The organism is Pseudomonas sp. LBUM1658 (assembly GCF_059716055.1).
This window is the reverse complement of sequence record NZ_CP166798.1, coordinates 5,670,033-5,727,064: the sequence shown is the minus strand read 5'-3', so window position 1 is coordinate 5,727,064 and position 57,032 is coordinate 5,670,033. Positions and strand designations below refer to the sequence as shown.

The 57,032-nt window shown below is 59.6% G+C and carries 53 protein-coding genes (2 of these 53 cut by a window edge); 38 read left to right on the top strand and 15 right to left on the bottom strand.

The features are described 5' to 3' along the window. A protein-coding gene (gene mltF / locus ACA064_RS26465) for a membrane-bound lytic murein transglycosylase MltF (RefSeq protein ID WP_497670761.1) crosses the window boundary here: on the bottom strand, positions 1–1,095 show its 5' portion. Its footprint begins 366 nt before the window's first position; the window shows 1,095 of its 1,461 coding nt (coding positions 1–1,095); it begins with the start codon at positions 1,093–1,095; its stop codon lies beyond the left edge, outside the window. Positions 1,096–1,381: 286 nt separating this feature from the next. On the opposite strand from mltF, the gene purL reads away from it, so the two are divergent. Next, the gene (purL, locus tag ACA064_RS26460) at positions 1,382–5,278 is read left to right on the top strand and encodes a phosphoribosylformylglycinamidine synthase (protein ID WP_497670760.1); all 3,897 of its coding nucleotides are present in this window, start codon (positions 1,382–1,384) and stop codon (positions 5,276–5,278) included. A gap of 8 nt (positions 5,279–5,286) precedes the next feature. Beyond that, entirely contained in the window at positions 5,287–5,598 is a 312-nt protein-coding gene (locus tag ACA064_RS26455; RefSeq protein WP_497670759.1) for an NGG1p interacting factor NIF3, read from the top strand. A gap of 129 nt (positions 5,599–5,727) precedes the next feature. On the opposite strand, the gene ACA064_RS26450 is transcribed toward ACA064_RS26455, so the two are convergent. After that, the gene (locus ACA064_RS26450) at positions 5,728–6,231 is read right to left on the bottom strand and encodes a L,D-transpeptidase family protein (RefSeq protein ID WP_497670758.1); all 504 of its coding nucleotides are present in this window, start codon (positions 6,229–6,231) and stop codon (positions 5,728–5,730) included. Positions 6,232–6,277: 46 nt separating this feature from the next. Then, positions 6,278–6,829, bottom strand: a complete 552-nt coding sequence (locus ACA064_RS26445) for an NUDIX hydrolase (protein ID WP_497670757.1) — start codon at positions 6,827–6,829, stop codon at positions 6,278–6,280. Between the two features lie 146 nt (positions 6,830–6,975). Here ACA064_RS26445 and ACA064_RS26440 point away from each other — a divergent pair, with 146 nt between their 5' ends. The 4 genes from ACA064_RS26440 (at position 6,976) to purT (ending at position 9,848) form a co-directional block, all read left to right on the top strand. Continuing rightward, the gene (locus ACA064_RS26440; protein WP_497670756.1) at positions 6,976–7,575 is read left to right on the top strand and encodes a CoA pyrophosphatase; all 600 of its coding nucleotides are present in this window, start codon (positions 6,976–6,978) and stop codon (positions 7,573–7,575) included. Between the two features lie 54 nt (positions 7,576–7,629). After that, a complete protein-coding gene (locus ACA064_RS26435; RefSeq protein WP_497670755.1) occupies positions 7,630–8,154 on the top strand; it encodes a gamma carbonic anhydrase family protein in 525 nt (174 codons plus the stop codon). After that, complete coding sequence (locus tag ACA064_RS26430) at positions 8,151–8,366, top strand: DUF1289 domain-containing protein (RefSeq protein ID WP_497670754.1); 216 nt, start codon at positions 8,151–8,153, stop codon at positions 8,364–8,366. The genes ACA064_RS26435 and ACA064_RS26430 overlap by 4 nt, the downstream gene beginning before the upstream one ends. 300 nt (positions 8,367–8,666) lie before the next feature. After that, positions 8,667–9,848, top strand: a complete 1,182-nt coding sequence (gene purT / locus ACA064_RS26425) for a formate-dependent phosphoribosylglycinamide formyltransferase (RefSeq protein WP_497670753.1) — start codon at positions 8,667–8,669, stop codon at positions 9,846–9,848. A gap of 105 nt (positions 9,849–9,953) precedes the next feature. Here the strand turns inward: purT and ACA064_RS26420 are convergent, their stop codons facing one another. From ACA064_RS26420 to ACA064_RS26410, 3 genes are all read right to left on the bottom strand, one after another. Further along, entirely contained in the window at positions 9,954–11,270 is a 1,317-nt protein-coding gene (locus ACA064_RS26420) for an MFS transporter (RefSeq protein ID WP_497670752.1), read from the bottom strand. Positions 11,271–11,664: 394 nt separating this feature from the next. Next, on the bottom strand, positions 11,665–12,906 hold the full coding sequence (locus ACA064_RS26415; protein WP_497670751.1) for an HlyC/CorC family transporter: 1,242 nt from the start codon (positions 12,904–12,906) through the stop codon (positions 11,665–11,667). Positions 12,907–12,918: 12 nt separating this feature from the next. Then, on the bottom strand, positions 12,919–13,731 hold the full coding sequence (locus ACA064_RS26410) for a cytochrome C assembly family protein (protein WP_497670750.1): 813 nt from the start codon (positions 13,729–13,731) through the stop codon (positions 12,919–12,921). Between the two features lie 210 nt (positions 13,732–13,941). Here ACA064_RS26410 and ffh point away from each other — a divergent pair, with 210 nt between their 5' ends. From ffh to ACA064_RS26355, 11 genes are all read left to right on the top strand, one after another. Further along, positions 13,942–15,318, top strand: a complete 1,377-nt coding sequence (gene ffh, locus ACA064_RS26405; RefSeq protein ID WP_150641496.1) for a signal recognition particle protein — start codon at positions 13,942–13,944, stop codon at positions 15,316–15,318. A 250-nt stretch (positions 15,319–15,568) separates the two neighbouring features. Continuing rightward, a complete protein-coding gene (gene rpsP / locus ACA064_RS26400) occupies positions 15,569–15,820 on the top strand; it encodes a 30S ribosomal protein S16 (protein WP_025854836.1) in 252 nt (83 codons plus the stop codon). A 5-nt stretch (positions 15,821–15,825) separates the two neighbouring features. Next, on the top strand, positions 15,826–16,365 hold the full coding sequence (gene rimM / locus ACA064_RS26395; protein ID WP_150804713.1) for a ribosome maturation factor RimM: 540 nt from the start codon (positions 15,826–15,828) through the stop codon (positions 16,363–16,365). Continuing rightward, positions 16,347–17,120: a tRNA (guanosine(37)-N1)-methyltransferase TrmD gene (gene trmD, locus ACA064_RS26390; protein WP_497670749.1), complete on the top strand. Its 774-nt coding sequence runs from the start codon at positions 16,347–16,349 to the stop codon at positions 17,118–17,120. The genes rimM and trmD overlap by 19 nt, the downstream gene beginning before the upstream one ends. A gap of 45 nt (positions 17,121–17,165) precedes the next feature. Then, positions 17,166–17,516: a 50S ribosomal protein L19 gene (gene rplS, locus ACA064_RS26385; RefSeq protein WP_003175895.1), complete on the top strand. Its 351-nt coding sequence runs from the start codon at positions 17,166–17,168 to the stop codon at positions 17,514–17,516. Positions 17,517–17,799: 283 nt separating this feature from the next. Then, a complete protein-coding gene (gene xerD / locus ACA064_RS26380) occupies positions 17,800–18,696 on the top strand; it encodes a site-specific tyrosine recombinase XerD (RefSeq protein ID WP_497670748.1) in 897 nt (298 codons plus the stop codon). A 157-nt stretch (positions 18,697–18,853) separates the two neighbouring features. Next, positions 18,854–19,585, top strand: a complete 732-nt coding sequence (locus ACA064_RS26375; RefSeq protein ID WP_497670747.1) for a thioredoxin fold domain-containing protein — start codon at positions 18,854–18,856, stop codon at positions 19,583–19,585. 136 nt (positions 19,586–19,721) lie between these two features. Then, positions 19,722–21,026, top strand: coding sequence for a homoserine dehydrogenase (locus ACA064_RS26370; RefSeq protein ID WP_497670746.1), 1,305 nt, complete (start codon positions 19,722–19,724; stop codon positions 21,024–21,026). A gap of 104 nt (positions 21,027–21,130) precedes the next feature. Further along, the gene (thrC, locus tag ACA064_RS26365) at positions 21,131–22,540 is read left to right on the top strand and encodes a threonine synthase (protein WP_497670745.1); all 1,410 of its coding nucleotides are present in this window, start codon (positions 21,131–21,133) and stop codon (positions 22,538–22,540) included. A gap of 116 nt (positions 22,541–22,656) precedes the next feature. After that, complete coding sequence (locus ACA064_RS26360) at positions 22,657–24,018, top strand: transporter substrate-binding domain-containing protein (protein WP_497670744.1); 1,362 nt, start codon at positions 22,657–22,659, stop codon at positions 24,016–24,018. 171 nt (positions 24,019–24,189) lie between these two features. After that, positions 24,190–24,477, top strand: a complete 288-nt coding sequence (locus ACA064_RS26355) for a DUF3509 domain-containing protein (protein WP_497670743.1) — start codon at positions 24,190–24,192, stop codon at positions 24,475–24,477. A gap of 166 nt (positions 24,478–24,643) precedes the next feature. Here the strand turns inward: ACA064_RS26355 and ACA064_RS26350 are convergent, their stop codons facing one another. Together ACA064_RS26350 and ACA064_RS26345 are read right to left on the bottom strand one after the other, a co-directional pair. Further along, entirely contained in the window at positions 24,644–25,528 is an 885-nt protein-coding gene (locus ACA064_RS26350) for a TIGR02285 family protein (protein ID WP_497674333.1), read from the bottom strand. 1 nt (position 25,529) lies between these two features. Beyond that, positions 25,530–26,729 (bottom strand): CaiB/BaiF CoA transferase family protein, encoded by a 1,200-nt coding sequence (locus tag ACA064_RS26345; protein WP_497670742.1) that lies wholly within the window; start codon positions 26,727–26,729, stop codon positions 25,530–25,532. A gap of 149 nt (positions 26,730–26,878) precedes the next feature. Here ACA064_RS26345 and ACA064_RS26340 point away from each other — a divergent pair, with 149 nt between their 5' ends. The 3 genes from ACA064_RS26340 to ACA064_RS26330 all read left to right on the top strand — a co-directional run bounded on the left by ACA064_RS26340 (position 26,879) and on the right by ACA064_RS26330 (position 30,699). Further along, entirely contained in the window at positions 26,879–27,421 is a 543-nt protein-coding gene (locus ACA064_RS26340; protein WP_419116244.1) for a YaeQ family protein, read from the top strand. A 66-nt stretch (positions 27,422–27,487) separates the two neighbouring features. Then, positions 27,488–29,197: a single-stranded-DNA-specific exonuclease RecJ gene (gene recJ / locus ACA064_RS26335; protein WP_497670741.1), complete on the top strand. Its 1,710-nt coding sequence runs from the start codon at positions 27,488–27,490 to the stop codon at positions 29,195–29,197. A 395-nt stretch (positions 29,198–29,592) separates the two neighbouring features. Continuing rightward, positions 29,593–30,699 (top strand): NADH:flavin oxidoreductase/NADH oxidase, encoded by a 1,107-nt coding sequence (locus ACA064_RS26330; RefSeq protein ID WP_497670740.1) that lies wholly within the window; start codon positions 29,593–29,595, stop codon positions 30,697–30,699. A 129-nt stretch (positions 30,700–30,828) separates the two neighbouring features. Here the strand turns inward: ACA064_RS26330 and ACA064_RS26325 are convergent, their stop codons facing one another. Next, complete coding sequence (locus ACA064_RS26325) at positions 30,829–32,454, bottom strand: glucan biosynthesis protein D (RefSeq protein WP_497670739.1); 1,626 nt, start codon at positions 32,452–32,454, stop codon at positions 30,829–30,831. A 423-nt stretch (positions 32,455–32,877) separates the two neighbouring features. On the opposite strand from ACA064_RS26325, the gene ACA064_RS26320 reads away from it, so the two are divergent. The 3 genes from ACA064_RS26320 (at position 32,878) to ACA064_RS26310 (ending at position 33,869) form a co-directional block, all read left to right on the top strand. Next, entirely contained in the window at positions 32,878–33,063 is a 186-nt protein-coding gene (locus tag ACA064_RS26320; protein ID WP_497670738.1) for a hypothetical protein, read from the top strand. A 162-nt stretch (positions 33,064–33,225) separates the two neighbouring features. Next, positions 33,226–33,471, top strand: coding sequence for an AbrB/MazE/SpoVT family DNA-binding domain-containing protein (locus ACA064_RS26315; RefSeq protein ID WP_497670737.1), 246 nt, complete (start codon positions 33,226–33,228; stop codon positions 33,469–33,471). Continuing rightward, positions 33,471–33,869, top strand: a complete 399-nt coding sequence (locus ACA064_RS26310) for a type II toxin-antitoxin system VapC family toxin (RefSeq protein ID WP_497670736.1) — start codon at positions 33,471–33,473, stop codon at positions 33,867–33,869. The genes ACA064_RS26315 and ACA064_RS26310 overlap by 1 nt, the downstream gene beginning before the upstream one ends. A gap of 147 nt (positions 33,870–34,016) precedes the next feature. On the opposite strand, the gene ACA064_RS26305 is transcribed toward ACA064_RS26310, so the two are convergent. From ACA064_RS26305 to ydcS, 5 genes are all read right to left on the bottom strand, one after another. After that, positions 34,017–35,441, bottom strand: coding sequence for a gamma-aminobutyraldehyde dehydrogenase (locus tag ACA064_RS26305; RefSeq protein ID WP_497670735.1), 1,425 nt, complete (start codon positions 35,439–35,441; stop codon positions 34,017–34,019). Between the two features lie 129 nt (positions 35,442–35,570). Next, positions 35,571–36,380 carry an ABC transporter permease gene (locus ACA064_RS26300; RefSeq protein WP_497674332.1) on the bottom strand — a complete coding sequence of 270 codons (810 nt, stop codon included), beginning with the start codon at positions 36,378–36,380 and terminating at the stop codon, positions 35,571–35,573. Between the two features lie 7 nt (positions 36,381–36,387). Next, complete coding sequence (locus tag ACA064_RS26295) at positions 36,388–37,332, bottom strand: ABC transporter permease (protein ID WP_497670734.1); 945 nt, start codon at positions 37,330–37,332, stop codon at positions 36,388–36,390. Between the two features lies 1 nt (position 37,333). Beyond that, complete coding sequence (locus ACA064_RS26290; protein WP_497670733.1) at positions 37,334–38,371, bottom strand: ABC transporter ATP-binding protein; 1,038 nt, start codon at positions 38,369–38,371, stop codon at positions 37,334–37,336. 135 nt (positions 38,372–38,506) lie between these two features. After that, positions 38,507–39,658, bottom strand: a complete 1,152-nt coding sequence (ydcS, locus tag ACA064_RS26285; RefSeq protein ID WP_497670732.1) for a putative ABC transporter substrate-binding protein YdcS — start codon at positions 39,656–39,658, stop codon at positions 38,507–38,509. 282 nt (positions 39,659–39,940) lie between these two features. Here ydcS and ACA064_RS26280 point away from each other — a divergent pair, with 282 nt between their 5' ends. From ACA064_RS26280 to ACA064_RS26210, 15 genes are all read left to right on the top strand, one after another. Beyond that, on the top strand, positions 39,941–40,669 hold the full coding sequence (locus ACA064_RS26280) for a tellurite resistance TerB family protein (RefSeq protein ID WP_497670731.1): 729 nt from the start codon (positions 39,941–39,943) through the stop codon (positions 40,667–40,669). Between the two features lie 340 nt (positions 40,670–41,009). Further along, positions 41,010–42,632, top strand: a complete 1,623-nt coding sequence (locus ACA064_RS26275; protein ID WP_497670730.1) for a methyl-accepting chemotaxis protein — start codon at positions 41,010–41,012, stop codon at positions 42,630–42,632. Continuing rightward, the gene (locus tag ACA064_RS26270) at positions 42,632–43,168 is read left to right on the top strand and encodes a chemotaxis protein CheW (RefSeq protein WP_497670729.1); all 537 of its coding nucleotides are present in this window, start codon (positions 42,632–42,634) and stop codon (positions 43,166–43,168) included. The genes ACA064_RS26275 and ACA064_RS26270 overlap by 1 nt, the downstream gene beginning before the upstream one ends. Further along, a complete protein-coding gene (locus tag ACA064_RS26265; protein ID WP_497670728.1) occupies positions 43,165–44,439 on the top strand; it encodes a CheR family methyltransferase in 1,275 nt (424 codons plus the stop codon). Before ACA064_RS26270 ends, ACA064_RS26265 begins: the two co-directional genes overlap by 4 nt. Continuing rightward, a complete protein-coding gene (locus ACA064_RS26260; protein WP_497670727.1) occupies positions 44,436–45,116 on the top strand; it encodes a chemotaxis protein CheW in 681 nt (226 codons plus the stop codon). Before ACA064_RS26265 ends, ACA064_RS26260 begins: the two co-directional genes overlap by 4 nt. Further along, positions 45,113–47,422, top strand: a complete 2,310-nt coding sequence (locus ACA064_RS26255) for a hybrid sensor histidine kinase/response regulator (RefSeq protein ID WP_497670726.1) — start codon at positions 45,113–45,115, stop codon at positions 47,420–47,422. Before ACA064_RS26260 ends, ACA064_RS26255 begins: the two co-directional genes overlap by 4 nt. Next, positions 47,419–48,429 (top strand): chemotaxis response regulator protein-glutamate methylesterase, encoded by a 1,011-nt coding sequence (locus ACA064_RS26250; RefSeq protein WP_497670725.1) that lies wholly within the window; start codon positions 47,419–47,421, stop codon positions 48,427–48,429. The genes ACA064_RS26255 and ACA064_RS26250 overlap by 4 nt, the downstream gene beginning before the upstream one ends. Positions 48,430–48,477: 48 nt before the next feature. Then, positions 48,478–49,479 carry a diguanylate cyclase domain-containing protein gene (locus tag ACA064_RS26245; protein ID WP_497670724.1) on the top strand — a complete coding sequence of 334 codons (1,002 nt, stop codon included), beginning with the start codon at positions 48,478–48,480 and terminating at the stop codon, positions 49,477–49,479. Between the two features lie 94 nt (positions 49,480–49,573). Next, a protein-coding gene (gene prfB / locus ACA064_RS26240) for a peptide chain release factor 2 (RefSeq protein WP_497670723.1) occupies positions 49,574–50,669 on the top strand; the annotation gives its coding sequence in 2 pieces (ribosomal slippage) (positions 49,574–49,645 and positions 49,647–50,669; 1,095 coding nt in all). 110 nt (positions 50,670–50,779) lie between these two features. Further along, positions 50,780–52,282, top strand: a complete 1,503-nt coding sequence (gene lysS, locus ACA064_RS26235; RefSeq protein ID WP_497670722.1) for a lysine--tRNA ligase — start codon at positions 50,780–50,782, stop codon at positions 52,280–52,282. A 112-nt stretch (positions 52,283–52,394) separates the two neighbouring features. Next, positions 52,395–53,099: a TetR/AcrR family transcriptional regulator gene (locus ACA064_RS26230; protein WP_497674331.1), complete on the top strand. Its 705-nt coding sequence runs from the start codon at positions 52,395–52,397 to the stop codon at positions 53,097–53,099. A 180-nt stretch (positions 53,100–53,279) separates the two neighbouring features. Next, positions 53,280–53,825 (top strand): hypothetical protein, encoded by a 546-nt coding sequence (locus ACA064_RS26225; protein WP_497670721.1) that lies wholly within the window; start codon positions 53,280–53,282, stop codon positions 53,823–53,825. A 34-nt stretch (positions 53,826–53,859) separates the two neighbouring features. Then, complete coding sequence (locus tag ACA064_RS26220; protein WP_497670720.1) at positions 53,860–55,137, top strand: flavohemoglobin expression-modulating QEGLA motif protein; 1,278 nt, start codon at positions 53,860–53,862, stop codon at positions 55,135–55,137. Positions 55,138–55,300: 163 nt separating this feature from the next. Beyond that, on the top strand, positions 55,301–56,215 hold the full coding sequence (locus tag ACA064_RS26215) for an alpha/beta hydrolase (RefSeq protein ID WP_497670719.1): 915 nt from the start codon (positions 55,301–55,303) through the stop codon (positions 56,213–56,215). Beyond that, entirely contained in the window at positions 56,212–56,538 is a 327-nt protein-coding gene (locus ACA064_RS26210) for a PA3694 family proteiin (protein WP_497670718.1), read from the top strand. Before ACA064_RS26215 ends, ACA064_RS26210 begins: the two co-directional genes overlap by 4 nt. A gap of 117 nt (positions 56,539–56,655) precedes the next feature. Here the strand turns inward: ACA064_RS26210 and ACA064_RS26205 are convergent, their stop codons facing one another. Further along, positions 56,656–57,032, bottom strand: partial view of a hypothetical protein gene (locus ACA064_RS26205; RefSeq protein WP_497670717.1) — the 3' portion only. 1 nt of this gene lie beyond the right edge of the window; 377 of the gene's 378 nt are visible here — the last part of the coding sequence; its start codon straddles the right edge of the window (only 2 of its three bases are visible, at positions 57,031–57,032); it ends in the stop codon at positions 56,656–56,658.

Sequence of the window (57,032 nt, the reverse complement as noted above, 5' to 3'; positions counted from 1 at the left end):
ATCCTTTATGTAAGCCAGGTACTTGGCGCCACCCTTGATGCTCTGCCGGGCGTCCAGGCGGTTGGCCACGCCCATGGCCTGGGCAGTGTTCTGAGTCAGCATCATCAAGCCGCGAACACCGGTCTTGGAGGTGACGGTGGCTTGCCATAACGACTCCTGGTAGCCGATGGCAGCCAGCAGGCGCCAGTCGACTTGTTCTTCCTTGGCCGAGGTCTTGAAGTGCTTCTCGTACTTGGGCAGGCGTTGCTGCAAATGCTGGGCGAAGGTGTAGGCGCCGACATAGCCGAGTACGTCCACGTGCCCGTAATAGCGGTCTTTCAAGCGTTGCAAGGTGTCGTTCTTCTGCACCTTGTCGAGGAACTCATTGATCTCGTTGAGCAGGCTGTTGTCTTCGCCGGCAGCCACGGCCCAACTCTGTTTGTTGGCCTCGCCCAGGTCGAAGGCGACCCGCACATTGGGGAAGTAGACCTGGTTCATCGCCAGTTCGTTGGAATCGACCAGGGTCAGGTCAATCTGACCTTCATCGACCATGCGCAGCAGGTCGACCACTTCAACCTCGTCGGACTCTTCGTATTGAATGCCAGGATATTTCAGTTTCAGCGCCGCCAACTGCTCGGCGTGGGTGCTGCCCTTGAGCACCATGATCTGCTTGCCCACCAGGGCGGCCGGGCTCGTCGGACGGGACTGGCCGTTGCGGTAGATGATTTGTGGAGTGACTTCCAGGTAGGTATGGGAAAACCTGACCTGTTGCTTGCGTTTCTCGCTGCTGACCAGACCGGCAGCAGCCAGCACCGGGCCGTTGGGTTTGCCTAACTGACCGTAAAGGTCGTCAAGGTTGTCGGCGGTTTCGATTTTCAGTTCCACCCCCAGATCGTCGGCGAAACGTTTCACCAGCTCGTATTCGAAGCCGGTTTCGCCATTGCGATCCTGGAAGTAGGTGGCGGGACTGTTACGGGTGACCACCCGCAGTACGCCGTCCTCCTTTACGCGCTCGAGTGTGCTGGGTTTATCAACACAGGCACCAAGCATCAGGAAGAGTCCGGTTGCGATGAGCCATTTGGCACAGCGCGGACGGAAAGCCATTTGGGAAAACATTTGCGCAGTATACGCAAAGGACCACGAGCGCCATATCTCGACAGCGAAGAGCAGGTCTGCTAGCGACTGGAAAACCCGGCTGAAAGCCTCAAGAACAGGCCTTTGAGCATCAAGGTGACGGTGAAAATAACCGGTGGCAGCGGCGTTGATGTCCAGCGGTTACAGGTCCCGGACCACCGGCCGACGTTCGGCCGAAGCCTGGCGCACCGTTTCGGGTGCTGTCGCGGGCGGTTTAGGCTAGAATGCACGGCCTCAAAGCACACCCCTTCCCGAGGCTGTCCCGAAGATGTTGATCCTGCGCGGCGCTCCTGCCCTTTCTGCCTTTCGCCACAGCAAACTCCTTGAGCAACTGAGCCAGAAGGTTCCGGCTGTCAGTGGCTTGTATGCTGAATTCGCTCACTTCGCCGAAGTTAATGGCGACCTGGCCGGCGACGAACAGCAGGTGCTGGCGCGCCTTCTGAAGTACGGTCCAAGCGTACCGGTCCAGGAGCCGACTGGCCGCCTGTTCCTGGTATTGCCACGGTTCGGCACCATTTCGCCCTGGTCGAGCAAGGCCAGCGATATCGCTCGCAACTGTGGCCTGGCGAAAATCCAGCGCCTGGAGCGCGGTATTGCCTTCTATGTAACGGGTGAATTCAGCGATGCTGAAGCCGAGCTGATCGCCAGTGGCCTGCATGACCGCATGACCCAACTGGTGCTGGGCAGCCTGGAACAGGCTGCCGGCCTGTTCAGCCACGCAGAGCCCAAGCCGCTGACTGCGATCGACGTGCTGGGTGGCGGCCGCGCCGCGCTGGAAAAAGCCAACACCGAGCTGGGCCTGGCCCTGGCCGAAGACGAGATCGACTACCTGGTCAACGCCTTCATCGGCTTGAAGCGCAACCCCCACGACATCGAACTGATGATGTTCGCCCAGGCGAACTCCGAGCACTGCCGTCACAAGATCTTCAACGCCAGTTGGGATATCGACGGTCAGAGCCAGGAAAAAAGCCTGTTCGGCATGATCAAGAACACCTACGTGATGCACAGCGAGGGCGTTCTGTCGGCTTATAAGGACAACGCTTCGGTGATCGTCGGCAACGTCGCCGGCCGGTTCTTCCCGGACCCTGAAACCCGCCAGTACGGCGCGGTGCAGGAACCGGTGCACATCCTGATGAAAGTCGAAACTCACAACCACCCGACCGCGATTGCCCCGTTCCCGGGTGCATCCACTGGTAGTGGCGGCGAGATTCGTGACGAAGGCGCTACCGGTCGCGGCGCCAAGCCGAAGGCTGGCCTGACCGGTTTCACCGTTTCCAACCTGCAAATCCCTGGCTTCGAACAGCCTTGGGAAGTGCCGTACGGCAAGCCGGAACGCATCGTTACGGCGCTGGACATCATGATTGAAGGCCCTCTGGGTGGCGCTGCGTTCAACAACGAATTCGGTCGTCCGGCCCTGACCGGTTATTTCCGTACCTTCGAACAATCGATCACCACCCCGCGTGGCGACGAAGTTCGCGGTTACCACAAGCCGATCATGCTGGCTGGCGGTATGGGTAACATCCGCGCCGAACACGTGCAGAAAGGCGAGATCACCGTTGGCTCCAAGCTGATCGTGCTCGGCGGCCCGGCGATGCTGATCGGCCTGGGCGGCGGCGCGGCTTCCTCCATGGCCACCGGCACCAGCTCGGCAGACCTGGACTTCGCTTCCGTGCAGCGCGAAAACCCTGAGATGGAGCGTCGCTGCCAGGAAGTCATCGACCGTTGCTGGCAGTTGGGTGAACACAACCCGATCAGCTTCATCCACGACGTGGGTGCGGGCGGTCTGTCCAACGCCTTCCCGGAACTGGTCAACGATGGCAACCGCGGTGGCCGCTTCGAACTGCGCAACATTCCAAACGACGAGCCGGGCATGGCCCCGCACGAAATCTGGAGTAACGAATCCCAGGAACGCTACGTTCTGGCCGTGGGACCTGCGGACTTCGAACGCTTCCAGGCGATCTGCGAACGTGAGCGTTGCCCATTCGCGGTCGTCGGCGAAGCCACTGCCGAGCCGCAATTGACTGTTACCGATAGCCACTTCGGCAACAACCCGGTGGACATGCCGCTGGAAGTGCTGCTGGGCAAAGCCCCGCGCATGCACCGTTCGGCGGTTCGCGAAAACGAACTGGGCGACGATTTCGATCCGTCGACGCTTGAGATTGCAGACTGCGTCGAGCGCGTTCTGCATCACCCGGCCGTGGCCAGCAAAAGCTTCCTGATCACCATCGGCGACCGGACCATCACCGGTCTGGTAGCACGCGACCAGATGGTCGGCCCGTGGCAGGTTCCGGTAGCCGACGTTGCCGTCACCGCTACCAGCTTCGACGTCTACACCGGTGAAGCCATGGCCATGGGCGAGCGCACTCCGCTGGCCCTGCTGGACGCTCCGGCTTCCGGCCGCATGGCCATCGGCGAAACCCTGACCAACATCGCGGCTTCGCGCATTGCCAAAATCTCCGACATCAAGCTGTCGGCCAACTGGATGTCCGCTGCCGGTCACCCAGGTGAAGACGCGCGTCTGTACGACACCGTGAAAGCGGTTGGCATGGAGTTGTGCCCTGATCTGGGCATCACCATTCCAGTGGGCAAGGACTCGATGTCCATGGCTACCCGCTGGAACGATGAGGGCGTCGACAAGAGCGTGACTTCACCGCTGTCCCTGATCGTGACCGGTTTCGCGCCAGTGACTGACATCCGTCAGACCCTGACCCCGGAACTGCGCATGGACAAGGGCACCACCGATCTGATCCTGATCGATCTGGGCCGTGGCCAGAACCGCATGGGCGCCTCGATCCTGGCCCAGGTTCACGGCAAGCTCGGCTCGCAAGCGCCGGACGTTGACGACGCCGAAGATCTGAAAGCCTTCTTTGCGGTGATCCAGGGCCTTAACGCCGACGGTCATCTGCTGGCTTACCACGACCGTTCCGACGGTGGTCTGCTGACCAGCACTGTGGAAATGGCCTTCGCCGGCCATTGCGGTCTGGCCCTGAACCTCGACGGTCTGGCGGAAACATCCGCGGACATCGCCGCGATTCTGTTCAACGAAGAGCTCGGTGCGGTGATCCAGGTTCGCCAGGACGCCACCCCGGACATCCTCGCGCAGTTCAGCGCTGCCGGCCTGGGCGACTGTGTATCGGTGATCGGTCAGCCGCTCAACAACGGCGAAATCAGCATCACCTTCAACGGCGAAACCGTCTTTGAAGGCCAGCGTCGTCTGCTGCAACGTCAGTGGGCCGAAACCAGCTACCAGATCCAGCGTCTGCGTGACAACGTCGAGTGTGCCGAGCAAGAGTTCGACGTGCTGCTGGAAGAAGACAACCCGGGGCTAAGCGTCAAGCTTAGCTACGACGTCAATCAGGACGTCGCCGCACCCTACATCAAGAAAGGCATTCGTCCTCAGGTGGCGGTACTGCGTGAGCAGGGCGTCAACGGTCAGGTGGAAATGGCCGCGGCGTTCGACCGTGCCGGCTTCAACGCAATCGACGTGCACATGAGCGATATCCTCGCGGGGCGTGTCGACCTGAACGAGTTCAAAGGTCTGGTGGCTTGCGGCGGTTTCTCTTACGGCGACGTTCTCGGCGCCGGTGAGGGCTGGGCCAAGTCGGCGCTGTTCAACAGCCGCGCGCGTGATGCCTTCCAGGGCTTCTTCGAGCGTAACGACAGCTTCACCCTCGGTGTGTGCAACGGTTGCCAGATGATGTCCAACCTGCACGAACTGATTCCGGGCAGCGAGTTCTGGCCGCATTTCGTGCGTAACCGTTCCGAGCAGTTCGAAGCTCGAGTGGCGATGGTTCAGGTGCAGGAGTCGAACTCGATCTTCCTGCAGGGCATGGCCGGTTCGCGTATGCCGATCGCCATCGCCCACGGTGAAGGCCATGCTGAATTCGCAAGCGAAGAGGCACTGCTCGAAGCTGACCTGTCCGGTTGCGTGGCGATGCGTTTCGTCGACAACCACGGCAAGGTCACCGAAACCTACCCGGCCAACCCGAACGGCTCGCCACGCGGGATCACCGGGCTGACCAGTCGTGACGGTCGTGTGACCATCATGATGCCGCACCCTGAGCGGGTGTTCCGCGCTGTGCAGAACTCCTGGCGCTCGGAAGACTGGAACGAAGACGCGCCATGGATGCGCATGTTCCGTAATGCTCGCGTGTGGGTTAACTAAAGGCGGCCATGTACAAGCTCAGCTTTTTTGTTCCCGCGAGCCATGTCGACGTGGTCAAAAGCGCCGTATTCGCCGCCGGTGGCGGGCGGATCGGCGCTTACGACCAGTGCTCATGGCAGGTGCTGGGCCAGGGCCAGTTTCGCCCGCTGGACGGCAGCCAGCCGTTTCTCGGGCAGACCGGAGTGGTCGAGCAGGTGGAAGAGTGGAAGGTTGAGCTGGTGGTGGCCGACGAGTTGATCCGCTCGGTGGTGATGGTGCTCAAGCAGAGCCATCCCTACGAGACGCCGGCTTACGAGGTATTGCGGTTGGAAGATTTCTGATCTTCCTCGCCGCAGAAATAAAAAACCCGCTGATTGTTCAGCGGGTTTTTTATTGGGCAGGATTTAATGGATGTGCACCGATTCCACTGTAGGAGCTGCCGATAGGCCGCGATCTTTTGATTTTTTTGATTACGGTCGAATTTCGATCATGGTGCCGTCCGGGACCAGGTTCCAGACTTCGCGCATGTCGATATTGCGCATGGCGATGCAGCCGTCGGTCCAGTCCAGGGTATGGAAGAGGTACTCGGGGTTGTCCTCGGAATCGGGAGTGCCGTGGATCATGATCATTCCGCCTGGCTCCACCCCTTCACGGCGCGCACGGGCCGAGTCGCTGATATTCGGATAGGAAATGTGCATGGACAGGTTGAAACGGTCGCTGGTCTTGCGCCAGTCCACCCAATAGAAGCCTTCCGGAGTGCGCTTGTCGCCTTCCATGAGCTTCGGTCCCCTGGGTTGCCTGCCCAGGGAGATGCGATAGGACTTGAAGGGCTTGCCGTCGTTGATCAGTTGCAGTTGATGGGCCGATTTGATGATCAGCACTTTTTCGATGAGTCTGACGTCCAGGGGATCCGCCGTGGAGGCCTGGGATACCGCAATGAAAGACAGGCAGAAGAGGGCAAGCAACCAGCGCATTGAAACGATATCCCTAAGAGTACGAGGTGCCGCGTACGTTTTTTGTTTATGTGATCGCAGGTTGAGCGAGTGGTGGAATCGACTCGGACCGGACAGGGTAAACCTCTGTCTTGCGGTCCGCGTAGTAGCATTCTAATGTACGCCCGACCGTGCGGAAAGCCAGCTCGGACCAAGGGATGTCGGCTTCTTCGAAAAGCTGTACTTCCAGGCTCTCGGGGCCCGCGGCAAAGTCCAGGTCCGCCAGCTCTGCGCGATAGAACACATGCACCTGGCTGATATGCGGTACGTCGATCAGGGTGTAGATGCTCAGGTTGCGCACCCGCGCGCAGGCTTCCTCGAAGGTCTCGCGGATCGCTGCCTGCTCCACGGTTTCACCGTTCTCCATGAAGCCCGCCGGCAAGGTCCAGTAGCCGCGTCGCGGTTCGATGGCGCGGCGACAGAGCAGCACCTGAGTGCCCCAGATCGGCAGACAGCCGGCAACGATATTGGGGTTCTGGTAGTGGATGGTCTGGCAGTGATCGCAGACAAAACGCAGGCGTGAATCGCCTTCGGGAATGCGTTGGGTGACCGGGTTGCCGCAGTGGCTGCAGAATTTCATGCTGGGTTTCCGTAGAGGCTGCGCCTATCTTCGCGTGGGAGGCCGTTGACGGCAAGTTGTCGTTAAGCGACATACCATTGATCGGGGGTTGGGCGAGGGATTTCTTTGGTGCATGATGCAAGGTAGCCAACAGATCGAGATGACTCATGCTGGACGAGCTGCTTCATCGTGTAAGCAACCACACCCCGCGAACGCTGGAAACTGACCGTCGTTTTCCGGAAGCCGCGGTGTTGGTGCCGATCACTCGCAGTGACGAGCCTGAGCTGGTCCTGACCCTGCGTGCCAGCGGGCTTTCGACCCATGGTGGCGAGGTGGCTTTCCCGGGTGGACGGCGCGACCCGGAAGACCCCGACCTGATCTTCACCGCATTGCGCGAAGCCGAAGAAGAAATCGGTCTGCCGCCGGGGCTGGTGGAAGTGATCGGGCCGCTCAGTCCGCTGATTTCATTGCACGGCATCAAGGTCACGCCTTATGTTGGAGTGATTCCCGATTACGTCGAGTACCTGGCCAATGACGCCGAAATTGCCGCAGTGTTCAGCGTACCCCTGGAGTTTTTCCGTCAGGACCCGCGCGAACATACCCACAGGATCGACTACGAGGGCCGAAGTTGGTATGTCCCCAGCTACCGTTTTGGTGAGTACAAGATCTGGGGCCTGACGGCGATCATGATCGTCGAATTGATCAACCTGCTCTATGACGCGAAAATCAGCCTGCACCACCCGCCGAAAACCTTTATCGATATTTGAAGCCATTGCTCGTATGGCATGATCCGCGGCACCCTGAGCTTTGAGGATAACTAGATGAAATACCGCCTGGGCGACTCCCGAGTCGAGACCCATCCGCAGAGTTGGGTCGCACCCAACGCCACGCTGGTGGGCAAGGTCAAACTGGAAGAGGGCGCCAACGTCTGGTTCAACGCCGTGCTGCGCGGTGACAATGAGCTGATCCTGATTGGCAAGAACAGTAACGTGCAGGATGGCACCGTCATGCACACCGACATGGGCTACCCGCTGACCATCGGCACCGGCGTGACCATCGGCCATAACGCCATGCTGCATGGCTGCACCGTCGGCGATTACAGCCTGATCGGCATCAATGCGGTGATCCTCAACGGGGCGAAAATCGGCAAGAATTGCATCATCGGCGCCAACTCGCTGATCGGCGAAGGCAAGGAAATCCCCGATGGTTCGCTGGTGATGGGCTCGCCGGGCAAGGTGGTGCGCGAGCTGACCGAAGCCCAGAAGAAAATGCTCGAAGCCAGCGCTGCGCACTATGTGCACAACTCCCAGCGTTATGCCCGGGATCTGGTTGAGCAGGAACAATGAACACGACCGAAAGACCTGTCGCCTCGCCGTGCGTGAACATTTGCGCATTGGATGAAGACGACATTTGCACTGGGTGTCAGCGGACCGTCGATGAAATCACCCGCTGGAGCCGGATGGACAATGATGAGCGCCGCAAGGTGCTGGGGTTGTGTCATGAGCGGGCGAAGTCGAGTGGGCTGGTGTGGATGATCGGGGCTAAGCCGAATATCTGAACATTGCGCGCTTTTGTGGCGAGGGGGCTTGTCGGAACGCCGCATCGCCCCGTTCGGTCGCGAAGCGGCCGCAAACCAGAGAATGCAATCTACCGATAAAGCGCGGTGGCAGATTTTAGGACTGCTGCGCAGCCCAGCGGGGGCAAGCCCCCTCGCCACAGTGACTCTCTTGGCTGCGCAAGATCCCGCTGTCAGGCTGAAGCCAAACCGCCCGGTTCATGTAAAATGCCGCGCTTTCTCCCCATGGGAAGCGCGCCTGGCGTAGCTACCCTCGATGATCCGCTCCTTTGAGGACCTGAGATGACCCGTATCGGAACTCCATTGTCGCCAACCGCGACCCGCGTTTTGCTGTGTGGCTGCGGTGAGTTGGGCAAGGAAGTGGTAATCGAGCTGCAACGCCTGGGCGTTGAAGTGATCGCCGTGGATCGCTACGCCAATGCACCGGCCATGCAAGTGGCCCATCGCAGCCATGTGGTCAACATGCTCGACGGTGCGGCGCTGCGTGCGGTGATCGAGGCCGAGAAGCCGCACTTTATCGTGCCGGAAATCGAAGCCATCGCTACCGCTACCCTGGTGGAGCTGGAGGCCGAAGGTTTTACCGTGATTCCGACCGCCCGTGCCGCGCAGCTGACCATGAACCGCGAAGGTATCCGGCGTCTGGCCGCTGAAGAGCTGGACCTGCCGACCTCGCCGTATCACTTCGCCGACACCGTCGAAGACTACCGCAAGGCGATCGAGGACCTGGGCTTCCCCTGCGTGGTCAAGCCGGTGATGAGTTCCTCGGGTAAAGGTCAGAGCCTGCTGCGCAGCGTCGATGACGTGCAGAAGGCCTGGGACTATGCGCAGGAAGGCGGTCGTGCCGGCAAGGGTCGGGTGATCATCGAAGGGTTTATCGATTTCGATTATGAAATCACTCTGCTGACTGTGCGCCACATCGGCGGCACGACTTTCTGCGCACCGGTCGGCCACCGTCAGGAAAAGGGCGATTATCAGGAATCCTGGCAGCCACAAGCCATGAGCCCGATTGCCTTGGCGGAATCCGAGCGAGTTGCCAAAGCGGTAACTGAAGCCTTGGGTGGCCGAGGTCTGTTCGGCGTCGAGTTGTTCATCAAGGGTGATCAGGTGTGGTTCAGCGAAGTTTCGCCACGTCCCCATGACACCGGCCTAGTGACCCTGATTTCTCAGGACCTGTCGCAGTTCGCCCTGCATGCGCGGGCGATCCTGGGGTTGCCGATTCCATTGATTCGTCAATTCGGCCCATCGGCTTCGGCGGTGATTCTGGTGGAAGGGCAGTCGACCCAGACCGCTTTCGCCAACCTGGGTGCCGCATTGAGCGAGCCGGACACGGCGTTGCGTCTGTTCGGCAAGCCAGAGGTGAATGGCCAGCGCCGGATGGGGGTTGCGTTGGCTCGCGATGAATCTATCGAAGCCGCTCGTGCAAAAGCGACCCGTGCCTCTCAGGCTGTCGTAGTAGAGCTGTAAGCCGGGGCGCGGCTATCGCGAGCAGGCTCGCTCCCACATTGGACCGCATTCCTTCTGACAGAACGCGGCCCCTGTGGGAGCGAGCCTGCTCGCGATGACGGTCTATCAGGCGACTCGATTCAAATCGTTATCTCTGGTCTCTTTCAAACACAGCACAGCAATCAAGCTGAGTACCGCTGCACCCGAAACATACCCGCCGACATAATTCAAACCACCCATCGCCACCAGCTTCTGCGCAAAGAACGGTGCCGCCGAGGCCCCGACAATGCCGCCCAGGTTGTAGGCTGCCGATGCGCCGGTATAGCGTACGTGAGTTGGAAACAGCTCTGGCAGCAGCGCCCCCATTGGCGCAAAAGTTACCCCCATCAGAAACAGTTCGATGCACAGGAACAGCGCCACGCCCCAGGTCGAGCCTTGGGTCAACAGCGGTTCCATCAAGAATCCGGACAGAATCGCCAGTACACCGCCAATGATCAGCACCGGTTTGCGCCCGAAGCGGTCACTGGCCCAGGCCGACAACGGTGTAGCGGCGGCCATGAACAGTACGGCGAAACACAGCAGAGCGAGGAAAGTTTCGCGAGTGTAGCCGAGCGTCGACACGCCATAGCTCAGCGAAAACACGGTCGAGATATAGAACAGCGCGTAGCACACCACCATCGACCCGGCACCCAGCAGCATCGGCGCCCAATATTGGCTGAACAGTTCGACCAGCGGGATCTTCACCCGCTCCTGACGAGCCATGGCGTTGGCGAATACAGGGGTTTCGTGGAGCTTGAGACGCACGTACAGACCCACCATCACCAACGCGGCACTGAGCAGGAACGGAATCCTCCAGCCCCACGAGCGGAACTGCTCGTCGTTCAAGGTCATGGCCAGGGTCAGAAACAGTCCGTTGGCGGCGAGAAAGCCGATTGATGGACCAAGCTGCGGAAACATCCCGAACCAGGCCCGTTTGCCCTTGGGGGCGTTTTCAGTGGCCAGCAGCGCCGCGCCACCCCACTCACCGCCCAGGCCAAGTCCTTGGCCGAAGCGCAGCACGCACAGCAGGATCGGTGCCCAGGCGCCAATGCTGTCGTAGCCGGGCAATACGCCAATCAGCGTGGTGCAGACGCCCATCAGCAGCAAGGACGCGACCAGCGTCGATTTGCGCCCGATGCGATCGCCGAAATGGCCGAACAGCGCCGAACCCAGGGGGCGGGCCAGAAAGGCGATACCGAACGTCAGAAAGGCCGAGAGCATCTGCGCTGTGCCGGAGGTCTGTGGGAAGAACACCGGGCCGATGACCAGTGCTGCAGCGGTGGCGTAGACGTAGAAGTCGTAGAACTCGATGGCGGTGCCGATAAAGCTGGCGGTGGCTACGCGGGTGGCCGAATTCACCGGTTGGGCAGGCGTAGCGTCGCTATAGGAGGTGCTGGTAGTCATGCGGTTATCCCTGACAGTCATGAGCTTGATTGAGCGAATTATTATGGTCGAACACCCAGGGATGTGGGTTTGGCGCGGGTGCGACTCGAGGTTGGAGTCGGCACCGGACAGGTGGCGGGCAGTGCGGGGCCGGATGCCGCTGAGTGCGGGTAGCACGCGGTCTGGCGGGGCTGGGTAAGCTCATCGATTATAGGAAGGGAGCTATCGATCAAACAAGGGGACTTGGTAAATACGATCAGTCGCGGGCTGGCGCGGTCCCCTGTGGCGAGGGAGCTTGCTCCCGCTCGGGCGCGCAGCGGCCGTAAAACGTTTTATCTGGGTAATTGTGGAGTCTGGTTTTGGGACTGCTTTGCAGTCCAGCGGGAGCAAGCTCCCTCGCCACAAGGGTATGTGTTTACACAGCCACTGGCACCAGGCTGTTATGCCAGATCAGCACCCGGCTGACCCGGTTGTCTTCGGTTTCGAGGATTTCCAGGCGATAGCGACCTATCTTCAGGCAGACCGCGCTCTCCGGGATAGTTTCCAGGGCTTCGGTGACCAGTCCGTTGAGGGTTTTCGGGCCGTCGCTGGGTAGGTGCCAGCCGAGACTCTTGTTCAGCTCGCGGATCGATGCGGCACCGTCGATCACCAGTCGGCCGTCGGGCTGAGGGTGAATATGCGGGTTGTCCAGGCTTTGCTGGCTTTCGAACTCACCGACGATTTCTTCAAGAATGTCTTCCAGGGTGACGATGCCAAGCACTTCACCATACTCGTCAACCACCATGCCCAGGCGCCGCTGCTGTTTGTGGAAATTGAGCAGTTGCAGCTGCAGCGGAGTGCTTTCCGGAACGAAATAAGGTTCATGGCAGGCGGCCAGCAAGGCCTCCTTGGTCAGGCTCGCGTCAACCAGCAAATGACGGATCTGGCGGGTATTGAGCACCGCCTCGACCTGGTTGATATCGCTGTGGAACACTGGCAGCCGGGTACGATTGGAGTTCTTCAGCTGTTCGATGATCTCTTCGATCGGGTCGTCCAGATTGATCCCGTCGACTTCACTGCGTGGTACCAGGATGTCATTGACCGTGATGTTGTCCAGCGCATGAATGCCTGACAGCCGGTGCGGGCGGCAGGCGGCGTGCTCATGCTCCGGCCCCTGGTCGCGGGTTGGCGCTGGCTCGTCCTCGCTCTGCTTGACGCTGGACGGTTTGCTGCTGAGCTGGCGCAGGAACAATTGGGCGATGCCATTGAGCAGCCAGGCGGCGGGGTAGAGGATCTTCAGCGGCACACCAAGCAGGGCATTACCCATTCCCAGGATTGCTTCGGGATAACGCGTGGCCAGGGTGCGCGGCAGGTAATCGGCAAAGACCAGCAGGGCGCAGGTGGTAATCAGGCAGGCCAGCCACGGTCCATTTTCCTGCCAGTAACTCAGTGCCAGCAACGTGCCGATAATCACTGTCAGCACCCGGCACAGGGTATTGCACAGAATCAGGCTTTCACGGGGGAAGCTCAGTCTGGCCAGCGGTTTGTCGCTCGAACGCGTAGCGGTGCGCTGGGCCAGCAGATGCTGTTGGGCGACTTCGATGGCGGTAAACAACCCTGACCATAAAATCAGCAAAGCCGCTACAGCGAGCGTCGGCCCGAGGGGCAAGTTTTCCATGATTACTGCCCGTCAGACATGCAGGATGTATTCGCGGACCAGCTTGCTGCCGAAATACGCCAGCATCAGCAGGCAGAAACCGGCAAGGGTCCAGCGAATGGCCTTGTGTCCGCGCCAGCCGAGGCGGTTGCGGCCCCACAGCAGCACGCTGAAGACGATCCAGGCCAGGCATGCAAGGAGGGTTTTGTGTACCAGGTGCTGGGCAAACAGGTTCTCGACGAACAGCCAACCGGAAATCAGCGACAGCGACAGCAGCGTCCAGCCGGCCCACAGGAAGCCGAACAACAGGCTTTCCATGGTTTGCAACGGCGGGAAGTTCTTGATCAGCCCGGACGGATGCTTGTGCTTGAGTCGGTGATCCTGGACCAGCAGCAGCAAGGCCTGGAACATCGCAATGGTGAACATGCCATAGGCCAGGATCGAAAGCAGGATGTGCGCCAGAATCCCTGGAGCCTCATCGATCACCTGCACCGTGCCCGATGGTGCGAACTGCGCCAGCAACACCGTGGCCAGCCCCAGCGGGAGCAGCAACAAAAGCAGATTTTCCACCGGGATCCGCGAGCAGGCCAGCAGCGTCAACGCGATCACCGCGACGGCAATCAGGCTGGCAGCGCTGAAAAAGTCCAGGCCCAGGCCGATCGGCGTCATCAGATGGTTGAAAAGACTGGCGCTATGGGCCAGCACGGCGAGGAAGCCGAGCGTGACCAGCAGGCGTTTGTTCGCCTTGGCGCCCATGGCCAGACGAGAGCCTTGATAGAGGGTCGCAGCGGCATATAAGCAGGCGGCGGCGAGAGTGGTTAGCAAACTGGGTGACAAGGGGAGCATAAATCCTGTTAGGCAAGCCCGAAAGGCATTGAGTTTGGCATAGAACCCACATGACACGAAAGACCACAGAACCAGACAGCGAGGTGTCCGCCAGCCCCAGTCTTCGCTATAATCCGCGACCTGCCCACGCCGCAGGCTCGCCGAGCACATGTTTTTCACGGGCTGGGCCGCCATTACCTCGGTCTACCATAGGGCCTGAAAGGATCGCGCATGTTTGAAAACCTAACCGACCGTCTCTCGCAGACGCTGCGCCATGTCACCGGCAAGGCCAAGCTGACCGAGGACAATATCAAAGACACCCTGCGCGAAGTGCGCATGGCGTTGCTCGAAGCTGACGTCGCCTTGCCGGTGGTCAAAGACTTCGTCCATGCGGTCAAGGAGCGCGCTGTCGGCACCGAGGTGTCGCGCAGCCTGACGCCGGGCCAGGCCTTCGTGAAGATCGTTCAGGCCGAACTCGAAAGCCTGATGGGCGCGGCCAATGAAGACCTGAATCTGAGCGCTGTGCCGCCAGCCGTGGTGTTGATGGCCGGTCTGCAGGGTGCGGGTAAAACCACCACTGTCGGTAAACTTGCGCGTTTCCTCAAAGAGCGCAAGAAGAAGAGCGTGATGGTGGTGTCGGCGGACGTCTACCGTCCGGCGGCGATCAAACAGCTGGAAATGCTCGCCGGTGAAGTCGGCGTAACCTTCTTCCCGTCCGATCTCAGCCAGAAGCCGGTAGCGATCGCTGAAGCGGCGATCAAGGAAGCCCGACTCAAATTCATCGATGTGGTCATCGTCGATACCGCCGGTCGTCTGCACATCGACGCCGAGATGATGGGTGAGATCCAGGCCCTGCACGCGGCGATCAAACCGGTCGAAACGCTGTTCGTGGTCGACGCCATGACCGGCCAGGATGCCGCCAACACCGCCAAGGCCTTTGGCGATGCGCTGCCGCTGACCGGGGTGATCCTGACCAAGGTCGACGGTGACGCCCGTGGTGGTGCCGCATTGTCGGTTCGTGCAATCACCGGCAAGCCGATCAAGTTCATCGGTATGGGCGAGAAGAGCGATGCGCTCGAACCGTTCCACCCGGAGCGGATCGCTTCGCGTATTCTTGGCATGGGCGACGTGCTCAGCCTTATCGAGCAGGCCGAACAGACCCTCGATAAAGACAAAGCCGACAAGCTGGCGAAAAAGCTCAAGAAAGGTAAAGGCTTCGATCTCGAAGACTTCCGCGATCAACTGCAACAAATGAAGAATATGGGCGGCCTCGGCGGCCTGATGGACAAACTGCCGAACATCGGCGGAGTGAATCTGGCGCAGATGGGCAATGCCCAGGGTGCGGCAGAGAAGCAGTTCAAGCAGATGGAAGCCATCATCAACTCCATGACCCCGGCCGAGCGCCGCGACCCTGAGCTGATCAGCGGTTCGCGCAAGCGTCGGATTGCCATGGGATCCGGCACTCAGGTGCAGGACATCGGTCGCTTGATCAAGCAGCACAAGCAGATGCAGAAGATGATGAAGAAATTCTCCGCCAAAGGCGGAATGGCGAAAATGATGCGCGGCATGGGCGGAATGTTGCCCGGCGGCGGTATGCCGAAAAGGTAAAAGTTTCGCGTCGACAGTCATGTCGGCGCTGCCCCACACGGACGTGGGATCTCCAGCAAACCCGCGCTTGGCGGGAGCTGACCTGCCGTTGTTCGCAACGGCTCTATAGCAAATCTTGATGGCATGCCGATAGGCGCCGGAAAAAGACATTTGCAAAAGTCCGGATATTCCTTAGAATATGCGGCCTTTCGGGCACCTATGCCCGCTGTGCATTTAGATTTGCAGCACCGACTACAGGAACGATGTTCACATGCTAACAATCCGTCTTGCCCTTGGCGGCTCCAAAAAGCGCCCGTTTTACCACTTGACCGTGACCGACAGCCGCAATCCACGCGACGGTTCGCACAAAGAACAAGTTGGTTTCTTCAACCCGATCGCTCGTGGTCAAGAAGTCCGCCTGTCCGTGAACCAAGAGCGCGTAGCCTACTGGCTGAGCGTTGGTGCACAACCTTCTGAGCGTGTTGCTCAGTTGTTGAAGGATTCGGCTAAGGCTGCGGCCTGAGCAATATGAACGCGACGCCTGCCATTGCTGATGATTTGATCGTTATCGGCAAGATTTACTCCATTCATGGCGTTCGCGGCGAGGTGAAGGTCTTTTCCTTTACCGATCCGATTGGAAACCTGTTGGATTACAAGACCTGGACGCTCAAGCGCGAAGGCGATGTACGACAGGTAGAGCTGGTCAGCGGCCGTGTACATAACGGCAAGTTTCTGGTCACAAAGCTCAAGGGTCTCGATGATCGTGAAGAAGCTCGTCTTCTGGCCGGTTTCGAAATCTGCGTGCCGCGTAACCTGTTTCCTGATCTGACCGACGGCGAGTACTACTGGTACCAGCTGGAAGGCCTCAAGGTTATTGACCAACTCGGGCAATTGCTCGGGAAGATCGATCACCTGCTGGAGACTGGCTCGAATGATGTAATGGTGGTCAAGCCTTGCGCTGGCAGCCTGGATGATCGCGAACGCCTGTTGCCCTATACCGAGCAATGCGTGTTGGCCGTCGACCTGGCAGCGGGCGAGATGAAGGTGGAATGGGATGCGGACTTCTAAGCGTGGCTAATTTGCGCGTAGAAGTGATCAGTTTGTTTCCCGAGATGTTCTCCGCCATCAGCGAGTACGGCATCACCAGTCGTGCGGTGAAACAGGGGCTCTTGCAGCTGACCTGTTGGAATCCGCGAGACTACACGACGGATCGACATCACACTGTGGACGATCGCCCATTTGGCGGTGGTCCGGGCATGGTGATGAAGATCAAGCCCCTGGAAGATGCTCTGGTTCAGGCCAGGCAGGCAGCCGGGGAGGCGGCGAAGGTAATTTACCTGTCGCCCCAAGGCCGACGACTGACTCAGTCGGCGGTACACGAGTTGGCGAATGAGGAAGCATTAATCCTGATTGCCGGCCGCTATGAAGGCATTGACGAGCGATTTATTGAAGCTCATGTCGATGAAGAGTGGTCAATTGGCGACTATGTACTGTCCGGTGGCGAGCTGCCGGCGATGGTCCTGATAGATGCGGTTACACGACTGCTGCCTGGAGCTTTAGGGCATGCGGACTCCGCCGAGGAAGATTCCTTTACGGATGGTCTGCTGGATTGCCCGCATTACACCCGACCGGAGGTGTATGCGGATCAGCGTGTTCCCGACGTGTTGCTTAGTGGCAATCACGCACATATCCGGCGTTGGCGTTTACAGCAGTCCCTTGGTCGGACCTCTGAACGACGCGCCGATCTTCTGGAAAGCCGCTCGCTTTCTGGAGAAGAGAAGAAGCTGCTCGAGGAATACATCCGCGAGCGGGACGATAGTTAACAACGTATCGATGGTAGATCCGACGATTTACCTTAGGAGCACAGCATGACTAACAAAATCATTCTTGCACTCGAAGCAGAGCAGATGACCAAAGAGATCCCTACCTTTGCCCCGGGCGACACTATTGTCGTTCAGGTGAAAGTGAAGGAAGGCGACCGTTCGCGTCTGCAAGCGTTCGAAGGCGTTGTAATCGCCAAGCGTAACCGCGGCGTAAACAGTGCATTCACCGTTCGTAAAATCTCCAACGGTGTTGGCGTAGAGCGTACTTTCCAGACCTACAGCCCGCAAATCGACAGCATGGCCGTTAAACGTCGCGGTGACGTACGTAAAGCCAAGCTGTACTACCTGCGTGACCTGTCCGGTAAAGCAGCTCGCATCAAGGAAAAACTGGCTTAAGTCCAGCTTTCTCGATGTAAAAAAAGCAGCCCGCGGGCTGCTTTTTTGTTGCCCGTTTTTTAGATCGCCAAGATCGCAGCCTGCGCGGACCGCGTTTCCCGTCGATTCACCGATCCCCCTCGTAGGAGCTGCCGCAGGCTGCGATCTTTTGATCTTGGGGCCGGACGATTTTTTGGGGACTCTCCCTGTTCCTTGAAACAACTGGCTATGAAAGACTAGAGCCCATCAACCCGGTTCACTATCTGTTCACCCGCGGCCTTGAGCTTGCGAATCCTGAGTGCTCATGCCTGCCATCGACCATCCCCTGATAGACCAGTTTCTCGATGCCTTATGGCTGGAGAAAGGCCTTGCCGAAAATACCCGTGACGCCTATCGCAGTGATCTTGCGCTGTTCAACGGCTGGCTGCAGGAGCAGGGCCTGGAGTTGCTCAACGCCGGTCGCGAGCTGATTCTCGATCACCTTGCCTGGCGCCTGGAACAAGCCTATAAGCCGCGCTCAACTGCACGTTTTCTCTCGGGCGTACGTGGCTTTTATCGGTACTTGCTGCGGGAAAAGCTGATTGCACTCGATCCGACCTTGCAGATCGATATGCCGCAGCTGGGCAGACCATTGCCCAAATCCTTGTCTGAAGCCGATGTTGAAGCGCTGCTGGCGGCGCCGGATCTGAGTGAGGTCATCGGTCAGCGTGATCGCGCCATGCTCGAAGTGCTGTACGCCTGTGGTTTGCGGGTGACTGAACTGATCAGCCTGACCCTGGAGCAAGTCAATCTGCGTCAGGGCGTGCTGCGGGTGATGGGCAAGGGCAGCAAGGAGCGGTTGGTGCCGATGGGCGAGGAGGCGATCGTCTGGGTCGAGCGTTACATGCGCGACGCTCGGGACGAGCTGTTGGGCGGGCGCCCCAGCGATGTGCTGTTTCCCAGCCAGCGTGGCGAACAGATGACCCGGCAAACGTTCTGGCACCGGATCAAGCACCAGGCAAAAGTCGCCGGGATCGGCAAATCCTTGTCTCCGCATACCTTGCGCCATGCCTTTGCGACCCATCTGCTCAATCACGGTGCCGACCTGCGGGTGGTGCAGATGCTGCTTGGTCACAGCGATCTGTCGACTACGCAGATCTACACCCACGTCGCTCGCGCCCGGCTGCAAGATTTGCATGCCAAACACCACCCGCGCGGTTGAGCGATAAACGACCGCTTACAATGCTCTTGCGTCAGCCGCAGTCGGCCCCGCAAGGCTTATGTGGTAGGCTTTGCCGGTTTGCACAGTGGGCGGCTAAAACCCGATGTTTCTGTACCGGCGTTCCAACCGTCCCATTTGTCCGCCTTCAGGAGTTCCCATGCGCGTGACCCAGATTTTCGCCGCCGCAGCCATTGCGTTGGTCAGTACCTTTGCGGTGGCCGATCAGGCCGCCGAGCAAGCTATTCGCAAGAGCCTCGATAACCTGCAACTCGAAGTGCCAGTCGATACCATCACTGCCAGCCCGTTGGCCGGCCTGTATGAAGTCAAACTCAAAGGCAGCCGTGTGCTGTACGCCAGTGCCGACGGCCAGTTCGTCATGCAGGGTTACATGTTCCAGCTCAAGGACGGCAAGCCGGTCAACCTGACCGAAAAAACCGAGCGTCTGGGCGTTTCCAAGTTGATTAACGGCATCCCGGTCGCTGAAACTGTGGTTTATCCGGCCATCGGCGAAACCAAGTCGCACATCACGGTATTCACCGACACCACTTGCCCGTACTGCCACAAGTTGCATGCCGAAGTGCCTGAGCTGAACAAAATGGGTATCGAGGTGCGTTACGTCGCCTTCCCGCGTCAGGGCCTGGGTTCGCCGGGTGACGAGCAGCTGCAAGCGGTCTGGTGCTCGAAAGACAAGAAAGCGGCCATGGACAAGATGGTCGACGGCACGGAAATCAAAGCCGCCAAGTGCGCCAATCCGGTTTCCAAACAGTTTGAAATCGGTCAGTCCATTGGTGTAAACGGTACACCGGCCATCGTTTTGGCCGATGGCCAAGTGATTCCGGGCTATCAGCCTGCGCCACAAGTCGCCAAACTGGCACTGGGTGCGAAATAATCCTGCATCGTCACGCTAAGCCGTTGACGATCATGGTGCGGTGACAGTGGTCGTCGTTCCATTAATAGAGAGCCGCGCGCTGTGCGGCTGTTTTCCACGGCCGACCTTGAGTCGGCCGTTTCATGGGGAGTTCAGAGTGAATCCGGTCAAAGTAGGCATCTGTGGGTTAGGTACCGTCGGTGGCGGCACCTTCAACGTACTTCAGCGTAACGCCGAGGAGATTGCCCGCCGTGCCGGGCGTGGAATCGAAGTGGCACAAATTGCCATGCGTACGCCAAACCCCCTGTGCGAGATTACCGGTACCCCCATTACCAACGATGTCTTTGCTGTCGCGACCAACCCTGAAATCGATATCGTCATCGAGTTGATCGGTGGTTACACCGTGGCCCGTGAACTGGTGCTCAAGGCGATCGAGAACGGCAAGCACGTGGTCACCGCGAACAAGGCGCTGATCGCCGTTCACGGCAACGAAATTTTCGCCAAGGCTCGCGAGAAGGGCGTGATCGTTGCGTTCGAAGCCGCCGTGGCTGGTGGCATCCCGGTGATCAAGGCGATTCGTGAAGGTCTGTCGGCAAACCGCATCAACTGGGTCGCCGGGATCATCAACGGCACCGGCAACTTCATCCTCACCGAGATGCGTGAAAAAGGCCGGACCTTCGAAGACGTACTGGCCGAGGCGCAAGCCCTGGGTTACGCCGAAGCCGATCCGACCTTCGACGTCGAAGGCATCGATGCCGCGCACAAGCTGACGATCCTGGCGTCCATCGCTTTTGGTATCCCGCTGCAATTCGACAAGGCCTACACCGAAGGCATCACCAAGCTGACCACTGCCGACGTGAACTACGCTGAAGCCCTGGGCTATCGCATCAAGCACCTGGGCGTAGCACGCAGCACCGCCAGCGGTATCGAACTGCGTGTGCATCCGACGCTGATCCCGGCCGATCGTCTGATCGCCAACGTCAATGGCGTGATGAACGCGGTCATGGTCAACGGCGACGCCGCGGGCTCGACGCTGTTCTACGGCGCCGGCGCCGGCATGGAGCCGACGGCCTCCTCGGTGATCGCCGATCTGGTGGACGTGGTTCGCGCCATGACCTCGGACCCGGAAAACCGCGTCCCGCACCTGGCCTTCCAGCCGGACTCGCTGTCGGCCCATCCGATCCTGCCGATCGAAGCTTGCGAAAGTGCCTACTACCTGCGTATCCAGGCCAAGGACCATCCGGGCGTATTGGCCCAGGTCGCGAGTATCCTGTCGGAGCGTGGCATCAACATCGAATCGATCATGCAGAAAGAAGTCGAGGAACACGACGGCCTGGTGCCGATGATCCTGCTGGTCCACCGTGTGCTGGAACAGCGCATGAATGATGCGATCACTGCCCTGGAAGCGTTGCAGGATGTGGTCGGTCCGGTCGTACGGATCCGCGTCGAGCATCTTAACTAAAGCAGCTGCAAGCAATCAGCTGCAAGCTGCAAGCCAGAAGCCAGTGACGCTCAGCTTGCAGCTTGAAGCTCAAGGCTTGAAGCTCAAACCGAAGGTTTGAAACCATGCGCTATATCAGTACCCGCGGCCAGGCACCGGCCCTGAATTTCGAAGAAGTCCTGTTGGCCGGTCTGGCCAGCGACGGCGGCCTTTACGTGCCGGAAAACCTGCCACGCTTCACCCAGGAAGAAATCGCTTCCTGGGCCGGTCTGCCGTACCACGAACTGGCGTACCGGGTGATGCGCCCGTTCGTTACCGGCAGTATTCCGGATGCCGATTTCAAAAAGATTCTCGAAGAAACCTATGCAGTGTTCTCCCACGGTGCCGTGGCGCCGTTGCGTCAGCTGAACGGCAACGAATGGGTGCTCGAACTGTTCCATGGCCCAACCCTGGCGTTCAAGGACTTTGCCCTGCAATTGCTGGGTCGCCTGCTCGACTACGTGCTGGAAAAACGCGGCGAACGCGTGGTCATCATCGGTGCCACTTCCGGTGATACCGGTTCGGCGGCGATCGAAGGCTGCAAGCACTGCGAAAACGTCGATATCTTTATCCTGCACCCGCACAACCGCGTGTCCGAAGTTCAGCGTCGGCAGATGACGACTATCTTCGGCGAGAACATCCACAATATCGCCATCGAAGGCAACTTCGATGACTGCCAGGAAATGGTCAAGGCCAGCTTCGCCGACCAGAGCTTCCTCAAGGGCACGCGCCTGGTCGCGGTAAACTCGATCAACTGGGCGCGGATCATGGCCCAGATCGTTTATTACTTCCATGCGTCCCTGCAGCTGGGCGGCCCGGCCCGTTCGGTATCGTTCTCGGTGCCGACCGGCAACTTCGGCGATATCTTCGCCGGTTACCTGGCACGCAACATGGGCCTGCCGATCAATCAATTGATCGTCGCCACCAACCGCAACGATATCCTGCACCGCTTCATGAGCGGCAATCAGTACGTCAAGCAAACCCTGCACGCGACCCTGTCGCCGTCGATGGACATCATGGTCTCGTCGAACTTCGAACGTCTGTTGTTCGACATGCACGGTCGTAACGGCGCTGCGCTGGCCGGCTTGATGGAAACCTTCAAGCAGGGCGGCGGTTTCAGCGTCGACGACGAGCGCTGGACCGAAACGCGCAAGCTGTTCGATTCGCTGGCGGTCGATGATGCGCAAACCTGCGAAACCATCGCTGAAGTCTTCGCCCAGACGGGTGAGTTGCTCGATCCGCATACGGCCATCGGCGTCAAGGCTGCCCGCGAGTGCCGTCGCAGCCTGGATATTCCGATGGTGATTCTGGGAACCGCTCACCCGGTCAAGTTCCCTGAAGCCGTGGAAAAAGCCGGGGTAGGAAAAGCCCTTGAACTGCCGGCTCATCTTGCTGATTTGTTCGATCGAGATGAACGCTGCACTGTGCTGGCCAATGACCTCAAAGCCGTACAGGCCTTTGTCAGTCAGCATGGCAACCGCGGCAAACCCCTTTGATTGACTAAAACTGTCACATTGAAGCCCGTCTCCTGACGGGCTTTTTCATTTCTGCGTGCCACACTTGTCGTAGTTTCGCCATTGAAGGCGGGCGTGTGGCAGTGAGGTGAGTGGCAATGCGGTTTTTATTCGGGTTCAAACCAGGCCTGTGCCGGTGGTTGTTTTTCGCAGCGATTGCTTTCGGCCATCCCGCCCTGGCGGTTCACGGTGGATCCTTTGCTCCCGAGACTTCTATCGCCGGCAAAGGGCCCCGGCTTGATGCGGCAGAGCTGGAATGGATCCGTGAACACCCTCAAGTCATAGTGGCTTCGCTGCAATACCCGCTGTATCTGTTCAAGGACAAGCGCGGGCAGTGGGATGGATTGAACAGCGATATCCTCAGGCGCATTTCATCGCTGACGGGTTTGCAGTTCATCCATGAGGAAACCTTTTCCAGCGCTCAGATGCTCGAGCTGCTGAAAAGTGGCAAGGCCGATATGAGCACCACCCTGGCGATAAATGACGAGCGCAAGGCGTTTCTCGACTTTAGTCTTGCCTTTGGCGGGGGGCATTGGGTCTTCGTGATCCGGGCAGACGATTCCCCCTGGATTTCCCTGGATCAACTCTCAGGCAGAGTTCTGGTGCTGCCTGAACGGCATGCTCTGGAGGCCAGCATCAGACGTGACTATCCGGATATTCGTCTGCGCTCGGTCAAGACCTTTGCCGAAGCCCGGGCCCTGGTAGAAAGTGGCGAGGCGGATGTCACCATCGAGAACGGGACGAGGGCGGATTTCGCTGCGCTAGGCCAACTCAAGGTAGGACAACCCGTGGAAGGCAAATGGGCGCCCGATCATCTGGCGATCCGTAAAGGCCAGCCCCAATTGTTGAGCATCCTCAACAAGGCTCTCGATGCGTTCACCGCCGCCGAGCTGCGTGCCATTCGCCAGAAGTGGTTTCCCGACATTGCTCCAGCGGCTCCGCTGTCCCCATGGCAGCGAGTTTCGCCCTGGATGTGTTGGGGTGCGGCTATCGCCATAGTGTTTGGATTGATTTCCCTGGTCTGGAATCGTCGGTTCGAGCATCAGGTGCAACTGCGTCTCAAGGTCGAAAAACAACTCCAGGATCAACTGGCTTTTGAGTGCGTGCTGCTCGATGCCATTCCCAATCCGGTTTTTGTCCGCGACCTGGAAGCGCGCCTGGTCATGTGCAACAAAAGCTACGAAGCGCAGTTATCGGTTCGCCAGGATCAGGTACGGGGGCGCCGGTTGACTGAGGTCGATGTCCTTCCCAGGGAGATGGCCGAACAGCTGCATAGGGAGTTCATGGAGCAACTGAGCACGCAAAAACCCCGATTCGTTTATCGACAGTTGCAGTTCAAGAGCGGCGTGTTGAACATCCATCAATGGACGGTCCCGTTCTACAGTGCCGATGGGCAGTTGCGGGGATTGTTAGGGGGCTGGATCGATTGTAATGAGCGTAAAGGGCCTGGCGCCGATTGACGCCGGGTCAGCTGTTTTCTCTTTGTCATCTTTCACCTGCATGCTCTACCCATTCACGTTGACGGAAGTCGCTTGCGGTTAACGTGACGAACTTTCTTCTCGGGCCGGTGGTCATTTGCTGTGGACGCGCCCTTAGGCACTTTGTTTTCGGACTATTGAATGGTGATCGAGATGGAAAGTATCAGCCTGTTGCTAGGGGAGGCGTTGAGCCCATATCAGGTAGCCCTGAGCCCGTCGGGTGCCCATGGCGAATGCCTGGTGACCTTGAAGAACGCCACCGGAGCCATTGTGGTCAAGCGGGAGTTCAATCAGGCCCAGTTAACCGACAAGCGTGCGCTGACAGATGTTGTCGACGGCCTGCATCGTGACGTGTTGATTGCCGAGGGGCGTCTCGAGCCCTGTGTTATTGCCGCTTTGCGCAACGCCGCACAGGACAAGGCGTTCGCCAAGAGAAATTGATTTTTGTTTTTGGGGAACCTTAATGCCGTCGGACCAGTCAGATTTTATACAACAGGATCAAGCATTGTGCTCCGGTGCTTGTAGCTTGTTGTACTGGTCTTTATAGGCCACGTTTAACCCCGAGTCGTCTCCCCACTTCTCGGGGTTTCTTTTTGCCTGGCGTTTGTCATTGCTCCGCTGAGCCCTGAAAAAATGCCTTGGCGTCTGCCAGATAATCGCGTCGCATCTCTGGATCAAGCCAGGCGGCATAGAATCCGCTCAGTGTGTCCTGACGCAAATTGCCCAAGGCCTTGTTGATGCGGGTGATGGCTTGATGCCCTTGTGCGGTGTCCGAGCAACCGACATGAATCGATTGATATTTTTCCGTGTCCTTGATCGGGTAGAACGCCAGCTCAGCAGGCGATATGCCTTGCTGTTGTGCCTGGTAACGGATTTCCGGCCAATAGCCCAATAACGCGGTCAAACGGCCCAGACGCTGCATTTGCAACAGGCTGCCCAGCGCGTCATTGCCATAGTGCGCAGCCAATGCCGCGGCCGCCGCCTGGTGCAGCAGGCTGTCTACCGGTTGACCATAACTGCGCTCGGCAATCACCCCGAGTTTCTTGCCGCTACCGGTCAGCAATGAGGCCAGATCGACTTTCCCGTCGATAATGAACGGCGCCAGGGCCGCGCGGTCTTGAAGGCGCACTGCCAGGCCGTTGCTCATGATCCTGAGGCTCGTTATCGAATACAGGATCCACTGCGCGCGCTCCTCATTCCAGATCAGCGAAGGGTCGCAGGTGAACGAGGGGGCTCGAAGCATTTGCATGCCGCGCGCACGATTGACTCGCACAATCTGGTGCTCGTATTCCGGCATGCTGGCGATCAGGAGCGGCATCAGTTGATCGATCGCTCCCTGTCCTTTTTGCGCTCCCTCGAAAATCGTCAAAGGCGGCAAGTCGCGCAACAACCAAGTCAGCGTCTCCTTGGCCTGAGCCGCCCCTGGCACTGCCAGCAGGCACGCCAGCAACGGAAAAATGCTCAGCAGGCGAATCAAAGACAAGCACCTCAGCTTAGATGGCCCCGACTTCGCGCAGGCGGGTGATCTGCTCGGCGTCGTAGCCAAGATCGTTCAGCACCTGCGCGTTATGTTCGCCGAGCGCTGGCCCGACCCACTCGGATGTCCCCGGGGTGTCCGAGAGTTTCGGTACGATACCTGGCATCTTGAAGGCTTTGCCATCGGGCAGCCTGGCCTGCAGGAACATTTCCCGGGCGAGAAATTGCGGATCGCTGAACATGTCTTCAGCGCTGAAGATCCGGCTGGCGGGTACTTCGGCCTGATTCAACTGCTCGATCACCGCATCCAGTGGCAACGAGCTGACCCAGCGATCGATCACCCCGTATATTTCATCGCGACGGCCGTCGCGACCATCGTTGCTGCCCAGGCTCGGATCGTCGGCCAGATCCGTGCGGCCAATCGCCTGCATGAAACGCTTGAAGATTGCGTCGCCATTGGCGCCGATCTGCACGTGCTTGCCATCAGCGGTGGTGTGGATGGAGGAGGGCGTGATCCCGGGCATGATGTTGCCGGTGCGCTCACGGATAAAACCGAAGACGTCGAACTCCGGAACCATGCTTTCCATCATGGCGAAGATCGCTTCATAGAGCGCGACATCCACCACTTGGCCTTGACCGCCATTGACCTCGCGGTGACGTAGCGCCATCAGCGCGCCAATCACGCCCCAGAGCGCGGCAATCGAGTCACCGATGGAAATGCCGGTGCGCACCGGTGGCCGGTCCTCGAAGCCGGTGATGTAGCGCAAGCCACCCATGGACTCGCCAACCGCACCAAAACCTGGCTGATCCTTCATCGGCCCGGTCTGACCGAAACCGGAGAGGCGCACCATCACCAGTTTCGGGTTCAGCGCATGCAAAACCTCCCAGCCGAGGCCGAGTTTTTCCAGCACGCCTGGGCGGAAGTTTTCGATGAGGATGTCGGCTTCGCTGAGGAGTTGTTTGAGAATCGCCAGACCATCCGGGTGCTTCAGGTTCAAGGTCAGGGATTTCTTGTTGCGCGCCTGGACGAACCACCACAGCGAAGTCCCTTCATAGAGCTTGCGCCATTTGCGCAAGGGATCGCCGCCATCCGGGGATTCGACCTTGATCACCTCGGCGCCGAATTCGCCGCAGATGCGCGATGCGAAAGGCCCGGCGATCAAGGTGCCGAGTTCGATGACTTTGACCCCGGCTAGCGGTTTGGCGGTAAGCGGCATGGGAAATCCTGTAGGGCAAACGGCTGAACGGAGAGAGCGTTTTAACATAGCCCGGCTGTCTGGCTAAAGACTGATAAGTCTCGGGATTCGTTGATTGGCCTGTGCATCGGTTAGACTTGCCGCCTTTCCTCGTATCAAGAAGCCCGTTCATGGCCCAGCCGTCCACGACTTACAAGTTTGAACTGAACCTTACTGACCTCGATCGTGGGGTATACGAAAGCGTCAAACAGACCATCGCCCGCCATCCTTCGGAAACCGAAGAGCGGATGACCGTGCGCCTGCTGGCCTACGCTTTTTGGTACAACGAGCAGCTGTCCTTTGGTCGCGGTCTGTCAGAAGTAGACGAACCGGCCCTGTGGGAAAAAAGCCTGGATGATCGTGTCCTGCACTGGATTGAAGTCGGCCAGCCGGACGCCGATCGCCTGACCTGGTGCTCGCGTCGTACCGAGCGCACCAGTTTGCTGGCTTATGGCAGCCTGCGGGTCTGGGAAACCAAAGTGATCCCGGCGGTGAAAAACCTGAAAAACGTCAACATCGCCGCGGTGCCGCAAGAGATTCTGGAAGTGCTGGCCAAAGATATGCCGCGCGTCATCAAGTGGGACGTGATGATCAGTGAAGGCACGATTTTCGTCACCGACGATCGCGGCCAGCACGAAGTCCAGCTGCAGTGGCTGACCGGCGAGCGCGGCTGATTCTCGCCAGCCGTCTGCATCACCTGTGTTTGATCCCTTTTCTTGAAGAGCAGAATCCCTCGTCCCATGCGTATCGAACCCCGCCTGTTGCCCGCTGTCCTGCCATTTCTCGGTGACCTGCCACCGCTGCTGACCCGACTCTACGCGGCCCGTGGCGTGCAATCGGAGGCTGAACTGGACAAGAGCCTGGCGCGTTTGATCCCGTATCAGCAACTCAAGGGAATCGATGCTGCCGTGGATCTGCTGGTGCTGGCTCTGGAGCAGCGTCAACGCATCCTGATCGTCGGTGACTTCGACGCCGATGGCGCGACCGCCAGCACCGTCGGCCTGCTCGGACTGCGCCTGCTGGGCGCCGCTCACGTCGACTATCTGGTGCCCAATCGCTTCGAATACGGTTACGGCCTGACCCCGGAAATTGTCGCGGTCGCCTTGCAGCGCAAACCGCAGCTGCTGATCACCGTCGACAACGGCATCTCCAGTGTCGAAGGCGTGGCGGCGGCGAAAGCGTCGGGACTGACCGTACTGGTCACCGACCACCACTTGCCAGGTCACGAGCTGCCGGCGGCGGACGCCATCGTCAACCCGAATCAACCGGGCTGCGAGTTCCCGAGCAAGGCACTGGCCGGGGTCGGGGTGATTTTCTACGTGCTGATGGCGTTGCGTGCGCGTCTTCGTAGCCTGGGCCGTTACGACGCCAAGCCGCAACCGAACATCGGTGAGTTGCTGGATCTAGTGGCGCTGGGCAGTGTGGCCGACGTGGTGCCCCTGGATGCCAACAACCGGATTCTGGTTCACCAAGGGCTTGAGCGGATTCGCGCCGGTCGTGCACGACCAGGTCTCAAAGCGATCCTGGAAGTCGCCAAGCGCGATCATTCGCGAATCACCTCCACCGACCTGGGTTTTATTATTGGCCCGCGCCTGAACGCGGCAGGGCGCCTGGATGACATGAGCCTAGGCATTGAATGCCTGCTCAGTGACGACATGGCTGCTGCGCGGGAGATGGCGACCCAGCTCGATGAGCTGAACCAGGATCGCAAATCCATCGAACAAGGCATGCAGCGCGAAGCCCTGGCCCAGCTCAAGGACTTGCCGCTGGAATCGATGCCGTTCGGGTTGTGCCTGTTCGAAGCCGATTGGCACCAAGGGGTCATCGGGATCCTCGCTTCGCGTATGAAAGAACGCTACCACCGCCCGACCATTGCCTTTGCCGATGCTGGCGAAGGCATGCTCAAAGGCTCGGCGCGTTCAGTGCCGGGGTTTCATATCCGCGATGCGCTGGATGCAGTGGCAGCAAAACACCCTGAATTGATCAGCAAGTTCGGTGGCCACGCCATGGCGGCCGGGCTGTCGCTGCCGGAGCAGAATTTTCCGGCGTTTGCCGAGGCGTTCGACGCTGAAGTCCGTCGGCAACTGCGTGAGGAAGACCTGACCGGGCGGCTGCTGTCAGATGGTACGCTGGCGGTCGAAGAGTTCCACCTGGAATTGGCTCGCGCCTTGCGCCACGCCGGTCCTTGGGGGCAGCACTTCCCAGAGCCGCTGTTCCATGGCGTGTTTCAGCTGGTGGAGCAGCGCATCGTCGGCGAGCGGCACCTGAAAGTAGTGCTCAAAAGTGAATGCGGTTCGCTGAAACTCGACGGCATTGCTTTCGGCATCGATCGCGAAATCTGGCCGAACCCGACCATCCGCTGGGTCGAGCTGGCTTACAAGCTCGATCTCAACGAGTTCCGTGGCCAGGAAACCGTGCAGTTGATGATTGCCCATATCGAACCGCGGTAGTTCGCGCAGCTGTTGTGGCGAGCGGGCTTGGAAACAGGAAGTCGAACACGGACTCTGTGGCGAGGGGGCTTGCCCCCGCTCGGCTGCGGAGCAGTCGTAAAACCTGTAAATGCGGTATTCCTGACGAAATGTGATTGCAGATTTTAGGACCGCTATCGCGCTCCAGCGGGAGCAAGCTCCCTCGCCACAGGGTGTGTGCAACCTCCTAAGTTAACCCTTTGGTTTTCTGAACCCCCCTCATCCCCCGTTGTCGACTAGGCTCTAAGCACTGCTTGATTGGCCTTGTGACGTCTTGTCTTTTTTTTGCCCGCGGGGGCGGGTGCTGCATCCTTCCAGTCACTCGTCGACTATTCAAACAGAACCCTGGAGCCTGACCACTGATAAAGAGGTGCCCCATGAGTCTGCTGCTTGAACCCTACACCATTCGTCAATTGACACTGCTCAACCGCATCGCGGTCTCGCCGATGTGCCAATACTCCAGCGCCGATGGGCTGGCCAATGACTGGCATCTTGTACACCTCGGCAGTCGAGCCGTGGGCGGTGCCGGGCTGGTCTTTACCGAGGCCACGGCGGTCACTGCCGAAGGGCGGATCACCGCTCAGGATCTCGGCTTGTGGAACGATGAACAGATCGAGCCGCTGCAACGCATCACCCGTTTTATCACCGCCCAGGGCGCCGTCGCCGGTATCCAGTTGGCCCACGCCGGGCGCAAGGCCAGTACCCATCGGCCGTGGCTGGGCAAACACGGTAGCGTCAAACCGGCCGATGGAGGCTGGACTCCGGTCGGTCCATCGCCGATTGCCTACGACCCCGAACATACTGCGCCGAAACAGCTGGATGAAGGGCAGATCGCCGAGGTCATTCAAGCCTTTGTCGATGCCGCCAAACGCGCGTTGGTCGTCGGTTTTAAAGTGGTCGAAGTGCATGCCGCCCACGGTTACCTGCTGCACCAGTTTCTGTCGCCGTTGAGCAATCAGCGACGCGATCAATACGGCGGCTCTTTCGAGAACCGCATTCGTCTGGTGCTGCAAGTGACGGAAGCGGTGCGGGCGGTCTGGCCTGAAGAGTTGCCGCTGTTCGTCCGGGTTTCGGCGACCGATTGGGTCGAAGACGGTTGGAACCCGGATGAAACCGTGGAGCTGGCGCGGCGCTTGAAAGCCTTGGGGGTAGACCTGATCGATGTGTCCTCGGGCGGTACCGCGGCGAATGCGGAGATCCCTACGGGACCGGGTTACCAAACGCGCTTTGCCGAGCGAGTGCGCAAGGAGGCGGGCATCTCCACCGGTACCGTCGGGTTGATTACCGAGCCGGCGCAGGCGGAGCACATCCTGCGCACCTGCCAGGCCGACATTATCCTGCTGGCTCGTGAACTGCTGCGCGATCCGTACTGGCCGCTGCATGCCGATGACGACCTGGGCGGGCACAAAGCCATCTGGCCGGCGCAGTACCAGCGGGCGACTCACCGTGATCAGCCGATCCATGAGTCGGATTTGCGCGACTAAGATCAAAAGATCGCAGCCTGCGGCAGCTCCTACGTACATCCGCAATATCGCAGCCATGTGCAAATCCCGTAGGAGCTACCGCAGGCTGCGATCTTTTCGATGCCCCCTCGATTAAGGCGATGTATCAAATCAAGGGTATTTACGCTTGTCCGGCGCCGGCGGGAAGTACTGATACAGCCAGGTCTCGCTCAGCGTCCGGTCATGGGTACGGATGAACAGCCGCAACTCCACGGGAGCCACGCTATCGTCGGTGGGGTACCAGTCGAAGATCACGCGGAAACCCTTGATGTCTTCAAGCGGCAGCACGTTGAAGTCCTTTACCTGACCGTTCGATGCCGTGAGGATCGGCTCGATGGTCGTGCCCTCGGCTAGGCGCTCCAGACCGCCGCCGGTAAAGTCCACGGCAAAACGCCGCGCCCAGACCTCGGGATAATGCTCGCCCGGCGCCCAGCCTTCGATAAAACCGCCCATGCCCGAGCGTGTCGCGTTGACCCGCGCCAGCGGTGTGCTGACCGGTGGCAGGGGACTCCAGTAGAGTTTGTAGCCGTAGTTCAGGGAGTCGCCTGCCGTGATGGTTTTTTTCGGTGTCCAGAAAGCCACGATGTTATCGAGGGTTTCGCCCGTGGTCGAGAGTTCCAGCAGGTTGATAGAGCCTTCGCCCCAGGGGGTGGTCGGCTCGACCCAAAGACTCGGGCGGCGGTGGTACCAGTCCACGGTGTCCTGATAAGTGTCGAACTCGTGATCGGTCTGGACCAGGCCAAAGCCTTTTGGATCGGTATCGGCAAAGGCATTGAACTGCAGCGTTGCCGGGTTATTCAGCGGCCGGCAGATCCACTCGCCGTTGCCGCGCCACATGGCCAGACGGTCGGAGTCGTGAATTTCTGGATGAATGGTGTCGCACATGCGCCGTTCGTGGGTGCCGCAGCTGAACATGCTGGTCATCGGTGCGATGCCCAGTTGCTCGATGGCGGTGCGCGCGTTGATATGCGCGTCAATCGCCATCACCACCTGATTGGCCTGGCAGTCGATATCAAAGCGATAGGCTCCGGTGGCGCTGGGCGAGTCGAGCAGGGCGTACACCACAAAGCGCGTGCTGTCCTTGTCCGGCGTTACGAACCAGAACTTGGTGAAGTCGGGAAACTCCTCCTGGCGCTTGGCGTAAGTGTCGATCGCCAGCCCGCGGGCCGACAAACCGTACTGGCCGTCGGGACCCATCGCGCGGAAATAGCTGGCGCCGAGGAAGGACACCTCATCGTGCTTGTCCAGCTCCGGGGCTTTGAACAGCTGGAACCCGGCGAAACCCAGGTCACCCTTGAGCTGGTTAGTGTCGACCGTGGTCTTCTGATAGTTGAACAACGATGGCCGAAAGTGCACTTCACTCGACTGGCGGGTCTTGGGATCGACGCTGAACATGCGCACCGGTTGCTTGAAGCCCATACCGACATGGAAAAACCGCACGTCCAGTTGACCGTTCAGCTTATTCCACAGCGAATGATTACCGTCGTACTTGATCGCGTTGAATTGCAGCGGAGCCATGTTGGCGAGGGTGGGCGGCAATACCTGCTTGGTATCCACGTAGCGGCTGCCTGCCAGTTGTTTGGCTTGAGCCTTCAAAGTCTCGAAGTCGAATGTCTTTGCTTCGCCATCGGCGGTGTCGGTGCCGGCCCAGGCGTGGGCGGCCAGCAGCCCGCTGGCGGAGAGTCCGGTATAGGCGGCAATGGCCATGGAGGCTTTGAGCAGATTCCTGCGGTGCATAAGTACAACCTGTCTTGGGCGATCCCGCGCCGTTCCTGGCACGTGCTGGATCAGAAATTGAGGTTTGGACATGCCTTCGGCCAAACACAACTGACACTAAACAGATACCAAATAGCTTAAACCGTTCGGTTGCAGAGCAAAATGAATGATGGCGCAGCAATGGCGCTGCAATGAAACAAGAAATGTCGGTTAAGTTTTCCGACAGTACTTTCTGGTTTACAGGGCATTTCTGCTTTTTTTGACTAATTACTCTAAAAACCTCTGTTCAGCGTGCAGAAACTTCCTATTCTAGTACTCATAACCGGTTTTGGCCCTTCAGGCCGGTGGGTTTCAGCAGAGGGTTTGCGTTACGCCGCTACTGAAAAAAAACGTTAGGGCGATGAGGTGTCTGGAATTTTCTTTGACGTGCAGGGGACATCGTCCATGTCGAAAATACAGGGTATTGCCGGTTTTTTTGCTCTTGTTTGTGGTTTGAACATCTCGCGAAAGTCGCGTCGGCTCAGTTCGGAGGAGGTGAAGCTGGTCGAACAGTACCGCGCACTGTCGGAAAGTGATCGCATCGCCATGCGGTATCTGGTGGATGCGATGAGGAGTGTTTCGCGGTTTTAGGGAGGGGCCGGCCTTAAAGGCTGAGGGGGCTAGATCATGCCCCCTCTGGTTTAGGTGATTTTTCCGAATCGCTGAGGTGAAGCGTCTGACGATGAGCGGCGGTTGCGCTCTCGTCAGCTCGGTATTACTTTTGTTTTCGTAGTAATACCTAAGGAGGGATTTATGTCGACCACTATGACCAGTAAGGGCCAGGTAACCATTCCCAAGCCCATTCGTGATGCGTTGCATCTGATTCCCGGCTCGGCGATTGAATTCAGCGTCAATGCCCAGGGAGAAGTGGTTTTGCACCGTGGCGAGCCCAAACCGGGCAAGCCGGTACAGCAGGATAGATTTGAAGCCGTGCGTGGCAAAGCGGATATCAAGTGGCGAACCGATGAGTTGATGGCGTTGTTGCGTGGTGAAGACTGATGCTGTTGGTCGACACAAACGTATTGATCGATGTCCTGGAGGATGACCCGACTTGGGCCGACTGGTCGATTCAACAGCTTCGCGCACAATCCCAGGTTCATGAATTGGTCATTAATCCGATTATCTATGCCGAGCTGTCGCAAACGTTTTCTACGTTTGAAGCGTTGGATGCAGTCGTCGCGAAGCTGGGACTGCTGATACACGAGGTGCCACGACCTGCCTTGTTTTTGGCGGGCAAAGCCTTCGTTCGCTATCGGAAGGTGGGTGGCAGTAAAAACAATGTGCTGGCTGACTTTTTTATTGGCGCTCATGCAGCGACAGAGGGGCTGACGTTGCTGACCCGTGATGCCAAACGCTATCGCAGCTACTTTCCAACCGTTGAGTTGATCGTTCCTTGAATTGTCGGTTTGTGAAACCTGGTGGTGCGTATTGCCAGTATCGTCCTTGAATTCTTGGTGATGCTATCGCGAGCAAGCTCGCTCCTACAGGGATCGCGATCTATCTGTGGGAGCAGCAGTGCGACGTCCGACTTGCCCGCGAAGCTTTTAGTGCTTGAACATCACATGCCGCACAGTGGTGTAATCCTCCAGCCCGTACATGGACATGTCTTTGCCATAACCGGAGAGTTTCTGACCGCCGTGGGGCATTTCGCTGACCAGCATAAAGTGCGTATTGACCCAGGTGCAGCCGTACTGCAAACGCGCCGCGAGGCGGTGGGCGCGACCGACATCGGCGGTCCAGACCGACGACGCCAGGCCGTATACCGAATCGTTGGCCCAGGCCAGTGCCTGTGCTTCGTCAGCGAATTTGGTCACTGACACTACCGGTCCGAACACTTCGCAGCGGACGATCTCGTCGTCCTGTTGCGCGTCGGCCAGCACCGTCGGTTCGAAGAAGAAACCGTCGCCTTCCACCACCTTGCCGCCGGTGATCAGGCGAATGTGCGGTTGCGCCACGGCCCGTTCGACAAACCCGGCCACGCGGTCGCGATGCTCAGCGGTGATCAGCGGGCCGAGTTCGGTGGCCGGATCATCCTGCACGCCGTACTTGATGCTGCTGACCGCCGCCCCGAGCTTCTCGACGAACTTGTCGTAGATGCCTTCCTGGGCATAGATGCGGCAGGCGGCGGTGCAGTCCTGTCCGGCATTGTAGAACCCAAAGGTGCGAATGCCCTCCACGGCCGCATCGATGTCGGCATCGTCGAAGATGATCACCGGAGCCTTACCGCCGAGCTCCATGTGCATGCGTTTGACGCTGTCGGCGGTGCTGGAGATGATGTTCGAACCGGTGGCGATCGAGCCGGTCAAGGACACCATGCGCACTTTCGGGTGAGTCACCAGCGGGCTGCCGACGCTTGGGCCACGGCCGAACACCAGGTTGAGTACACCGGCCGGGAAGATCTCCGACGCCAGTTCAGCCAGGCGCAACGCGGTCAGTGGAGTTTGCTCTGACGGCTTGAGCACCACGGTATTGCCGGCGGCCAGGGCCGGGGCGATTTTCCAGGCGACCATCATCAGCGGGTAGTTCCACGGTGCGATGGAGGCCACCACGCCCACCGGATCGCGGCGGATCATCGAGGTGTGGCCCGCCAGGTATTCGCCGCCGGCCGTGCCGCTCATGCAGCGGCTGGCGCCGGCGAAGAAGCGGAACACATCGGCAATCGCCGGGATCTCGTCATTGAGCGCCGCGCTGTAGGGTTTGCCGCAGTTATCCGATTCCAGTTTGGCCAGCTCTTCGCCGTGGGCCTGGATCGCATCGGCGAGTTTGAGCAACAGCAACGAGCGCTCTCTGGCCGGGGTCTGCGACCAGCCCTCGAAGGCGGCGTCGGCGGCGCGCACGGCGGCATCGACCTGGGCTTCGCTGGCTTCGTTGATTTCCACCAGCACCCGGCCCAGCGCGGGGTTGAACACAGGCTGGCTGGCGCCTTCACCGTCGACCAGTTGACCGTTGATCAAGAGTTTGGTTTGCATGGTTTTCTCCTCTTCAATGCTGTTCGTAGGAGCTGCCGGAGGCTGCGATCTTTTAGCGTCAATGAGGCCGCCAAGGATCAAAAGAAAGATCAAAAGATCGCAGCCTTCGGCAGCTCCTACTAGGGTTCGTTATTTACCGCCACTTCCCGCCACGCCTTCACCGCCGCGTGTCAGGTAATAGGCGCCCAGGATCGGGAACATGGTCACCAGCATCACCAGCATGGCGACGACGTTGGTCACCGGCACATCCCGCGGGCGGCTGAGCTGGTTGAGCAACCACAGCGGCAGGGTGCGTTCATGGCCGGCGGTAAAGGTGGTGACGATGATTTCGTCGAACGACAGGGCAAACGCCAACATGCCGCCAGCCAGCAATGCCGAGCCGAGGTTCGGCAGGATGATGTAGCGGAAGGTCTGCCAGCCATCGGCGCCAAGGTCCATCGATGCCTCGATCAGGCTGTGGGAGGTGCGCCGCAAGCGGGCGATGACGTTGTTGTAGACGATCACCACACAGAAGGTTGCGTGGCCAACGATGATGGTGAACATCCCCGGTTCGATGCCCAGGGTCTTGAAGGTCGCGAGCAGGGCAATGCCGGTGATGATCCCCGGCAAGGCAATCGGCAGGATCAGCATCAGCGAGATGCCTTGTTTGCCGAAGAAGTCCCGCCGGTACAACGCTGCCGACGCCAGGGTGCCGAGGACCATGGCGATCAGCGTCGCAATGGCGGCGATCTGCAGCGACAGTTTGATCGCTTCCAGCACGTCCGGCCGGGAGAAGGCCACGCTCAGCCACTTCAGGGTGAAGCCCTTGGGCGGAAAGCTGAAGGCGGCGTCTTCGGTGTTGAAGGCGTACATGAAGATGATCAGGATCGGGAAGTGCAAAAACACCAACCCGCCCCAGGCGGCCAGACGCAGGCCCAGGGAAGCTTCTTCCCCATGCATTTGCGAATCAGAGCGCATCGAAGGCCCCCATACGTTTGACGATGGACAGGTAAATGGCGATCAGCACGATCGGCACCAGGGTGAAGGCGGCGGCCATCGGCATGTTGCCGATCGCGCCTTGCTGGGCATACACCATGCTGCCGACGAAGTAGCCCGGCGGGCCGACCAGTTGCGGCACGATGAAGTCGCCGAGGGTCAGCGAGAAGGTGAAGATCGACCCGGCAGCAATGCCGGGGATCGACAGCGGCAGCGTCACTTGCATGAACGTCTGGCGCGGCTTGGCCCCGAGGTCGGCGGAGGCTTGCAGCAGCGACGGCGGCAGGCGCTCCAGGGCGGCCTGGATCGGCAGGATCATGAATGGCAGCCAGATGTAGACGAACACCATGAAGCGCCCCAGATGGGAAGTGGACAAGGTGCTGCCGCCGACACCCGGAATGCCGAGCACGAACTGCAACACCGGCTCCAGTCCAAGGTGCTGAACGAACCATTGTGCGACGCCGCCCTTGGCCAGCAGCAAGGTCCAGGCATACGCCTTGACGATGTAGCTGGCCCACATTGGCATCATCACCGCGATGTAGAAAAACGCCTTGGTCTTGCCGGTGGTGTAGCGCGCCATGTAGTAGGCAATCGGGAAGGCAATGATGGCGCTGGCGATCGATACCGCAACCGCCATGCCCAGGGTGCGCAGGATGATGTCGAAGTTCGACGGCTGGAACAGCGCTGCGAAGTTCGCCAGGGTCAGGTCGGGAGTGACCGCCATGGTAAAGTCGTCGAAGGTGTAGAAACCCTGCCAGAGCAAGATCAGCAGCGAGCCGAGATAGATCGCGCCGAACCAGAGCAGCGGTGGCACCAGCAGCATCGACAGGTACAGATTGGGCCGGCGATACAACAGATTGGAAAATCGTCGCAACGGCGAGCGGCCGGGCGCGGTGTGGGTCATGGCCAGGCTCATGTCAGGCCTCGCTCGCTACGGTATCGGTCAGGCGGATCATGGCTTCACGGGCCCAGCGTGCGCTGATCCGTTGCCCGGGCTGATGCTGGATGCTGCTGTCCAACCATTGAATGTTGGCCTGGCTGATGTTCAGGGTCTGGCCGTTTTCCAGTTTGAGCTCGTAACGGGTGGCGCTGCCTTGGTACTGAATGTCGTGCAGCAAACCGCTGACTTCGATTTCGTGACTGGCCAGCGGGCCCTCGGCGAAACGCACGTGTTCCGGGCGAATCGAGAACGGCTGGTCACTGCCGCTCAACTGTCTGGCCAGGTCGCCGCGAATCACGTTGGAGGTTCCGACGAATTCGGCGACGAAGGTGGTGGCAGGTTTCATGTAGAGGTTGCGCGGGGAGTCGACTTGCTCGATGCGCCCCTTGTTGAACACCGCCACTCGGTCGGACATCGACAGCGCTTCAGTCTGGTCGTGGGTGACAAAGATAAAAGTGATGCCGAGCTGGCGTTGCAACTTCTTCAGCTCGCCCTGCATTTGCTCACGCAGCTTCAGGTCGAGAGCGCCCAGCGGTTCGTCGAGCAGCAACACCCGCGGGCGATTGACCAGGGCGCGAGCCAGGGCCACACGCTGGCGCTGGCCACCGGAGAGTTGCGCCGGTTTGCGCTCGCCGTAACCGCCGAGGGCGACCATGCCCAGGGCTTCTTCGGCGCGGTTCAAGCGTTCGGTCTTGCCGACGCCCTTGACCTTCAAGCCATAGGCCACGTTGTCCCGCACGTTCATGTGCGGGAACAGCGCGTAATCCTGGAACACGGTGTTCACGTCGCGTTGATAGGGCGGCAAACCGGCGGCTTCTTTGCCGTGAATGCGGATCGAGCCGGCGCTCGGTTGTTCGAAACCGGCGATCAGGCGCAGGCAGGTGGTTTTGCCGGAGCCGGAAGGCCCGAGCATGGAAAAGAACTCACCGTCCTGGATGTCGATGGAAACCCGGTCAACGGCTTTCACCTCGCCGAACTGCCGGGAAACGTTAGTGAACTGGACTGCAAGCGTCATGGTGCGGTGCTCCAGGAAGGCGCGCTTTTGAACAATTGAATCGGCTGTAGCATCAAAAAGATCGCAGCGCCCACAGGCGCGTAGGAGCTGCCGATGGCTGCGATCTTTTGATCTTTCTTTTGATCTTAAGAGAGCTTATCTACCTCCCATGATCGCGATGTAATCCTGGGTCCAGCGGCTATACGGCACGAATTTACCGCCTTCAGCCTGCGGGGTTTTCCAGAAGGCCAGGTTATCGAATTGGTCGTAACCATTGCTCGCACAACCCTCGGCACCGAGCAGTTCACTGGCTTTGCAGCCTTCGGGCACTGCTGGCAGGGCGCCGAACCAGGCGGCGACGTCGCCCTGGACCTTGGGCTGCAACGACCAATTCATCCATTTGTAAGCACAGTTCGGATGCTTGGCTTCGGCGTGCATCATGGTGGTATCTACCCACCCCGTTGCACCTTCCTTGGGAATCACCGAGGCAACGGGCTGCTTGTCGGCGATCAAGCCATTGACCATGTAGCCCCAGGTGCTCGACGCCACCACGCCTTCGTTCTTGACGTCGCTCATCTGTACGGTCGCGTCATGCCAGTAGCGGTGAATCAGCGGTTGTTGTTTGCGCAGCAGATCGAGAGTGGCCTTGTATTGCGCTTCGTTGAGTTCGTAGGGGTTCTTGATGCCCAGCTCCGGACGAATCGACTTCAGGTAGAGCGCCGCATCGGCGATGTAAATCGGGCCGTCATAGGCCTGAACCCTGCCCTTGTTGGATTTGCCGTCCGGCAGGGTCTGTTCTTCGAAAATCACGCCCCAGCTATCAGGTGCCTGTTTGAATACATTGGTGTTGTACATCAGCAGGTTCGGCCCCCATTGATAGGGAGTGCCATAGACCTGTTTATTGACCACGTACCAGGGTCCATCCTTGAGGCGTGGGTCGATGTTCTTCCAGTTCGGGATCAGCGCGACGTTGATCGGCTGCACACGTTTGCCGACGATCAGGCGCAACGAAGCATCGCCGGAAGCGGTGACCAGGTCGTAACCGCCTTTGCTCATCAGGCTGACCATCTCATCGGAGGTGGCCGCAGTTTTGACGTTTATCTTGCAGCCGGTCTCTTTTTCGAAACCGGTTACCCAGTCGTAATTTTTGTCGCTCTCGCCACGTTCGATGTAGCCCGGCCAGGCGACGATATCCAGCTGACCTTCGCCGGCGCCAACGGCTTTCAGCGGTTCGGCGGCCTGGATGCAGGCACTGGCCAGCAATGCGGTGGAGATTGCACTGAGCAGTGCGGTCTTGTGCACGAACATGGGGGTTCCCTCTTCTTTAATTATGGTCGGGGCGGTTGTGAACGTGGTGAAGCCATGCCTGTACGGCTTGTTATTAGCGTAGTGCTGTTCTTCTATAGATGCTGGCCGTGGCGGGCTTTGATGTGCCGTAGCTCTTTTTAATCAATGGCCTGGCGTAGAAACCACGGGCCTGTACAAAGGGTCAGGCAACATCTGGAAGTACTCTTGAGAGCAGGGGCAGGGCACTTCGATCTACGCTGGTGGCCTTAATGATCCGGTTGACCCCAGTTTTGGAGGTAGCAAATGAACACACGCGGATTGCTCGATCAGTTACTCAAGTCCGGCCAGGACCTGTTACAGAACAAGGCTGGCGGAACTCAGAACAAAACCTCGGGTTCGGAAAAGGGCGCACTGGGCGGCTTGCTGGGTAGCGGCGGTTCGGGCGGCCTGGGCAGCCTGCTTTCCGGGGCTGGCGGCGGCGCGCTGGCGGCTGGCGCCATGGGCTTGTTACTGGGCAACAAAAAAACCCGCAACATTGGCGGCAAGGCACTGACCTATGGCGGTCTCGCCGCCCTCGGTGTCCTGGCCTACAAGGCGTATGGCAACTGGCAGGCACAGCAGGCCGGGGCGCCACAAACCGAGCCGCAAACCCTCGATCGCCTGCCGCCAGCACAGGTTGAACTGCACAGCCAGGCGATCCTCAAGGCGCTGGTGGCCGCCGCGAAGGCCGATGGTCATGTCGATGAGCGCGAGCGGGCGTTGATCGAGGGTGAATTCACCAAGCTGGACAACGATCAGGAGCTGCAGCACTGGCTGCATGCAGAACTCAACAAGCCACTGGACCCGGCCGACGTCGCCCGCGCCGCCAGCACCCCGGAAATGGCTGCCGAAATGTACATCGCCAGCGTGATGCTGGTGGATGAAGAGAGCTTTATGGAGAAATCCTACCTGGACGAACTGGCCCGTCAGCTCAAGTTGGAACCAGGCTTGAAAGCCGAGCTGGAGAAGCAGGTTCGCCAGGCTTCGATGTAATCAGGGAAAGCAGCTGGATCGAAAAGATCGCAGCCTGCGGCAGCTCCACGGAGACCATGCACAGCCTGGTAATGACAGGTATACGCAAATCCCGTAGGAGCTGCCGCAGGCTACGATCTTTTTAGGATCTGCGCCATTTTCCGCCCCTCAATGACCCATCCACAGTCTTTTCCTGCCGATTCATCACTGGCAGCGCTCGCTGCTCCTGCCCCAAAGTAGCGATCCAGAGCGGCTGCCAACTTTCTGCTCGCTAAGTGAGATGTGCAGCACAACAGGTTGCTGGGTGAAGACACGTCCTCGACTATACTGCCCCCCATTTGAACGGCCCCGAGGACTGACTGTGAAGAACTGGACGTTGCGCCAACGCATTTTGGCGAGCTTTGCGGTGATTATCGTCATCATGTCATTGATGGTGATGCTTTCGTATTCCCGTTTGATGTCGATCGAGTCCAGTGAAAAAGCAGTACGCGCCGATAGTCTCCCCGGGCTTTACTACAGCTCCATGATTCGCAATGCCTGGGTTGATGATTATGTGTTGACCCAGCAACTGGTCGGCCTCAGTGGCGGTCAAAAAATGACCCAGGCGCAGCAGGACCAGTACCAGAGCGCTGAAGATGCTATTGAAAGCGCAGTGGCCAACTACCAGAAGACCATTGCCGATAAAGATGAACAGGCAAGTTTCGACGCGTTTTTGAAACTGCATGATAGTTACGACAAGGTGCTCACTGAGGTTCTCGATGTTTACCAGCACCAAGACATCGAACAGGCCCGGCGCATGGTCGCCGAGCAGTTGACCCCGCCTTGGGCTGCCGCTCGCAAGCAGCTGGATACGATCATTGAACAAAAGAAAGTCGAGGAGGAAGCGGCCATTGACTCGATCGTCGCGGCGGTCCAGACCACAAAACTGGTCATGGGCCTCTCGTTGCTGATCGCGATCATTGTCGCGGGCTTATGTGGTCTGCTGTTGATGCGTACGATCATGGCGCCAATGCAGCGTATCGTGCAGATTCTCGAATTGATGCGTACCGGGGACTTGAGCGGGCGCTTGAATCTGGCGCGCAAGGACGAATTCGGTGCGGTCGAAACCGGCTTCAACAACATGATGACCGAGCTCACTGCCCTGGTTTCCCAGGCCCAGCGCTCTTCGGTGCAGGTCACCACCTCGGTCACCGAAATCGCCGCCACTTCCAAGCAACAGCAGGCCACCGCCACTGAAACCGCCGCTACTACCACGGAAATCGGAGCCACTTCGCGGGAAATCGCCGCGACCTCCCGGGATCTGGTACGGACCATGACCGAAGTCTCCACCGCCGCCGACCAGGCCTCGGTGTTGGCCGGCTCCGGTCAGCAGGGCCTGGCGCGCATGGAAGGCACCATGCACTCGGTGATGGGTGCGGCCGATCTGGTCAATGCCAAGCTGGCGATCCTCAACGAGAAGGCCGGCAACATCAATCAGGTGGTGGTGACCATCGTCAAGGTCGCCGACCAGACCAACCTGCTGTCGCTCAACGCCGCCATCGAAGCCGAGAAAGCCGGTGAATACGGCCGCGGTTTTGCCGTGGTCGCCACCGAAGTGCGGCGCCTGGCGGATCAGACCGCCGTTGCCACCTACGATATCGAGCAGATGGTCCGTGAGATCCAGTCGGCAGTGTCGGCCGGGGTCATGGGCATGGACAAGTTCTCCGAAGAAGTGCGCCGCGGCATGTCCGAAGTGCAGCAGGTCGGCGAGCAGCTGTCGCAGATCATTCATCAGGTTCAGGCGCTGGCACCGCGGGTGCTGATGGTCAACGAAGGCATGCAGGCCCAGGCTACCGGCGCCGAGCAGATCAACCACGCGCTGGTGCAATTGGGGGATGCCAGCAGCCAGACCGTGGACTCGTTGCGTCAGGCCAGCTCCGCCATCGATGAGCTGAGTCAGGTGGCGGTGGGGCTGCGCAGCGGCGTCTCGCGTTTCAAAGTCTGATGAGCGAGCTCGTGGCGAAACGCGGCGTAGCAATAGCGCCGAAACATTCGTTGTTTTTGCTGTTCCGCATCGGCAACGACCGTTATGCCCTGCAGGCCATCGAGGTGGCTGAAGTACTGCCGCGCCTGCCCCTCAAGCCGATCGCCAAGGCCCCCTCGTGGGTCCCCGGGGTGTTCGCCTATCGGGGTGCGGTGGTGCCGGTTATCGACCTCAGCGAACTGACCTTCGGCCAGCCGGCTCAGGCACGCACCAGCACCCGCCTGGTGCTGGTGCACTATCGCCCGGACGCCTCGCTACCCGGTCAATTGCTCGGGCTGATTCTTGAACAGGCCACCGACACCCTGCGCTGCGCCCCGGCGGACTTTCAGCCCTATGGCCTGGACAATCGCCAGGCGCCGTATCTGGGTCCGGTGCGCGAAGATCAGCAGGGCTTAGTGCAATGGATTCGGGTCGCTGACTTGCTCGACGCCGAGGTCCGTGCGCTGCTGTTTCCGTCGCCCCCCCTGGATCTCCCTCGGTTTGAGGAGCGCCCATGAGCAGCGATCAGCGGTTTTTCGATTTCCTCAAGGAACGCATCGGCCTGGACGTGGCGTCAGTGGGGCCGGCGATCATCGAGCGTGCAGTGCGCCAGCGCGCCACTGCTCAGCGGGCGCTGAGCGCGGACGAGTACTGGCACGCACTGCAAGGTTCGCAAGATGAACAGCAGGCGCTGATCGAAGCGGTGATCGTCCCGGAAACCTGGTTTTTCCGTTACCCGGAATCCTTCGCGACCCTGGCCAGGCTGGCGGTGACGCGTCTGGCCGAGATCAACAACATGCGCGCCTTGCGGATTCTCAGCCTGCCGTGTTCTACCGGCGAAGAGCCCTATTCGATTGCCATGGCCTTGCTCGATGCCGGTCTGGCGCCCCATCAGTTCAAGGTCGAAGGGCTGGATGTCAGCCCTTTGTCGGTCGAACGGGCCAGGCGCGCGATCTACGGCAAGAACTCATTTCGCGGGCAGGAGACCGGTTTTCGCGAACGTCACTTCAGCAACGAGGCTGAGGGTTATCACCTCAGTCAGCGGGTGCGCGAGCAAGTCCGTCTGCAGGTGGGCAACTTGCTGGATCCGGCGTTGCTGGCCAACGAGCCGGCCTATGACTTTGTGTTCTGCCGCAACCTGCTGATCTACTTCGACCAGCCGACCCAGCAACAGGTGTTTGAAGTGCTCAAGCGCCTGACCCATGTCGATGGTGTGCTGTTTATCGGCCCGGCCGAGGGCAGTCTGCTGGGACGCTTGGGTATGCGTTCGATCGGCATTGCGCAGTCCTTCGCCTTCAGTCGCCACATCGAACCTGAACCCGCGCCGCTGCCGGTCTTTATCCCAGCACCGATGCCGGTGCGCTCGCCCATACGCAGCGTGGTAGCGCCCCCGCCCAGCCGACCCTTCGCCAGCGTTGTGCCAGCGCTCAGACCTGCCTCGGCGAGTACTGCGCCCACTGATGCCGCGACCTTGCTTGGCAACATCGCCGCGCTGGCCAATGCCGGCAAAAGCGCCGAAGCCCGCATGGCCTGTGAGCAGTATCTGCGCAGCCATGAACCGGTGGCTCAAGTGTTTTACTGGCTGGGTTTGCTCAGCGATGTCGCCGGCAGCGTGCTGGAGGCGCAGGGTTTCTATCGCAAGGCCTTGTATCTGCAGCCGCAGCACCCGGAAGCCTTGATGCAGCTGGCGGTTTTGCTGGCGTCCCAAGGGGATGCGGCGGGTGCCCGTCGATTGCAGGAACGCGCCGCTCGTAGCGAACGTACCGCTGACAGTGAGCGTAAACGATGAGCAGTTCTGTTTCGTTGAACCTGACCCACGAGGATGCGCAGGCCATTGATGACTGCTGGAACCGTATCGGTATCCACGGTGACAAGTCCTGCCCGTTGTTGGCCGAACATATTCACTGTCGCAACTGCGCGGTGTATTCCGCTGCCGCCACCCGCCTGCTCGATCGTTATGCCTTGCAGCAGGAAGACCATCAGCAGTCGATCGCCGTCGAGAACGATGTCGTCACTCGCTCGCTGTTGATGTTTCGCCTGGGCGAAGAGTGGCTGGCATTGGCGACCCGCTGCCTGGTCGAGGTTGCGCCGTTGCAGCCGATCCATTCCTTGCCGCACCAGCGTTCGCCGGCGCTGTTGGGCGTGGCGAATGTGCGCGGAGCCCTGGTCGCCTGCCTGTCGCTGGTGGAATTGCTGGGGCTGGAGGCTACCACCGTGGTTGCCTCCGGTACGCGGGTCATGCCGCGCATGTTGATCATCGCAGCCCGTGGCGGTCCGGTGGTGGTGCCAGTGGATGAAGTGGACGGGATTCACGCTATCGATGAACGCACCTTGAACGCTGCCTCCAGCTCCGGTTCGCAAGCCAGCGGCAAATACACCCGGGGTGTCTTGCAATTCAAAGGCCGCAGCTTGCGCTGGCTGGATGAAGAACAGTTGCTGTCCGCCGTGACCCGGAGCCTCGCATGACCCCCGATCAGATGCGCGACGCGTCGATGCTCGAGCTGTTCAGCCTGGAAGCCGAAGCACAGACCCAGGTGCTCAGCGCTGGCCTGCTGGCGCTGGAGCGCAACCCGACCCAGGCCGATCAACTGGAAGCCTGCATGCGTGCGGCGCATTCACTCAAGGGCGCCGCGCGGATTGTCGGGGTGGATGCCGGGGTCAGCGTGGCGCATGTCATGGAGGATTGCCTGGTCAGCGCCCAGGAAGGGCGTCTGTACCTGCAGCCCGAACATATCGATGCCTTGCTGCAAGGCACCGATCTGCTGATGCGCATCGCGACGCCGGACAGCGCCAATGTCGGTCCGAGTGATATCGAGGGCTATGTCGCCTTGATGGGCCACTTACTCGATCCGGCTGCGATGCTCGTCAGAAGTACTGCCCCCACCGTTGAATCGCTCACGCTGCCGATGGCTGAGCTGCAACTCACGCTGCCCCGTCGCGAGCTGGAGTTGTTGCTGGATCCAGGTCCGATGCTTGCCGCGCCCAGCGAAACGCCGCGCAACAGCCGGCGTGTCACCGAGGGTGGCGAACGGGTGCTGCGGGTGACCGCCGAACGCTTGAACAGTTTGCTCGATCTGTCGAGCAAGTCCCTGGTGGAAACCCAGCGTCTCAAGCCCTGGCTGGTGACTATGCAGCGTCTCAGGCGCATGCAGAGCAACAGTCTGCGAGCCCTGGAAAACCTCAACCTTCATCTCAAAGAGCACGACCTGAGCCTCGAAGCCCAGGAAGAGTTGGCCGATGCCCGGCGCATGCTCGCCGAGTCCCAGCAATTGCTGGCGGAGAAAACCGCCGAGCTGGATGAGTTCGGCTGGCACGCCAGCCAGCGCGCTCAAGTCTTGTATGACACGGCGCTGGCCTGTCGCATGCGGCCATTCGCCGATGTGCTGGTCGGCCAGGAACGGATGGTCCGCGACCTGGGGCGAAGCCTGGGCAAGCAGGTGCGGCTGGAGATCGAGGGCGACAAGACCCAGGTCGACCGCGATGTGCTGGAAAAACTCGAAGCGCCGCTGACCCATTTGCTGCGCAATGCGGTGGATCATGGCATCGAAGCGCCCGAACAACGGCTGCTCGCCGGTAAACCAGCGGAAGGTCTGATTCGTCTGCGGGCGTCCCATCAGGCTGGGTTGCTGGTACTGGAACTGAGCGACGACGGCAACGGCGTCGACTTGGAACAAGTCCGCCAGAGCATTGTGGAACGTAAATTGTCGCCGGCCGAGACCGCCGCCCAGTTGAGCGAAGAAGAGTTGCTGACCTTCCTGTTCCTGCCGGGCTTCAGTCTGCGTGACAAGGTCACCGAAGTCTCCGGTCGCGGCGTCGGCCTGGATGCGGTTCAGCACATGGTCCGGCAGTTGCGCGGAGCGGTGGTGCTGGAGCAAACGGCGGGCGAGGGCAGCCGGTTCCATCTTGAAGTGCCGCTGACCCTGTCGGTGGTGCGCAGCCTGGTGGTGGAAGTCGCCGACGAGGCTTATGCCTTCCCGCTGGCGCACATCGAACGTATGTGCGACCTGGAGCCGGAGGCGATCGTGCAAGTCGAAGGCCGGCAACACTTCTGGCACGAAGGCCGGCATGTCGGCTTGGTCGCGGCCAGCCAGTTGTTGCAGCGCCCGGCGGCTCAGGGCAGCGCGCAAACCCTCAAGGTGGTGGTGATCCGCGAGCGCGACGCCGTGTATGGCGTGGCCGTCGAGCGGTTTATCGGCGAGCGCACGCTGGTGGTGCTGCCCCTCGATGATCGCTTGGGCAAGATTCAGGACATTTCCGCCGGGGCGCTGTTGGACGATGGCTCCGTGGTGCTGATTGTCGACGTCGAAGACATGCTGCGCTCGGTGAATAAACTCCTCAACACCGGCCGCCTGGAACGAATCGCCCGGCACCCGCATCAGGTGGCGGAAGTCGCGCGCAAACGCATTCTGGTGGTCGACGACTCCCTGACCGTGCGCGAATTGCAACGCAAACTGTTGCTCAATCGCGGCTATGACGTGGCGGTGGCGGTAGACGGCATGGACGGTTGGAATGCCCTGCGCGCTGAAGACTTCGATCTGCTGATCACCGACATCGATATGCCGCGGATGGATGGGATCGAATTGGTCACCCTGTTGCGTCGCGATACTCGCTTGCAGTCGCTGCCGGTGATGGTGGTTTCCTACAAGGATCGCGAAGAAGACCGCCGTCGTGGACTGGACGCCGGGGCCGACTATTATCTAGCCAAAGCCAGTTTTCATGACGACGCTTTGCTGGATGCGGTAGTGGAACTCATTGGAGGAGCTCGGGCATGAAGATCGCTATCGTCAACGATATGCCCATGGCGGTAGAAGCCTTGCGCAGAGCCCTGGCATTCGAGCCGACCCATGAAGTGGTCTGGGTCGCAAGCAATGGCGCCGAGGCGGTACAACAGTGCGCCAGGCTGACCCCGGACCTGATTCTGATGGATTTGATCATGCCGGTGATGGATGGCGTGGAGGCGACCCGGCGGATCATGACCGAGAGCCCGTGCGCCATCGTGATCGTGACCGTCGACCGCCAGCAGAACGTCCATCGAGTGTTCGAGGCCATGGGCTTTGGCGCGCTGGATGTGGTCGACACGCCTGTCGTCGGTGCCGGTAATGCGAAAGAAGCCGCTGCGCCGCTGCTGCGCAAGATTCTCAATATCGGCTGGCTGATCGGCCAGAGCGGCAGCCAGGTACGTTCGGCGCCGACACCGTTGCGCAGCATGGCGCAGCGCAAGAGCCTGGTAGCCATCGGTTCCTCCGCTGGCGGGCCAGCGGCGCTGGAAATCCTCCTCAAAAGCCTGCCCCGGGAATTCCCTGCTGCCATCGTGCTGGTTCAGCATGTTGATCAGGTATTCGCCGCGGGCATGGCCGAATGGTTGAGCAGTGCTTCGGGTTTGACCGTGCGCCTGGCGCAACAGGGAGAACAGCCGCGAAGCGGCACCGTGCTGCTGGCCGGCACCAACCACCATATTCGCTTGCTAAAGAATGGCACGCTGGCTTATACCGCCGAGCCGGTCAACGAGATCTATCGACCCTCGATCGACGTGTTCTTCGAGAGCGTGGCCAGTTACTGGAGCGGCGATGCGGTTGGCGTATTGCTGACTGGCATGGGCCGTGATGGGGCTCAGGGCCTCAAGTTGATGCGCCAGCAGGGTTTCCTGACCATCGCGCAGGACCAGCGCAGCAGCGCGGTGTACGGGATGCCGAAAGCGGCCGCGGCGATCGACGCCGCCGTGGAAATTCACCCGCTGGACAAGATTGCGCCACGATTGCTTGAGATATTTACCAAATGACTGACCACACAGCTCTCCTGGCTAGCCTAGAAATTCAGGTGACCACCGATGAATGATTTACAGCTCGACGATTTCAAAACCGATGAAAATGCCGCGATGGTGCTGTTGGTCGATGACCAGGCAATGATCGGTGAAGCAGTACGGCGCGGGCTGGCCAATGAAGAGAATATCGACTTCCACTTCTGCTCTGACCCCCATCAGGCTATCGCCCAGGCGGTCCGCATCAAGCCGACGGTGATCCTCCAGGATCTGGTCATGCCAGGGCTGGATGGCCTGACGCTGGTACGTGAATACCGCAACCACCCGGCGACCAAGAATATTCCGATCATCGTGCTGTCGACCAAGGAAGACCCCTTGATCAAAAGCGCGGCGTTTGCCGCCGGGGCCAACGATTATCTGGTCAAGCTGCCGGATAACATCGAACTGGTGGCGCGGATCCGCTATCACTCGCGCTCCTACATGACCCTGTTGCAGCGCGATGCGGCTTATCGTGCCTTGCGAGTCAGCCAGCAGCAGTTGCTCGACACCAACCTGGTGCTGCAGCGCCTGATGAACTCCGACGGCCTGACCGGGCTGTCCAATCGCCGGCACTTCGACGAGTACCTCGAGCTGGAATGGCGGCGATGCCTGCGCGATCAGACGCAGCTGTCGCTATTGATGATCGATGTCGACTACTTCAAGTTGTACAACGACAGCTTCGGTCATCTGGAGGGCGATGAAGCCCTGCGCAAGGTCGCCATGGCCATTCGCGACGCCAGCAGCCGACCGTCGGATCTGCCGGCCCGTTACGGTGGCGAAGAGTTCGTCCTGGTGCTACCCAACACCTCGCCAGGCGGCGCGCGGATGGTCGCCGAGAAACTGCGCCAGGCCGTGGCCGCACTGAATATCCCGCACATCTACCCGACCTTAGACGCGAAGCTGACCATCAGCATCGGCCTGTCGACCATAACCCCGCAGCAGGGCAGCAATTGTCGGCAACTCATCTCGGCCGCCGACAAAGGTTTGTACCTGGCGAAGAACAATGGGCGTAATCAGGTGGGGATTGAATGAAATAGGGGTGTCATCGGCCAAGCGGGCTGCCGTGACAGCCTGACTACGGTATACTCGTCGGCTTTCAAAAGTTCGCCAACGAGTGCTGCCCGCCATGGAAATCAACCCGATCCTTAACAGTATCAAGGACCTGTCCGAGCGCTCCGAAACTATTCGGGGGTATCTTTGACTACGATCAAAAGCATGAGCGTCTGACCGAAGTCAATCGCGAGCTTGAAGATCCGAGTGTCTGGAACAACCCTGAATACGCCCAGAATCTAGGCCGCGAGCGTTCCTTGCTGGCCCAGATCGTCGATACCCTCGATGAAATGTCCAGCGGTCTGGTGGATGCCAAAGACCTGCTGCTGATGTCTGCCGAGGAAGAAGACCAGGCCGCTGTAGACGACGTTGCCGCTGAAGTCGAGCGTCTGCGCGAGTCCCTCGAGAAGCTCGAGTTCCGCCGGATGTTCAGCGGCGAGATGGATGCCAACAACGCTTACCTGGACATTCAGTCCGGTTCTGGCGGCACCGAAGCCCAGGACTGGGCCAACATCCTGCTGCGCATGTACCTGCGCTGGGCGGATAAACGCGGTTTCGAAGCGACCATCATGGAGCTGTCCGCCGGTGAAGTCGCCGGGATCAAGGGCGCGACCGTGCACATCAAGGGTGAATACGCCTTTGGCTGGCTGCGCACAGAAATCGGCGTGCACCGTCTGGTACGCAAGAGCCCGTACGACTCCGGCAACCGTCGTCACACCTCGTTCTCGGCGGTTTTCGTTTCGCCGGAAATCGATGACAACATCGAAATCGACATCAACCCGTCGGACTTGCGGATCGATACCTATCGCTCCTCCGGTGCCGGTGGTCAGCACGTAAACACCACCGACTCGGCGGTACGTATCACTCACGTACCGACCAACACCGTGGTCTGCTGCCAGAACGAACGTTCCCAGCACGCGAACAAAGACACCGCGATGAAAATGTTGCGGGCACGTTTGTACGAACAGGAAGTGCAGAAGCGCAACGCTGCTTCGCAAGCCCTGGAAGACACCAAGTCGGATATCGGCTGGGGGCATCAGATCCGTTCGTACGTGCTCGACCAGTCGCGGATCAAGGATCTGCGCACGAACATCGAGCGCAGCGACTGCGACAAGGTGCTCGACGGCGATATCGACGAATACCTGATCGCCAGCCTCAAGCAAGGGCTGTAATCAGGCAACACCGGAAATCTGCGGAGCCACCGCGCTCCTGCAGGAGCGTGGCGAAGCCCGCGAACCCTCGAAGCCGGGGGCAATGAACCTGTGATGGAATATTTAAAGACATGAGCGACCTACAACTCGATCCGCAAGCCCTGCAACAGGAAGAAAACTCCCTGATCGCCCTGCGCAAGGAAAAGCTTGCTGCCGAGCGCGCCAAGGGCCAGGCCTTCCCCAACGACTTCCGTCGCGATGCCTACTGCGATGACTTGCAGAAGAAGTACGTGGACAAGACCAAGGAAGAGCTGGCAGAGGCTGCGATCCCGGTCAAGGTTGCCGGTCGTCTCATGCTCAACCGTGGTTCCTTCATGGTGATCCAGGACATGTCCGGGCGCATCCAGGTTTACGTCAACCGTAAAACCCTGTCCGAAGAAACCCTGGCCGCGGTCAAAACCTGGGACCTGGGCGACATCATTGCCGCCGAAGGCACCCTGGCCCGTTCCGGCAAAGGTGACCTGTACGTTGAAATGACCAATGTGCGCCTGCTGACCAAGTCCCTGCGCCCGTTGCCGGACAAGCACCACGGCCTGACCGATACCGAAACCCGCTATCGCCAGCGCTACGTCGACCTGATCGTCAACGAAGAAGTTCGTCAGACGTTCCGCATTCGTTCGCAAGTGATCGCGCACATCCGCAGTTTCCTGATGCAGCGCGACTTCCTTGAAGTCGAAACGCCGATGCTGCAAACCATTCCCGGTGGTGCCGCGGCCAAGCCGTTCGAGACTCACCACAACGCCCTGGACCTGGACATGTTCCTGCGCATCGCGCCGGAGCTGTACCTCAAGCGTCTGGTGGTCGGTGGTTTCGAGCGCGTGTTCGAGATCAACCGCAACTTCCGTAACGAAGGCGTATCGACCCGGCACAACCCCGAGTTCACCATGCTCGAGTTCTACCAGGCCTACGCTGACTACGAAGACAACATGGACCTGACCGAAGAACTGTTCCGCGAACTCGCGCAGCTGGTTCTGGGTTCCACCGATGTGCCGTATCAGGGCAAGGTGTTCCATTTCGGCCAGCCGTTCCAGCGCATCTCGGTGTTTGCCTCGATCCTCAAGTACAACCCCGAGATCACCGAAGCCGATCTGCAAGACATCGACAAGGCCCGCGTTATCGCCAAGAAGTCCGGTGCCGACGTCAAAGGCTTCGAAGGTCTGGGCAAGCTGCAAACCATGATTTTCGAAGAGCTGGTCGAGCACAAACTGGAACAGCCGACCTTCATCACCGAATACCCGTTCGAAGTGTCGCCACTGGCACGTCGCAACAACACCAACCCGAATGTCACCGACCGCTTCGAGTTGTTCATTGGCGGTCGTGAAATCGCCAACGCCTACTCCGAGTTGAACGACGCAGAAGACCAGGCCGAGCGCTTCCAGGCTCAGGTGCGTGACAAGGATTCCGGTGATGACGAAGCCATGCATTACGATGCTGACTTCGTTCGCGCCCTGGAGTACGGCATGCCGCCAACGGCAGGTGAAGGTATCGGTATCGACCGTCTGGTGATGCTGCTCACCGACGCTCCGTCGATCCGTGACGTGATCCTGTTCCCGCACATGCGGCCGCAAGCCTAAGTGTTTTGAGTAAAAAGCCGCCTACCTCAGGCGGCTTTTTATTGCCTGTCTGGTACAAGCGTATCAATTTGTTGCTTTCATTTGAGAGGAAATACCTGTCGTGAATCGTGCAATTGCTCTAGATGGTGCAGCGGGTATCGCCGCTGCGGTCGCTGAAAGTGTTCAGTACCAGGGCCGCAAGGCCAGCCGGCAGGGCAGCGAGCAGCGCCGACAAGTTATTCTCGATGCCGCCATGCGCATTGTGGTACGCGACGGAGTGCGGGCGGTGCGTCACCGCGCAGTGGCCACCGAGGCTGGTGTACCGCTGTCGGCGACCACTTACTATTTCAAGGATATCGATGACCTGCTTACCGATACCTTCGCTCAATACGTGGAACGCAGCGCGGCCTTCATGGCTAAATTCTGGGCGAATAACGAAGGCTTGCTGCGCGAGATGGTCGCCTATGGTGATGGCAGCCAGGAGTCCCGTTCGCAACTGGCCGACGACATTGCCCGGTTGACCGCCGACTATGTTCAGCGCCAATTGCACAACCGTCGCGAGCACCTGATGGCCGAACAGGCGTTCCGCCAGGAAGCGCTGCTCAATCCGCGTCTGGCACTGTTGGTGCGCTCGCACCAGCAAATTCTCCTACAGGGCACATGCCAGTTTTTCCAGGTTTTAGGTTCCCGTGAGCCACAACAAGATGCCAAAGTGTTGACGGCGATTATCGGACGGATGGAATATCAAGGTCTGCTCAATGATCCGGAGCCTCAGGCCGAGGAAGAAATGCTCGGTATTCTCAAGCGTTACATGCATTTGGTGCTGGCATCTGTCTGAGGAACCCGGCACCCCTCGGGTGCCGGCATTGGCGTGAACCACGCGGTCCCTTGTAGGAGCTGCCGAAGGCTGCGATCTTTTGATCTTCGATCTGCCCACGCAGATCTCACCAGGTTTTCACAGATCGCAGCCTGCGGCAGCTCCTACAGAGGCCGGTCATATGTTCATAGGGAGTGTTGAATGAAGTCCTGGCGTGTAGTGATCGCCTTGTCGTTTCTGCTACTGAGCGGCTGTCTGGTGTCCTTCAAGGAGCCGCTGCCGGCGAGGGAGCCGGCGCCTGTGGGGTTGCTCGGCAAATGGACCAGCAAGAATGCCTGGGGCGAGGCGCTCAACCTTGAGCTGACCCGTGTCGGCACCAATCGCTACCAGGCCGTCAGCTACGCCAAAACCAGGCCCCGGGAGCGCGACGCCTATGGGTTCACGGTCTCCCGTCATGGCAGCCGCTGGTATGTGTCGGCAAAAGTACCGGCCAGTTTCGGCGGCAACTTCACTATCGCCGGTTTCGAGTTGACCGCTGACCATGAACTGGTGGTCTACAACCTCGACCTCGAGCAGATCCATCAGGCACTCGGGCAAGAAGCCCTGAGTGGCGAGCCGTTTGAAACCAAAGAAGGCGAAGGCGTGCTGATCGGCAATCCACTGGACCAGGTGTTCGCCTACCTGGATGACCCGGCCAACTCAGATGTGTTCGTCGAAGTGGCGCGCTTCCAGCGTTCAGGTAAGTAAACGCGGCATAGAACGTAATCTATAGGAGCTTCGGGTGGACGATTACCAGCAGACGATACGCCTCTTGTCCGATCGCATAGTGCTGGCGCAAACGCCGATCCGCGTACTGGATGCGGTCAAGTGGGATGACAGCATCCGCAACGGTTTCCTCGAGGCCGATGGCAAGGAAATGCCTGCGGTGGATCGCGACTACTACCTCAACCGCCCGCTGGCGTTCGATCCCAGTTCGGTGAAACTGGAATTCCAGAACATCGAACGGGACATCACCCGTCAACTGGGGCAGTTCAACCCGGTCGGGCAGATCATGCGGCGTATGTGCAAGGAGTACCGCATGGTGGTGCGCATGCTCGAAGCGCGCGGCACCGAAGACTTCGGTCTGATCTCCCAGGAGCTTTACGGCGCCGCTTCCGACGCCTTCCATGCCGGTGACCCGACCCTGGCCGACCTGGGCCTGATGCTCTCCGATTACCTGAACAACATCGACGGCCGCGGCGACCTCAAGGACGAACCCAAGATCCTGACCGCCAAGGAAGCCGTTCACCTGCTGCAAACCCGTCTGAACAAGGTGTTCGGCGAGGCCGAGGAAACCATTCGGGTGTTCGAGTCCGACGGGATCGTCGCCGATGCGGCGGCCGGTGCCGACTACATCAAGATCCGCACCGACGCTATGTTCAACCACCGTGATGTGCGCGCCCTCGAAGTCCATGAAGGGCTGGTGCATGTCGGTACCACCCTCAACGGTCTGAACCAGCCGATCTGCACCTTCCTGTCCAAGGGCCCGCCGTCATCGACCGTGACCCAGGAAGGCCTGGCGATCCTGATGGAAATCATCACCTTTGCCTCTTATCCAAGCCGCCTGCGCAAACTGACTAACCGCACCCGCGCCATCCATATGGTGGAGGAGGGCGCGGACTTCCTGCAGATCTTCGAATTCTTCCGCGAACATGGCTTCGATATGGAGCAAAGCTACGGCAACGCCAGCCGGGTGTTCCGCGGCTCAGTGCCTAACGGTCTGCCATTCACCAAAGACTTGTCCTATCTCAAGGGCTTTATCATGGTTTACAACTACATTCAGTTGGCCGTGCGTAAGGGCAAGCTTGAGCAGATTCCCTTGCTGTTCTGTGGCAAGACCACCCTGGAAGACATGCGCACGCTGCGTCAACTGGTGGACGAAGGACTGGTGGTGCCGCCCAAGTATTTACCCGAGCAAATCCGTGACTTGAACGCCTTGTCGGCCTGGATGTGCTTCTCCAACTTCCTCAATCACCTGAGCCTGGATCGGATCGAGGCGGATTATTCGAATATTCTGTAACAGCACAGAATTGCACAGCCCTTGTAGGAGCGAGCTTGCTCGCGATGGACGTTAACGATAACGCGTGTTGCCTGAATAAACGCGCCGCCCTTGAGTTCATCGCGAGCAAGCTCGCTCCTACAGGGGCGCAGCGTTCACTTTCCAGTTGCGAGGTTTCAATCGGATGAGAATCCTCGGCATCATCAGCCTGTTACTCGTACTGAGCGGCTGCAGCGCCTTGCTGTTCTACCCCGAACCCGGCCAGCCGTTTACCCCGGAAAAAGCCAAACTGCAATTTCGCGACGTCACCCTGACCACCGCCGACGGTCTCAAGCTGCACGGTTGGTGGCTACCGGCCAAGACGGGTGTGGCGGTCAAGGGCACGGTGCTGCATCTGCACGGCAATGGCGGCAATCTGGCCTGGCATCTGGGCGGCAGCTGGTGGCTGCCGGAGGAGGGCTATCAGGTGTTGCTGGTGGACTATCGCGGTTATGGCCTGTCCGAAGGTGAGCCGCGGCTGCCGGAGATCTACCAGGACATCGACGCGGCGTTCCAGTGGCTGGACACGGCCCCCGAGGTTCAAGGCAAACCGCTGGTGGTCCTCGGTCAGAGCCTGGGCGGCGCGCTGGCGGTGCATTACCTGGTCAAACATCCCGAGCGCCAGCGTCAGCTCAAAGCCATAGTGTTCGACGGCGTGCCGGCCAGTTACCGGGATGTCGGGCGCTTCGCCTTGAGTTCTTCCTGGGTGACCTGGCCGTTCCAGGTGCCGCTGTCCTGGCTGGTGCCGGACGACGACAGCGCGATCAACGCCATGGCGCAACTCAATGCAGTGCCAAAACTGATCTACCACAGCATCGATGATCCGCTGGTGCCTCTTTCCAACGGCATCCGTCTGTATCAAGCTGCGCCGCCGCCCAGGGTGTTGCAACTGACCCGTGGGGGTCATGTGCAGACCTTTGCCGATCCGGTCTGGCGAAAAGTCATGCTGCGTTACCTCGATGACCCGCAGCATTTCAACGGCCTGCGCCGGCTGGGCGAAATCCCGAATTACCCGCTACCCCCGAATTCAAAAGTTGAACCTCCAGAGAGTCCGCAATGAGTGAAGAACGTAACGCCATTCCCCTGATCATCACCGGTATCTGCAGCATCCTCGGCACTGTCGCGGTCCTGGGGTACTACGGCTACCTGCACTTTGCCAAACCGGAAGACGCACTGCTGCTGAGCGAATTCACTATGGTCAAAACCCTGCCGGGCGAGGACTACAAGGTTTCCCTGGAGCCCGCTACCCAGGTCGCGCAGTGCATTGATGGTGTGCTGGTGCTGTTCGACACCGAGCAGAAAGGGTTGACCGGCGTGCTGGTCAACAGCAAGAAGAAGGCTGTGCGCTGCATGGGCGAGGAAACGCCGAAGCTGGAGCAGTGAGGCTTTAGCGCACACCGACCCCGTAGCAGCTGCCGAACGCAGCCTTCGGCAGCGGCTACAGCCAGGCATAAAAAATCCGGAATCCTTGACAGATTCCGGATTTTTTTTGGCAGTGAATTACGTCGTATGCCAGGTGATCTCTTCTTCACCATCAGCGCTGATGCGAATCCAGCGATCAGCGGTTTCCTCGCCTTCGTCCTCGACCCAGGAACCCGGCGCGCAACGCACTTCCACGTTCAGCGCGGCGAAAGCGGCGCGAGCGCAGGCAATGTCGTCGTCCCATGGGGTCTGGTCGCTGTCCAGGTGCAGGCTGTTCCACTTGCCCACGGCCTTCGGCAGCCAGGTCACGGGCACATCGCCGGCCTTGCATTTGTAGGTCTGACCCCTCTGCACCCAGTCGGTGCAAGGGCCCAGGGCCGTGCCGAGCCAGGCGGCGATGGCCTTGTAGTCGACGTCGGCGTCTTTCAGGTAAATCTCGATATCGGGCTGGCGCA

Excerpts from the sequence above, each read along its gene's own strand:
- ACA064_RS26255 (WP_497670726.1), top strand. The coding sequence starts at position 45,113 with ATGACCCCCGATCAGATGCGCGACGCGTCGATGCTCGAGCTGTTCAGC.
- ACA064_RS26215 (WP_497670719.1), top strand. The coding sequence starts at position 55,301 with ATGAGAATCCTCGGCATCATCAGCCTGTTACTCGTACTGAGCGGCTGC.
- xerD (WP_497670748.1), top strand. The coding sequence starts at position 17,800 with ATGCCTGCCATCGACCATCCCCTGATAGACCAGTTTCTCGATGCCTTA.
- ACA064_RS26340 (WP_419116244.1), top strand. The coding sequence starts at position 26,879 with ATGGCCCAGCCGTCCACGACTTACAAGTTTGAACTGAACCTTACTGAC.
- ACA064_RS26420 (WP_497670752.1), bottom strand. The coding sequence starts at position 11,270 with ATGACTACCAGCACCTCCTATAGCGACGCTACGCCTGCCCAACCGGTG.
- ACA064_RS26345 (WP_497670742.1), bottom strand. The coding sequence starts at position 26,729 with ATGCCGCTTACCGCCAAACCGCTAGCCGGGGTCAAAGTCATCGAACTC.
- ACA064_RS26410 (WP_497670750.1), bottom strand. The coding sequence starts at position 13,731 with ATGCTCCCCTTGTCACCCAGTTTGCTAACCACTCTCGCCGCCGCCTGC.
- ACA064_RS26450 (WP_497670758.1), bottom strand. The coding sequence starts at position 6,231 with ATGCGCTGGTTGCTTGCCCTCTTCTGCCTGTCTTTCATTGCGGTATCC.
- ACA064_RS26455 (WP_497670759.1), top strand. The coding sequence starts at position 5,287 with ATGTACAAGCTCAGCTTTTTTGTTCCCGCGAGCCATGTCGACGTGGTC.
- ACA064_RS26295 (WP_497670734.1), bottom strand. The coding sequence starts at position 37,332 with ATGAGCCTGGCCATGACCCACACCGCGCCCGGCCGCTCGCCGTTGCGA.
- rplS (WP_003175895.1), top strand. The coding sequence starts at position 17,166 with ATGACTAACAAAATCATTCTTGCACTCGAAGCAGAGCAGATGACCAAA.
- ACA064_RS26300 (WP_497674332.1), bottom strand. The coding sequence starts at position 36,380 with ATGCATGGGGAAGAAGCTTCCCTGGGCCTGCGTCTGGCCGCCTGGGGC.
- ACA064_RS26320 (WP_497670738.1), top strand. The coding sequence starts at position 32,878 with ATGTCGAAAATACAGGGTATTGCCGGTTTTTTTGCTCTTGTTTGTGGT.
- ACA064_RS26330 (WP_497670740.1), top strand. The coding sequence starts at position 29,593 with ATGAGTCTGCTGCTTGAACCCTACACCATTCGTCAATTGACACTGCTC.
- purL (WP_497670760.1), top strand. The coding sequence starts at position 1,382 with ATGTTGATCCTGCGCGGCGCTCCTGCCCTTTCTGCCTTTCGCCACAGC.
- ACA064_RS26305 (WP_497670735.1), bottom strand. The coding sequence starts at position 35,441 with ATGCAAACCAAACTCTTGATCAACGGTCAACTGGTCGACGGTGAAGGC.
- lysS (WP_497670722.1), top strand. The coding sequence starts at position 50,780 with ATGAGCGACCTACAACTCGATCCGCAAGCCCTGCAACAGGAAGAAAAC.
- ffh (WP_150641496.1), top strand. The coding sequence starts at position 13,942 with ATGTTTGAAAACCTAACCGACCGTCTCTCGCAGACGCTGCGCCATGTC.
- ydcS (WP_497670732.1), bottom strand. The coding sequence starts at position 39,658 with ATGTTCGTGCACAAGACCGCACTGCTCAGTGCAATCTCCACCGCATTG.
- ACA064_RS26430 (WP_497670754.1), top strand. The coding sequence starts at position 8,151 with ATGAACACGACCGAAAGACCTGTCGCCTCGCCGTGCGTGAACATTTGC.
- ACA064_RS26415 (WP_497670751.1), bottom strand. The coding sequence starts at position 12,906 with ATGGAAAACTTGCCCCTCGGGCCGACGCTCGCTGTAGCGGCTTTGCTG.
- ACA064_RS26440 (WP_497670756.1), top strand. The coding sequence starts at position 6,976 with ATGCTGGACGAGCTGCTTCATCGTGTAAGCAACCACACCCCGCGAACG.
- ACA064_RS26375 (WP_497670747.1), top strand. The coding sequence starts at position 18,854 with ATGCGCGTGACCCAGATTTTCGCCGCCGCAGCCATTGCGTTGGTCAGT.
- ACA064_RS26310 (WP_497670736.1), top strand. The coding sequence starts at position 33,471 with ATGCTGTTGGTCGACACAAACGTATTGATCGATGTCCTGGAGGATGAC.
- purT (WP_497670753.1), top strand. The coding sequence starts at position 8,667 with ATGACCCGTATCGGAACTCCATTGTCGCCAACCGCGACCCGCGTTTTG.
- ACA064_RS26360 (WP_497670744.1), top strand. The coding sequence starts at position 22,657 with ATGCGGTTTTTATTCGGGTTCAAACCAGGCCTGTGCCGGTGGTTGTTT.
- ACA064_RS26225 (WP_497670721.1), top strand. The coding sequence starts at position 53,280 with ATGAAGTCCTGGCGTGTAGTGATCGCCTTGTCGTTTCTGCTACTGAGC.
- rpsP (WP_025854836.1), top strand. The coding sequence starts at position 15,569 with ATGCTAACAATCCGTCTTGCCCTTGGCGGCTCCAAAAAGCGCCCGTTT.
- ACA064_RS26260 (WP_497670727.1), top strand. The coding sequence starts at position 44,436 with ATGAGCAGTTCTGTTTCGTTGAACCTGACCCACGAGGATGCGCAGGCC.
- ACA064_RS26245 (WP_497670724.1), top strand. The coding sequence starts at position 48,478 with ATGAATGATTTACAGCTCGACGATTTCAAAACCGATGAAAATGCCGCG.
- ACA064_RS26280 (WP_497670731.1), top strand. The coding sequence starts at position 39,941 with ATGAACACACGCGGATTGCTCGATCAGTTACTCAAGTCCGGCCAGGAC.
- trmD (WP_497670749.1), top strand. The coding sequence starts at position 16,347 with ATGGGATGCGGACTTCTAAGCGTGGCTAATTTGCGCGTAGAAGTGATC.
- ACA064_RS26250 (WP_497670725.1), top strand. The coding sequence starts at position 47,419 with ATGAAGATCGCTATCGTCAACGATATGCCCATGGCGGTAGAAGCCTTG.
- recJ (WP_497670741.1), top strand. The coding sequence starts at position 27,488 with ATGCGTATCGAACCCCGCCTGTTGCCCGCTGTCCTGCCATTTCTCGGT.
- ACA064_RS26265 (WP_497670728.1), top strand. The coding sequence starts at position 43,165 with ATGAGCAGCGATCAGCGGTTTTTCGATTTCCTCAAGGAACGCATCGGC.
- ACA064_RS26355 (WP_497670743.1), top strand. The coding sequence starts at position 24,190 with ATGGAAAGTATCAGCCTGTTGCTAGGGGAGGCGTTGAGCCCATATCAG.
- ACA064_RS26210 (WP_497670718.1), top strand. The coding sequence starts at position 56,212 with ATGAGTGAAGAACGTAACGCCATTCCCCTGATCATCACCGGTATCTGC.
- ACA064_RS26325 (WP_497670739.1), bottom strand. The coding sequence starts at position 32,454 with ATGCACCGCAGGAATCTGCTCAAAGCCTCCATGGCCATTGCCGCCTAT.
- ACA064_RS26435 (WP_497670755.1), top strand. The coding sequence starts at position 7,630 with ATGAAATACCGCCTGGGCGACTCCCGAGTCGAGACCCATCCGCAGAGT.
- ACA064_RS26445 (WP_497670757.1), bottom strand. The coding sequence starts at position 6,829 with ATGAAATTCTGCAGCCACTGCGGCAACCCGGTCACCCAACGCATTCCC.
- ACA064_RS26270 (WP_497670729.1), top strand. The coding sequence starts at position 42,632 with ATGAGCGAGCTCGTGGCGAAACGCGGCGTAGCAATAGCGCCGAAACAT.
- rimM (WP_150804713.1), top strand. The coding sequence starts at position 15,826 with ATGAACGCGACGCCTGCCATTGCTGATGATTTGATCGTTATCGGCAAG.
- ACA064_RS26290 (WP_497670733.1), bottom strand. The coding sequence starts at position 38,371 with ATGACGCTTGCAGTCCAGTTCACTAACGTTTCCCGGCAGTTCGGCGAG.
- thrC (WP_497670745.1), top strand. The coding sequence starts at position 21,131 with ATGCGCTATATCAGTACCCGCGGCCAGGCACCGGCCCTGAATTTCGAA.
- ACA064_RS26315 (WP_497670737.1), top strand. The coding sequence starts at position 33,226 with ATGTCGACCACTATGACCAGTAAGGGCCAGGTAACCATTCCCAAGCCC.